Annotated in this window: 54 protein-coding genes and 1 pseudogene (2 of these 55 cut by a window edge); 37 read left to right on the top strand and 18 right to left on the bottom strand. The window is 64.9% G+C overall.

Annotated features, from left to right (window positions below):
• On the bottom strand, positions 1-2,210 hold the 5' portion of the coding sequence (gene putA, locus LR961_RS17110) for a bifunctional proline dehydrogenase/L-glutamate gamma-semialdehyde dehydrogenase PutA (RefSeq protein ID WP_232151186.1). Its footprint begins 1,000 nt before the window's first position; 2,210 of the gene's 3,210 nt are visible here — the first part of the coding sequence; it begins with the start codon at positions 2,208-2,210; its stop codon lies off the left edge, out of view.
• Positions 2,211-2,504: 294 nt separating this feature from the next.
• On the opposite strand from putA, the gene LR961_RS17105 reads away from it, so the two are divergent.
• From LR961_RS17105 to LR961_RS17085, 6 genes are all read left to right on the top strand, one after another.
• The gene (locus tag LR961_RS17105; protein WP_232151129.1) at positions 2,505-2,984 is read left to right on the top strand and encodes a DUF2244 domain-containing protein; all 480 of its coding nucleotides are present in this window, start codon (positions 2,505-2,507) and stop codon (positions 2,982-2,984) included.
• An 11-nt stretch (positions 2,985-2,995) separates the two neighbouring features.
• Positions 2,996-3,922 (top strand): cytochrome c oxidase subunit II, encoded by a 927-nt coding sequence (gene coxB / locus LR961_RS17100; protein ID WP_232151128.1) that lies wholly within the window; start codon positions 2,996-2,998, stop codon positions 3,920-3,922.
• 64 nt (positions 3,923-3,986) lie between these two features.
• Positions 3,987-5,597 carry a cytochrome c oxidase subunit I gene (gene ctaD, locus LR961_RS17095; protein WP_232151127.1) on the top strand — a complete coding sequence of 537 codons (1,611 nt, stop codon included), beginning with the start codon at positions 3,987-3,989 and terminating at the stop codon, positions 5,595-5,597.
• A gap of 13 nt (positions 5,598-5,610) precedes the next feature.
• Complete coding sequence (locus tag LR961_RS19300; protein ID WP_269670740.1) at positions 5,611-5,745, top strand: hypothetical protein; 135 nt, start codon at positions 5,611-5,613, stop codon at positions 5,743-5,745.
• A 35-nt stretch (positions 5,746-5,780) separates the two neighbouring features.
• Positions 5,781-6,335 (top strand): cytochrome c oxidase assembly protein, encoded by a 555-nt coding sequence (locus tag LR961_RS17090; protein WP_232151185.1) that lies wholly within the window; start codon positions 5,781-5,783, stop codon positions 6,333-6,335.
• 23 nt (positions 6,336-6,358) lie between these two features.
• Positions 6,359-7,234 (top strand): cytochrome c oxidase subunit 3, encoded by an 876-nt coding sequence (locus tag LR961_RS17085; RefSeq protein ID WP_232151126.1) that lies wholly within the window; start codon positions 6,359-6,361, stop codon positions 7,232-7,234.
• 104 nt (positions 7,235-7,338) lie between these two features.
• Here the strand turns inward: LR961_RS17085 and LR961_RS17080 are convergent, their stop codons facing one another.
• Positions 7,339-7,551 carry a twin transmembrane helix small protein gene (locus tag LR961_RS17080; RefSeq protein ID WP_232151125.1) on the bottom strand — a complete coding sequence of 71 codons (213 nt, stop codon included), beginning with the start codon at positions 7,549-7,551 and terminating at the stop codon, positions 7,339-7,341.
• Between the two features lie 57 nt (positions 7,552-7,608).
• Between LR961_RS17080 and LR961_RS17075 the strand changes: the two genes are divergently transcribed.
• The 4 genes from LR961_RS17075 (at position 7,609) to cyoE (ending at position 11,190) form a co-directional block, all read left to right on the top strand.
• Positions 7,609-8,337: an SURF1 family protein gene (locus LR961_RS17075; protein ID WP_232151124.1), complete on the top strand. Its 729-nt coding sequence runs from the start codon at positions 7,609-7,611 to the stop codon at positions 8,335-8,337.
• A gap of 130 nt (positions 8,338-8,467) precedes the next feature.
• A complete protein-coding gene (locus LR961_RS17070) occupies positions 8,468-9,052 on the top strand; it encodes a hypothetical protein (RefSeq protein ID WP_232151123.1) in 585 nt (194 codons plus the stop codon).
• A 10-nt stretch (positions 9,053-9,062) separates the two neighbouring features.
• Entirely contained in the window at positions 9,063-10,292 is a 1,230-nt protein-coding gene (locus LR961_RS17065; protein ID WP_232151122.1) for a COX15/CtaA family protein, read from the top strand.
• 4 nt (positions 10,293-10,296) lie between these two features.
• On the top strand, positions 10,297-11,190 hold the full coding sequence (gene cyoE, locus LR961_RS17060) for a heme o synthase (RefSeq protein WP_232151121.1): 894 nt from the start codon (positions 10,297-10,299) through the stop codon (positions 11,188-11,190).
• Between the two features lie 254 nt (positions 11,191-11,444).
• On the opposite strand, the gene LR961_RS17055 is transcribed toward cyoE, so the two are convergent.
• From LR961_RS17055 to rpsU, 6 genes and pseudogenes are all read right to left on the bottom strand, one after another.
• Positions 11,445-12,431, bottom strand: coding sequence for a bile acid:sodium symporter family protein (locus tag LR961_RS17055; RefSeq protein ID WP_232151184.1), 987 nt, complete (start codon positions 12,429-12,431; stop codon positions 11,445-11,447).
• A gap of 41 nt (positions 12,432-12,472) precedes the next feature.
• The gene (locus LR961_RS17050) at positions 12,473-12,949 is read right to left on the bottom strand and encodes a sulfur transferase domain-containing protein (RefSeq protein ID WP_232151183.1); all 477 of its coding nucleotides are present in this window, start codon (positions 12,947-12,949) and stop codon (positions 12,473-12,475) included.
• 44 nt (positions 12,950-12,993) lie between these two features.
• Positions 12,994-14,754, bottom strand: a complete 1,761-nt coding sequence (gene dnaG, locus LR961_RS17045) for a DNA primase (protein WP_232151120.1) — start codon at positions 14,752-14,754, stop codon at positions 12,994-12,996.
• A gap of 334 nt (positions 14,755-15,088) precedes the next feature.
• Positions 15,089-15,934 (bottom strand): annotated as a pseudogene (locus tag LR961_RS17040) (YihY/virulence factor BrkB family protein); the annotation flags it as partial.
• A 258-nt stretch (positions 15,935-16,192) separates the two neighbouring features.
• Positions 16,193-16,639, bottom strand: a complete 447-nt coding sequence (locus tag LR961_RS17035; protein WP_232151118.1) for a GatB/YqeY domain-containing protein — start codon at positions 16,637-16,639, stop codon at positions 16,193-16,195.
• A gap of 128 nt (positions 16,640-16,767) precedes the next feature.
• Complete coding sequence (gene rpsU, locus LR961_RS17030) at positions 16,768-16,983, bottom strand: 30S ribosomal protein S21 (RefSeq protein ID WP_002808376.1); 216 nt, start codon at positions 16,981-16,983, stop codon at positions 16,768-16,770.
• A gap of 123 nt (positions 16,984-17,106) precedes the next feature.
• On the opposite strand from rpsU, the gene tsaD reads away from it, so the two are divergent.
• The 4 genes from tsaD to LR961_RS17010 all read left to right on the top strand — a co-directional run bounded on the left by tsaD (position 17,107) and on the right by LR961_RS17010 (position 22,331).
• A complete protein-coding gene (gene tsaD / locus LR961_RS17025) occupies positions 17,107-18,150 on the top strand; it encodes a tRNA (adenosine(37)-N6)-threonylcarbamoyltransferase complex transferase subunit TsaD (RefSeq protein WP_232151182.1) in 1,044 nt (347 codons plus the stop codon).
• 189 nt (positions 18,151-18,339) lie between these two features.
• Entirely contained in the window at positions 18,340-18,699 is a 360-nt protein-coding gene (folB, locus tag LR961_RS17020; protein WP_232151117.1) for a dihydroneopterin aldolase, read from the top strand.
• 69 nt (positions 18,700-18,768) lie between these two features.
• A complete protein-coding gene (locus LR961_RS17015) occupies positions 18,769-20,022 on the top strand; it encodes a mechanosensitive ion channel family protein (RefSeq protein ID WP_232151116.1) in 1,254 nt (417 codons plus the stop codon).
• 134 nt (positions 20,023-20,156) lie between these two features.
• Positions 20,157-22,331, top strand: a complete 2,175-nt coding sequence (locus LR961_RS17010; protein WP_232151115.1) for a glycoside hydrolase family 3 N-terminal domain-containing protein — start codon at positions 20,157-20,159, stop codon at positions 22,329-22,331.
• A gap of 324 nt (positions 22,332-22,655) precedes the next feature.
• Here the strand turns inward: LR961_RS17010 and LR961_RS17005 are convergent, their stop codons facing one another.
• Positions 22,656-23,822: a PQQ-dependent sugar dehydrogenase gene (locus LR961_RS17005; protein ID WP_232151114.1), complete on the bottom strand. Its 1,167-nt coding sequence runs from the start codon at positions 23,820-23,822 to the stop codon at positions 22,656-22,658.
• Between the two features lie 160 nt (positions 23,823-23,982).
• On the opposite strand from LR961_RS17005, the gene yiaA reads away from it, so the two are divergent.
• On the top strand, positions 23,983-24,420 hold the full coding sequence (gene yiaA, locus LR961_RS17000) for an inner membrane protein YiaA (protein WP_232151113.1): 438 nt from the start codon (positions 23,983-23,985) through the stop codon (positions 24,418-24,420).
• A 187-nt stretch (positions 24,421-24,607) separates the two neighbouring features.
• Here yiaA and LR961_RS16995 read toward each other — a convergent pair whose 3' ends face one another.
• The 5 genes from LR961_RS16995 to LR961_RS16975 all read right to left on the bottom strand — a co-directional run bounded on the left by LR961_RS16995 (position 24,608) and on the right by LR961_RS16975 (position 31,098).
• Positions 24,608-25,888 carry a dicarboxylate/amino acid:cation symporter gene (locus tag LR961_RS16995; RefSeq protein WP_232151112.1) on the bottom strand — a complete coding sequence of 427 codons (1,281 nt, stop codon included), beginning with the start codon at positions 25,886-25,888 and terminating at the stop codon, positions 24,608-24,610.
• Positions 25,885-26,676 (bottom strand): hypothetical protein, encoded by a 792-nt coding sequence (locus tag LR961_RS16990; protein WP_232151111.1) that lies wholly within the window; start codon positions 26,674-26,676, stop codon positions 25,885-25,887. Before LR961_RS16990 ends, LR961_RS16995 begins: the two co-directional genes overlap by 4 nt.
• A 17-nt stretch (positions 26,677-26,693) precedes the next feature.
• Complete coding sequence (locus LR961_RS16985) at positions 26,694-27,542, bottom strand: MurR/RpiR family transcriptional regulator (RefSeq protein ID WP_232151110.1); 849 nt, start codon at positions 27,540-27,542, stop codon at positions 26,694-26,696.
• 1,010 nt (positions 27,543-28,552) lie between these two features.
• The gene (locus tag LR961_RS16980; protein ID WP_232151109.1) at positions 28,553-29,650 is read right to left on the bottom strand and encodes a dipeptide epimerase; all 1,098 of its coding nucleotides are present in this window, start codon (positions 29,648-29,650) and stop codon (positions 28,553-28,555) included.
• Positions 29,647-31,098, bottom strand: a complete 1,452-nt coding sequence (locus LR961_RS16975; protein WP_232151108.1) for an SH3 domain-containing protein — start codon at positions 31,096-31,098, stop codon at positions 29,647-29,649. The genes LR961_RS16980 and LR961_RS16975 overlap by 4 nt, the downstream gene beginning before the upstream one ends.
• A gap of 311 nt (positions 31,099-31,409) precedes the next feature.
• Here LR961_RS16975 and LR961_RS16970 point away from each other — a divergent pair, with 311 nt between their 5' ends.
• The 11 genes from LR961_RS16970 to LR961_RS16920 all read left to right on the top strand — a co-directional run bounded on the left by LR961_RS16970 (position 31,410) and on the right by LR961_RS16920 (position 44,413).
• Positions 31,410-32,729 carry a transglutaminase-like domain-containing protein gene (locus LR961_RS16970; RefSeq protein WP_232151181.1) on the top strand — a complete coding sequence of 440 codons (1,320 nt, stop codon included), beginning with the start codon at positions 31,410-31,412 and terminating at the stop codon, positions 32,727-32,729.
• Between the two features lie 48 nt (positions 32,730-32,777).
• Complete coding sequence (locus tag LR961_RS16965; RefSeq protein ID WP_232151107.1) at positions 32,778-35,789, top strand: TonB-dependent receptor; 3,012 nt, start codon at positions 32,778-32,780, stop codon at positions 35,787-35,789.
• Between the two features lie 62 nt (positions 35,790-35,851).
• A complete protein-coding gene (locus tag LR961_RS16960) occupies positions 35,852-37,408 on the top strand; it encodes a serine hydrolase (protein ID WP_232151180.1) in 1,557 nt (518 codons plus the stop codon).
• 19 nt (positions 37,409-37,427) lie between these two features.
• The gene (locus tag LR961_RS16955; protein ID WP_232151179.1) at positions 37,428-38,099 is read left to right on the top strand and encodes a M15 family metallopeptidase; all 672 of its coding nucleotides are present in this window, start codon (positions 37,428-37,430) and stop codon (positions 38,097-38,099) included.
• 53 nt (positions 38,100-38,152) lie between these two features.
• Positions 38,153-38,533, top strand: a complete 381-nt coding sequence (locus LR961_RS16950; RefSeq protein ID WP_232151106.1) for a hypothetical protein — start codon at positions 38,153-38,155, stop codon at positions 38,531-38,533.
• A gap of 222 nt (positions 38,534-38,755) precedes the next feature.
• Positions 38,756-39,079: an EF-hand domain-containing protein gene (locus tag LR961_RS16945; protein ID WP_232151105.1), complete on the top strand. Its 324-nt coding sequence runs from the start codon at positions 38,756-38,758 to the stop codon at positions 39,077-39,079.
• 185 nt (positions 39,080-39,264) lie between these two features.
• Complete coding sequence (locus LR961_RS16940) at positions 39,265-40,008, top strand: HAD family hydrolase (RefSeq protein WP_232151104.1); 744 nt, start codon at positions 39,265-39,267, stop codon at positions 40,006-40,008.
• 2 nt (positions 40,009-40,010) lie between these two features.
• On the top strand, positions 40,011-40,571 hold the full coding sequence (locus LR961_RS16935) for a hypothetical protein (protein WP_232151103.1): 561 nt from the start codon (positions 40,011-40,013) through the stop codon (positions 40,569-40,571).
• Positions 40,572-40,930: 359 nt separating this feature from the next.
• On the top strand, positions 40,931-42,298 hold the full coding sequence (locus LR961_RS16930; RefSeq protein ID WP_232151102.1) for a VOC family protein: 1,368 nt from the start codon (positions 40,931-40,933) through the stop codon (positions 42,296-42,298).
• Between the two features lie 313 nt (positions 42,299-42,611).
• Positions 42,612-43,736: an alpha/beta fold hydrolase gene (locus tag LR961_RS16925; protein WP_232151101.1), complete on the top strand. Its 1,125-nt coding sequence runs from the start codon at positions 42,612-42,614 to the stop codon at positions 43,734-43,736.
• A 17-nt stretch (positions 43,737-43,753) separates the two neighbouring features.
• Positions 43,754-44,413, top strand: coding sequence for a glutathione S-transferase family protein (locus tag LR961_RS16920; RefSeq protein ID WP_232151100.1), 660 nt, complete (start codon positions 43,754-43,756; stop codon positions 44,411-44,413).
• 13 nt (positions 44,414-44,426) lie between these two features.
• Here the strand turns inward: LR961_RS16920 and LR961_RS16915 are convergent, their stop codons facing one another.
• Complete coding sequence (locus tag LR961_RS16915) at positions 44,427-44,786, bottom strand: DUF1428 domain-containing protein (protein ID WP_232151099.1); 360 nt, start codon at positions 44,784-44,786, stop codon at positions 44,427-44,429.
• A gap of 292 nt (positions 44,787-45,078) precedes the next feature.
• Here LR961_RS16915 and LR961_RS16910 point away from each other — a divergent pair, with 292 nt between their 5' ends.
• On the top strand, positions 45,079-45,483 hold the full coding sequence (locus tag LR961_RS16910) for a hypothetical protein (RefSeq protein ID WP_232151098.1): 405 nt from the start codon (positions 45,079-45,081) through the stop codon (positions 45,481-45,483).
• Positions 45,484-45,510: 27 nt separating this feature from the next.
• Here the strand turns inward: LR961_RS16910 and LR961_RS16905 are convergent, their stop codons facing one another.
• The gene (locus LR961_RS16905; protein WP_232151097.1) at positions 45,511-46,449 is read right to left on the bottom strand and encodes an HPP family protein; all 939 of its coding nucleotides are present in this window, start codon (positions 46,447-46,449) and stop codon (positions 45,511-45,513) included.
• Here LR961_RS16905 and LR961_RS16900 point away from each other — a divergent pair.
• From LR961_RS16900 to LR961_RS16875, 7 genes are all read left to right on the top strand, one after another.
• Positions 46,442-46,852 (top strand): hypothetical protein, encoded by a 411-nt coding sequence (locus LR961_RS16900; protein ID WP_232151096.1) that lies wholly within the window; start codon positions 46,442-46,444, stop codon positions 46,850-46,852. The two genes, LR961_RS16905 and LR961_RS16900, sit on opposite strands and share 8 nt — an antisense overlap.
• Entirely contained in the window at positions 46,849-47,568 is a 720-nt protein-coding gene (locus LR961_RS16895; protein WP_232151095.1) for a TorF family putative porin, read from the top strand. Before LR961_RS16900 ends, LR961_RS16895 begins: the two co-directional genes overlap by 4 nt.
• Before the next feature lie 286 nt (positions 47,569-47,854).
• Positions 47,855-49,147, top strand: coding sequence for an adenosylmethionine--8-amino-7-oxononanoate transaminase (bioA, locus tag LR961_RS16890; protein ID WP_232151094.1), 1,293 nt, complete (start codon positions 47,855-47,857; stop codon positions 49,145-49,147).
• Entirely contained in the window at positions 49,144-49,794 is a 651-nt protein-coding gene (gene bioD / locus LR961_RS16885; protein ID WP_232151093.1) for a dethiobiotin synthase, read from the top strand. Before bioA ends, bioD begins: the two co-directional genes overlap by 4 nt.
• A 116-nt stretch (positions 49,795-49,910) precedes the next feature.
• Positions 49,911-50,201 carry a hypothetical protein gene (locus LR961_RS16880; protein ID WP_232151092.1) on the top strand — a complete coding sequence of 97 codons (291 nt, stop codon included), beginning with the start codon at positions 49,911-49,913 and terminating at the stop codon, positions 50,199-50,201.
• A gap of 129 nt (positions 50,202-50,330) precedes the next feature.
• Positions 50,331-50,456, top strand: a complete 126-nt coding sequence (locus LR961_RS19295) for a hypothetical protein (protein WP_269670739.1) — start codon at positions 50,331-50,333, stop codon at positions 50,454-50,456.
• A 220-nt stretch (positions 50,457-50,676) separates the two neighbouring features.
• Positions 50,677-51,690 carry an OprO/OprP family phosphate-selective porin gene (locus tag LR961_RS16875; RefSeq protein WP_232151091.1) on the top strand — a complete coding sequence of 338 codons (1,014 nt, stop codon included), beginning with the start codon at positions 50,677-50,679 and terminating at the stop codon, positions 51,688-51,690.
• A 217-nt stretch (positions 51,691-51,907) separates the two neighbouring features.
• Here the strand turns inward: LR961_RS16875 and LR961_RS16870 are convergent, their stop codons facing one another.
• The gene (locus tag LR961_RS16870) at positions 51,908-52,297 is read right to left on the bottom strand and encodes a DUF6165 family protein (RefSeq protein ID WP_232151090.1); all 390 of its coding nucleotides are present in this window, start codon (positions 52,295-52,297) and stop codon (positions 51,908-51,910) included.
• A 146-nt stretch (positions 52,298-52,443) separates the two neighbouring features.
• On the opposite strand from LR961_RS16870, the gene LR961_RS16865 reads away from it, so the two are divergent.
• Entirely contained in the window at positions 52,444-52,872 is a 429-nt protein-coding gene (locus LR961_RS16865; RefSeq protein WP_232151089.1) for a hypothetical protein, read from the top strand.
• Between the two features lie 179 nt (positions 52,873-53,051).
• Here the strand turns inward: LR961_RS16865 and LR961_RS16860 are convergent, their stop codons facing one another.
• Positions 53,052-53,249 (bottom strand): heavy-metal-associated domain-containing protein, encoded by a 198-nt coding sequence (locus tag LR961_RS16860; protein ID WP_232151088.1) that lies wholly within the window; start codon positions 53,247-53,249, stop codon positions 53,052-53,054.
• Between the two features lie 204 nt (positions 53,250-53,453).
• Between LR961_RS16860 and LR961_RS16855 the strand changes: the two genes are divergently transcribed.
• Together LR961_RS16855 and cueR are read left to right on the top strand one after the other, a co-directional pair.
• Positions 53,454-55,952 (top strand): heavy metal translocating P-type ATPase, encoded by a 2,499-nt coding sequence (locus LR961_RS16855; RefSeq protein WP_232151087.1) that lies wholly within the window; start codon positions 53,454-53,456, stop codon positions 55,950-55,952.
• A 12-nt stretch (positions 55,953-55,964) separates the two neighbouring features.
• Positions 55,965-56,319: the 5' portion of a Cu(I)-responsive transcriptional regulator gene (gene cueR / locus LR961_RS16850; RefSeq protein WP_232151086.1), read on the top strand. The gene runs 113 nt beyond the window's last position; only the first 355 of its 468 coding nucleotides appear in the window; the start codon lies at positions 55,965-55,967; its stop codon lies beyond the right edge, outside the window.

The following is a 56,319-nucleotide window of genomic DNA, read 5'->3' as shown; positions in this document are numbered from 1 at the left end:
AGCGCGGCGCTGACCTGGCCCAGGAAGATCGCCAGCGGGAAGTTCCACGGGCTGATGCAGACGAACACGCCGCGGCCATGCAGCTGCAGTTCGTTGGATTCACCGGTCGGGCTCGGCAGCTTCTCGGCATGGCCGAACTGCTCGCGTGCCTGTTTGGCGTAGTAACGCAGGAAGTCCACCGCTTCGCGCACTTCGGCGACGCTGTCGGGCAGGCTCTTGCCAGCTTCCTTCACGCACAGCGCCATGAATTCGGCGATACGCGCTTCCAGCTGGTCGGCAGCGTGTTCGAGGATGCTGGCGCGGCTGGCGGCCGGGGTGCGGTTCCAGGCCGGCTGTGCGGCCGCTGCGTTGGCCAGGGCCAGCTGCACGGTGGCGGCGTCGGCGGCCTGCCAGTGGCCGACCACTTCGCGCGTGTCGGCCGGGTTGGTGACCGGCTTGGCGGCGCCGCTGGTGTTGGCGCCCGGTACCAGCGGGGTGGCCTGCCAGGGCTTGATGGCGGCGTTGAGCTGCTCGGCGAGGGCACGCAGGTCGTTGTCGTTGGCGAGGTTGATGCCCATGGAGTTGTTCCTGTCGTGGTTCTGGCTGCGCAGCAGGTCAACCGGCAGCGGGATCTTGGGATGCGGGATGGAGGCGAACGAGGACACCGCTTCGACCGGATCGCGGATCAGGTCGTCGATGGACACGTCCTCGTCGGTGATGCGGTTGACGAAGCTGGAGTTGGCGCCGTTCTCGAGCAGGCGACGCACCAGGTACGGCAGCAGGTCTTCGTGCGAGCCGACCGGCGCGTAGACGCGGCAGGGCACGTTGAGGCGGTCGGCCGGGATCACCTCGGCGTACAGGTCATCGCCCATGCCGTGCAGCTTCTGGTGCTCGTAGGTGCGGCCCTGCGCGATCTGCTTGATCGCGGCGATGGTGGCCGCGTTGTGGGTGGCGAACATCGGGTACAGCGTGTCGCTGTGGCCGAACAGACGCTTGGCGCAGGCGATGTAGGACACGTCGGTGTTCTGCTTGCGGGTGAACACCGGGTAGCCGGCCAGGCCTTCGATCTGGGCGCGCTTGATCTCCGCGTCCCAGTAGGCGCCCTTGACCAGACGTACCTGCAGCTTGTGGCCGATGCGACGGGCCAGGTCGGCCAGATAGTCGATCGTGTACGGGGTGCGCTTCTGGTACGCCTGCACGACGATGCCGAAGCCTTCCCAGCCCTTGAGCGAGGGATCGCTGACCACGCGCTCGATGATGTCCAGCGACAGTTCCAGGCGGTCGGTTTCCTCGGCGTCGACGGTGCAGCCGATGCCGTAGGACTTGGCCAGCTGGGCCAGTTCCAGCACGCCGGGGACCAGGTCCTTGAGCACGCGCTCGCGCTTGGCGTGCTCATAGCGCGGGTACAGCGCCGAGAGCTTGATCGAGATGCCGTGCGAAGCGGTCACATCGCCGTCGGCCTTGCCGCCACGGGCGATGTTGTCGCCGCCGATGGCGCGGATGGCGCGGCGGTAGTCTTCCAGATAGCGCAGCGCATCTTTCATGGTCAGCGCGCCTTCGCCGAGCATGTCGAAGGAATAGCGGTAGTTGCTGTTGTCGCCCTTGTGCGAACGCGCCAGCGCTTCGTCGATGGTGCGGCCCATGACGAACTGGTGGCCCATGATCTTCATGGCCTGGCGCACGGCCAGGCGGATCACCGGCTCGCCGACGCGACCGATCAGACGCTTGAACGCGCCATGCACGTCACGCTTGGTAGCGTCGGCCAGATCGACCAGGTGGCCGGTCAGCATCAGGCCCCAGGTGGAGGCGTTGACCAGCACCGAGTCGGACTGGCCCATGTGACGCTTCCAGTCCGCTTCGCCGAGCTTGTCGCGGATCAGCTTGTCGGCCGTCTCCTGGTCCGGAATGCGCAGCAGCGCTTCGGCCACGCACATCAGCAGCACACCTTCCTCGCTGCCCAGGTCGTACTGGCGCATGAAGGCTTCGATCGCACCCTGGTTCTTGGCGCGTGCACGCACGCGGCGCACCAGGTCGGCGGCGGTGGCCTGTACCTGCGCCTGCTCGGCGGCGGGCAGGCGGGCCTGCTCCAGCAGTTCACGGACGTGGGTGGTTTCGTCCTTCAGCCAGCCATCGGTGATGGCCTGGCGCAGCGCGGGCGGAGCCGGCGGCAGTTCGGGCGAAAGCAGGGCTTCCGGTGGTGATGCGACAGCGTTGGATGATGATGCGTTCATGCCTGGGGCCACGGTTGCGGATTCGGCCATTTTAATCCTCGGCGACATTTTTCCCAGTCCCCCGGAGACACCTTTTTTCAGTCTGAAAGCCTGCGATACGAGGCGATTTTTAAAAAAAAACGGTTGTCGATAGAAGTGTGCCGATTTCGGCAATTAATCTGCCGATGTTGTGTGGGAACGGAGCGATTCTTGTGTGCGCCGCAACATCTTGCACATCGATGAATGGAAGCTTGCCGGTGTGGTTGGGCACGGATACCATCGAGTCGTTTTCCGCGGTACGGACGCGGTTGCGACATGATCCAGATGCTTCGGTCAGTTCCCGATGGCTCACATGCGCAGCTGATGCTGCATCCCCCACGGGCGCTTACGGCCCGGCAGTTCGTCCTGTTGTTCGCCGCGTTGGCAGGATTGATGGCGTTCACGGCCGGCCTGGGTTGGTTGTCCGGAAACGTCTTTGCTCCGGTCTTCGCGTTCTTGCATTGCTTTCTGGTGGGCGTGGCGTTGCGTGCGGTCTGGCGCAGCGGCGAGCGCCGGGAAGAGATCCGGGTAGGACCGGACTGCGTGGAAGTGATTCCCGCAGCCGGGAGTTCACCGGTGTTCCGGGCACATCCCTACTGGGTGCGCCTGGTGACCGTGGAGGAACGGGTCCTGCTGGTTTCCAGCGGCAAGCAGGTGGAAGTGGGGAGTTTCCTCGCACCTGCCGAACGTCGGGAACTTGCGGCGGCACTTGAAGGCTTGCTCGCAGCCAGCAATGGCTGCAACCGACGACGGTAAGGGTCTAGGCAATGAAGCAAAGCAGCGGGTGGGGCGGGAAGTTGCAATACGGTTTCATGCTGGCAGCCATGGCGCTGTCGGCGCCAATGGCATGGGCGCAGTCAGCCGATCCAGCGCCGTGGCAGCTCAACATGGGCAAGGGCGTCACCCATACCGCGCGCATGGCGTGGGAAGCGCACATGGTGGCGCTGTGGGTCTGCGTGGTGATCGGCGTGCTGGTGTTTGGCGCGATGTTCTACGCGATGTTCAAGTTCCGCAGGTCCAAGGGCGCGGTGGCCAAGCAGTTCAGCCACAACACCAAGGCGGAAATCGTCTGGACCGTGATTCCGATCATCATCCTGGTGGTGATGGCCTGGCCGGCCACGGCCAAGCTGATCGCCATGTACGACACGCGCGAGTCGGAAATGACCGTGAAGGTCACCGGCTACCAGTGGATGTGGAAGTACGAGTACCTGGGCGAGAACGTCGCTTTCACCAGCCGCCTGGACCGCAAGTCCGACGAGGTCCGCCAGAGCGGCGCGGTGCCGACCATGGCCACCGATCCGAACTACCTGCTGGATGTGGACAACCCGCTGGTGCTGCCGGTCGATACCAAGGTGCGTTTCGTCATCACCTCCGATGACGTGATCCACGCATGGTGGGTGCCGGCGCTGGGCTGGAAGCAGGACGCGGTACCGGGCTTCATCAACGAGCGCTGGACCAATATCGAGGAAGTCGGTGTCTACCGCGGCCAGTGCGCCGAGCTGTGCGGCAAGGACCATGGCTTCATGCCGATCGTGGTCAAGGCCGTGTCCAAGGAAGACTTCAAGACCTGGCTGGCCTCGCGCAAACCCGCGCCGGCCGCTGCACCCGAGGCGGTTGCCGAACCGGCTCCGGCTGCTGAACAAGCCCCGCAACCGGAAGCCGTGCCTGCCGCGCAGGCCAGCACCGGCGCCTGATCCCACTGCGTGCCGGCGCAGGCCGGCGCGATGCCTGGAAACTGGATAACGAGGTGTAGTTGCAATGGCGAATTCCGCAGTGGATCACTCCGAGCACCACGGTCACCATCAAAGCTTCTTCGAGCGCTGGTTCTTCTCCACGAACCACAAGGACATCGGCACGCTGTACCTGCTTTTCAGCTTCGTGATGTTCATCATCGGCGCGTTCATGTCGGTGCTGATCCGCTGGGAGCTGATGGAGCCCGGCCTGCAACACATGAAGCCGGAATTCTTCAACCAGATGACCACCGTGCACGCACTGGTGATGATCTTCGGTGGCGTGATGCCGGCCTTTGTCGGCCTGGCCAACTGGATGATCCCGTTGCAGGTGGGCGCGCCGGACATGGCGCTGCCGCGCATGAACAACTGGTCGTTCTGGTTGCTGCCGGTGGCCTTCAGCCTGCTGCTGGTGACGCTGTTCCTGCCCGGCGGTGCGCCGGCCGGCGGCTGGACGCTGTACCCGCCGCTGTCGTTGCAGGGTGGCTACAACGTCGCCTTCAGCGTGTTCGCCATCCACGTGGCCGGCATCAGTTCGATCATGGGTGCGATCAACATCATCGCCACCGTGCTCAACATGCGCGCGCCGGGCATTGACCTGCTGAAGATGCCGATCTTCTGCTGGACCTGGCTGATCACCGCGTTCCTGCTGATCGCGGTGATGCCGGTGCTGGCCGGTGCGGTGACCATGCTGCTGACCGACAAGTTCTTCGGCACCAGCTTCTTCAACGCCGCCGGCGGCGGTGACCCGGTGATGTACCAGCACATCTTCTGGTTCTTCGGTCACCCGGAGGTCTACATCATGATCCTGCCGGCGTTCGGCGTGGTCAGCGAGATCCTTCCCACCTTCAGCCGCAAGCCGCTGTTCGGTTACCAGGCGATGGTGTACGCCACCGCGGCGATCGCGTTCCTGTCGTTCATCGTGTGGGCGCACCACATGTTCACGGTGGGCATGCCGCTGGGCGGCGAGATCTACTTCATGTTCGCCACGATGCTGATCTCGATCCCGACCGGCGTGAAGGTGTTCAACTGGGTCAGCACGATGTGGGAAGGCTCGCTGACATTCGAAACGCCGATGCTGTTCTCGATCGCCTTCGTGATCCTGTTCACCATCGGTGGTTTCTCCGGCCTGATGCTGGCCATCGTGCCGGCCGACTTCCAGTACCACGACACCTACTTCGTGGTGGCGCACTTCCATTACGTGCTGGTCACCGGTGCGGTGCTGGCGCTGATCGCGGCGGTGTACTACTGGTGGCCGAAGTGGACTGGCCGCATGTACAACGAGTTCTGGGGCAAGGTGCATTTCTGGTGGACGATGGTGTTCGTCAACCTGCTGTTCTTCCCGCAGCACTTCCTTGGCCTGGCCGGCATGCCGCGCCGCATTCCCGATTACAACCCGGTGTTCGCCGACTGGAACCTGATCAGCTCGATCGGCGCGTTCGGCATGTTCGTCACCCCGTTCATGATGGCGGCGATCCTGTTGTCCTCGCTGCGCAACGGCAAGCGTGCCGAAGCACGCGCCTGGGAGAACGCCAGGGGCCTGGAGTGGACGGTACCGTCACCGGCACCGGCACATACCTTCACGGTGCCGCCGGTGATCAAGCCGGGTGATCTGGCCCATGACGACGTCACACACTGAGGAGTCGAAACAGATGAGTGACAGCCAATGGCAAGCTGAGGAACTGGCACTGCGCCGCCGTCGCTCGCGGCGCACCGCGCTGGTCGTGGGGTTGATCGCGGTGGCGGTGTACGTGGGCTTCATCCTCTCCGGAGTGCTGGCGCATTGACCACGCCAGCGCCCAAGCCTGCGCGCAATGCCGGTATGGTCCGGCTGATCGGCGTGGCGCTGGGGGTGTTCGTGCTGACCTTCTCGCTGGTGCCGCTGTACCGCATCGCCTGCGAGAAAGTGTTTGGCGTGCGGCTTGAGCGCGGCGCCAGTCAATCTACCGCAGCGCAGGTGGGGCCGGCCACGGTCAAGCGAACGGTGCGCGTCGAGTTCGACGGCGGCGTCAATTCCAAGTTGCCGTGGGCGTTCCATCCGGAACAGCTGACGATGGACGTGGTGCCGGGCGAGTTGAACGAAGCGATGTACTTTGCGCGCAACCAGAGCGAGCGGGCGATGGTGGGAAGCGCGGTGCCGTCGGTGGCGCCGGCGCGTGCTTCGGGCTTCTTCAACAAGACCGAATGCTTCTGCTTCACCGCCCAGACGCTGCAGGCCGGTGAGCAGCGTGAGATGCCGGTGCGCTTCATCGTCGATCCGGATCTGCCGGCCGACGTGAAGACCATCACCTTGTCCTACACGTTCTACAAGAATGATGCGCTGACTGAGCAGCTGGCCCCGGCTTCGGCCGAGGGCGCAGCGCATGCAGCTCCCTGATCACGGACCTGGAAGCAAACGACATGGCCCACAACACACCTGATGCCAACGTCTATTTCGTGCCGAGCCACAGCAAGTGGCCTTTCGTCGGCTCGATCGCCATGCTGGTGCTGATGGTGGGAGTGGCCAGTTGGCTCAACGATGCCAGCTGGGGGCGGTGGACCTTCTTCGCCGGGCTGGCGATGCTGGTATTCACCCTGTTTCTCTGGTTCGGCGATGTCATCCGCGAATCGGAGGCCGGCAGCTACAACCGCCAGGTGGACGGCTCGTTCCGGATGGGGATGGTGTGGTTCATCTTCTCCGAGGTGATGTTCTTCGGCGCGTTCTTCGGTGCGCTGTTCTACACCCGCAACCTGGGCCTGCCGTGGCTGGGCGGTGAAGGCCACGGCGTGCTGACCAATGAGCATCTGTGGGATGGCTTTTCAGCTGCGTGGCCGACCAACGGCCCGGCCGACATCGGTGGTGCGTTCCAGACCATTCCGGCGTGGGGCCTGCCGCTGATCAATACGTTGATCCTGCTGAGTTCCGGCGTGACCCTGACCATCGCCCACCACGCGCTCAAGGCCGGCAACCGCAAGCAGCTGCTGATCTGGCTGGGAGCGACGGTGGTGCTGGGCTGCGTGTTTCTTGCATTCCAGGCCGAGGAGTACATCCACGCCTACAAGGAGTTGAACCTGACCCTGGGCTCGGGCATCTATGGCTCGACCTTCTTCATGCTCACCGGCTTCCACGGTGCCCATGTGGCGCTGGGCACCATCATGTTGATCGTGATGTGGCTGCGTTCGGCCAAGGGCCATTTCACCCGCGACAACCACTTCGGCTTTGAAGCGGCTGCGTGGTACTGGCACTTTGTCGACGTGGTGTGGCTGATGCTGTTCCTGTTCGTTTACGTGCTTTGAGGGCAGGGATTGGGTGTCCGGGATGGGGGATTGGTTGGCGCTGATGTCATGCGGCCTGCGCTCCAGCTATTCCCCATCACGTCGTTGCCAACCCCACCTTCAACTCACACCCCATGCGGCCTGATCCAGCCGCTGTAGATGCCGAAGATCACCAGCAGGATCAGCACCACTGAAAGCACGATGCGCCGAGTCAGCGCGTTGACCGTGCGTTTGGTCTGGCCACGATCGATCATCAGGTAATAAAGGCCGGCCCCCAGATTCCAGATGATGACGATCAGAAACGCGACTACCAGCAGGGTCTTCAACGAATCGTTCATTCAGGGCTCGATGGGTGATTGGGCAACGCTATATCACCTTGCCCGGGCCGGCTTGTCATGACGCGACAGCACACGACGCGGTGGGGTTGGTGGGTGCTGGCGCTGGCGGTGGCGGCCTTGTTCTGCGGCTTCGGTTTCTGGCAGCTGCAACGCATGCACGACAAGCAGGCGTTGCTGGCGCAATTGCCCCCTGGCCGTGATGCCGCAGTGACCCTGGCCGAAGCCGGGCGCCTGCCGCAGACCCTGCATTGGGTGAAGGATCGTCTGCAATTTCTGCCGGGCACGGTGCTGCTCGATAACCAGCTGCGTGATGGCCGCGCCGGGGTGAAGGTGTACCAGCCCGCACGTGCGCAGGCAGGGCCGGTGGTGCTGGTCGATCTGGGCTGGTTGCCGCTGCCGGGCGACCGGCGCATGCCGGCGCTGGTGCCGCAGCAGGGGCAACATGATCTGGAAGGGCTATGGGCACCTGCGCCTTCCACCGGATTGGCACTGGGGCCGGCTATGGCCGCTACCGCGCAGCCTGATGTCTGGCTGGCCACGCGGATCGATCTGCCGGCCATCGGCGCGCAACTGGGTCTGGGGCTGGACGAGCCCGCGTCGCGTGTGTTGCGGCTGGATCCGGCGTTGTCGCTGGGTTACACGCGCGACCTTGAGTTGCTGCCCAATACCTTGCCGCCTTCGCGCCATCTCGGTTATGCGGTGCAATGGTTCGGCCTGGCGCTGGCGGTGCTGGTCATTGCCGGGTTGCTGCAGTGGCGTCGTCGGCGGCGGGAGGCGCGGCGGTGATGCTGTGCTCGGCAATACTTCAGAGCACCCCTCCCCAGCCCTCCCTTTGGCGCAGCCAAGGGGAGGGCTGGGGAGGGGGGCCTTTGCTGGTGCTTCCGCTTTCGTCCACATCCACACAGCCACACGGGAAATGCCACGCATGAATGCCCTTACGCCCGAGCAGCTCGCCGTACGCAACCGCGGGCGCAGGGTGCTGATCCTGATCTTCGTGATGTTCTTCGGGTCGATGGCCCTGGCCGGCATCCTGCGCTTCTCCGGCTGGACGCCGCAGATCAACCGCAACCACGGGCCGCTGTACGAGCCTGCGCTGGACCTGCGCGAGCAACGCCTGCTGCTGGCCGACGGTCAGCCCTACGAATGGAATCCGCCTGCACGTCACTGGCGCATCCTGGTGGCGCCGGCAGCCGATTGCGCCCCGGCCTGCGTCACTTTGTCGCAGCAGTTGGACAAGGTGTGGCAGCTGTTCGGCCATAACGCCGATAATGTCGAGATATTGTGGCTGGGTACGCCCCCTGCACAGGTGGCGGCACTGCCGGCACTGAAGGTGCTACAGGCCCAGCCCGCGTTCCGGGCACAACTGCCGGGGGTTGATGACCCGGCCGGCACCCCGGTGTATGTGATTGATCCCAATGGCTTTGTGGTGTTGCGCTATGCGCCGGGTTTTGAACCGGGCGGGTTGCGGGCCGACCTTTCCAGGCTGTTGAAACTGAAGTGAGTCCCGTTCGATGAATGCCACCGCGCGTCCGGCGCTGTATCGCAATTTCCACCGCCTGGCGTGGTTCGCACTGATCATGACCGCCAGCACGATCATGTTCGGCTCGTTCGTGCGGCTGTCCGATGCCGGATTGAGCTGCCCGGACTGGCCGACCTGCTACGGCCGGGTGACCTGGCCGCAGACGCAGATGGAAGCGGCCCAGCACGTGGCCAGCGAGATCCGTCCGCTGGAAAGCCACAAGGCCTGGCGGGAGCAGGTGCACCGTTTCCTGGCTGGCCTGTTGGGCGTTGAAGTACTGATTCTGGCGCTGCTGGCCGCGCGCCGGCGCAAGCGTGGCGTGTCGCAGATCGTCACCGCCTCGGTGCTGGTGGCGCTGGCGATACCGCTGTACATGATGGGCAGCCATGTTGCCCACAACGTTTTCGGTGCCGGTGCGCTCGACAGCCTGCCGGTGCAGGCAATGTACTGGTACGGCGCCTCGGCGGTGGTCGCGCTTGGCGGTGTGTTCGTGTTGCTGCTGGCTGCATTGCGCTGGTCCAACGTCGACCTGGCACGGGTGGCGACGCTCACCTTGGTGGTGGTGATCTTCCAGGCGCTGCTGGGCATGTGGACGGTGACCCTGCTGCTCAAGCCCATCGTGGTGATGGGCCATCTGCTCGGCGGCATGTTGATGTTCGGCTTGCTGGTATGGATGGCATGGAAGGCCACGCACCTGCCGATCACCTTGGCCGAGGCGCCGCGCCTGCGCTGGTGGCTGCGTGCCGGCGTTGCCTTGGTGGTGCTGCAGATCGCCCTTGGCGGCTGGGTCAGCGCGAACTATGCGGCGTTGGCCTGCGGCGGTGGCAGCGTTTCGCTGGACAATTTCCCGCGTTGCGTGAGCCAGTGGTGGCCGCAACAGAACTACGTCGAAGGCTTCACCCTGTGGCGGGGCATCGGTGTGGACTATGAAGGTGGCGTGCTCGATGGCGCATCGCGCATCGCCATCCAGATGGCGCACCGGATGATGGCCGTGCTGGTCGCGCTGTATCTGCTGGTGCTGTCGGTGCGGATGCTCCGCCTGCCGGGCATGCGCGGCTGGGCGACGACGCTGGGCGTGTTGATCGTGCTGCAGATCACCCTGGGCATCCTCAACGTCAAGCTGGCACTGCCGCTGGTCGTGGCGGTGATGCACAGCGGTGGTGCGGTGGCCTTGTTGTTCGTGCTGATCACGCTGCTGGCGCGACTGCGCGCACCGGAGTGATGGCATGAAGACGACGTGGCGTGATTATTGGGATCTGACCAAGCCCAAGGTGGTGGCCTTGATCGTGTTCACCGCATTGGTGGGCATGTGCCTGGCCATTCCTGCGTTGCCGACCACCGCGCAGGTGGTTTCCGGTGCGTTGGGCTTTCTGGGCATCTGGCTGGCCGCGGCTGCAGCTGCGGCCATCAACCAGCTGCTGGATGCGCGCATCGATGCGCAGATGGCGCGTACCTCGTGGCGGCCGCTGGTGGTGGGCAAGGTGTCACCGCGGCAGGTGCTGGTGTTTGCCGGTGCGTTGACCGCGTTGTCGATGACCATCCTGGTGCTGTGGGTGAACGTCATCACCGCGGTGCTGACCTTCGCCTCGCTGATCGGCTACGCGGTGATCTACACCGTGTATCTGAAGCGTGCGACCTCGCAGAACATCGTCATCGGTGGTCTTGCCGGTGCCACGCCGCCGCTGCTGGGCTGGGCGGCGATCACCGGCATGCAGGGCAGTTCCGACTGGGCCTATGCCTCGCTGCTGGTGCTGATCATCTTCATCTGGACGCCGCCGCACTTCTGGGCGCTGGCGATCTTCCGCCGCGCCGACTACGCCAAGGCCGACGTGCCGATGCTGCCGGTGACCCACGGCGTGCCGCACACGCGCAAGCAGATCCTGGCCTACTCGGTGGTGCTGGCGGTGGTGACGATGCTGCCGGTGGTCATCGGCATGAGCGGCATGTTCTATCTGGGTGGCGCCACCGTGCTGAACATCGTGTTCCTCTGGTACGCGTGGAAGATGCAGAACCCGCCGGACGAGATGTTCAACATGAAGATGTTCGGCTATTCCATCGTCTACCTGATGGCGCTGTTCGCCTTCCTGCTGGTGGACCATTGGTTGATGCCCTGGCTGTGACGCAGGCACCGGTAAGCGCAGGACCGCAGTAACCGGAACGGCAGAAGCAGGAAAGTGCTTCTGCCGTTTGTGGTTGCAGGGCGCTGTGACGAAAGGCGTAGCCCGCGCACTGTCGTAGGAGCGGCCTTGGCCGCGAAGCCAAGAGTCCTTCCTCCACGAATGGAATCCGCAATCCAGCGATCTGTGGGCGAGCTTCGCCTTGACCGGATGGAATGTCGGCTTCGCGGCCGAGGCCGCTCCTACGGCAGCGCGGCTTAGACCTTTTCCGCGTTGGCTGCCTGCCGCGCATAACGTTGTGCAACCACCGAACACACGATCAGCTGGATCTGGTGGTAGATCATGATCGGCAGCACGATCGCGCCGAGGCTGCCGCCGGCGAACAGCACCTTGGCGATCGGCACGCCGGTGGCCAGGCTCTTCTTGGAGCCGCAGAAGACGATGGGAATCTCGTCGTAACGGCTGAAGCCCAGGCGCCGCGCCAGCCAGGTGATGCCGGGCATGGCGATGGCCAGCAGCACCACTGCAACCAGCGCAGCGGTCAGCAGCGAAACGACCGGCGTCTTGCTCCACAGCCCTTCGTTGACCGACTCACCGAACGCGGCATACACCACCAGCAGCACCGTGCCCTGGTCGGTGAAGCGCAGCAAGGCGCGTCGCTTCTCCACCCAGTGGGCGATCCACGGCCGCAGCAGATGACCGGCGACGAACGGCACCAGCAGCTGCAGCATGATCGCGCCGACCGCGTGCAGCGGGTTGGCCATGCCGCCCTGCGAGCCGGCCAGCACGGTCATCAGCAGCGGGGTCAGGAACACACCGAGGATGCTCGACAGCGAAGCAGCGCACACTGCTGCCGGTACGTTGCCACCGGCCATCGAGGTGAAGGCGATCGAGGACTGCACGGTGGAGGGCAGGGCGCACAGGAACAACACGCCGATGTAGAGGTCCGGTGTCAGCGCCCAGCCGGACAGTGGCTTGAACGCCAACCCCAGCAGCGGAAACAACACGAACGTGCAGGCCAGGATTACCACATGCAGGCGCCAGTGCAGCATGCCGGCGATGATCGATTCGCGCGGCAGGCGTGCGCCGTGCAGGAAGAACAGCGCGGCAATGGCAAAGTCGGTGAAGTGGTCGAAGCCGCGTGCCGCCGCGCCGGTCATCGGCAAGACGGTGGCGAGCACGATGGTGCCGAGCAGGGCGAGGGTGAAGTTGTCCGGTCGCAGTCGCGACCACCAGCGGGTCATTGGCATGGGCCTCCTGGGTGGCGGATGTCGGCGTTAACGGATCAGGGCGTGGGCGGCTTCTTGCTGGCCGGGAGCGATGCGGGATTTTCCAGCGCGTCGCGCGCGGCTGCCTCCAGCGAGGTCATGCCGGCATCACGGCCCAGTTGCAATGCCGCTTCCACCGGTGCGCCTTCGATGCCGGCGTTGATCAACGACAACAGCGCGCCAGCGCGATTGCTAGAGGCGCAGTGCAGCAGGGTGGTGCCTTTGTCCTGCTTGAGCAGGCGTTGCAGTGTGCGCGCGTTGTCGGCAGTGATGCCGCTGGCGCCGGCAATGGGCAGGCGCACGTAGCGCAGCCCCAGTTGCTCGGCCAGTGCGGCTTCATCAAAGCCACGGTCTTCGTCGGGCTGGCGCAGGTCGATGACGGTGGTGACGCCGGAGGCGGCGGCATCGCGCAGTTGCTGGGCGCTGGGCTGGCCGGCGGTGATCAGGTTCGGGCGCGGCTGGCGCAAAGTGGCCTCGGCCGCCGATGCAACCATAGGCGAGGCCAGAAGGATCGACAGCAGCAAGCGGCAGGCAAACATCACGGTGCTCCGTTACGGGATGAAACCATCGTGGCCCGGAGCGCCTTGAACAGCTCCTGCAACTCGTACTTGTCAGCAGGGTCCAGTCCCTGCTGTCGCTGCTTGGCCTGCAGCTCCTCGAACCGTTGTTGCAGCAGCTGTTTCTCCAGCTGATGGATGGCGTCCTGCAGTTCCTGCGCCCAGCTGGCGTCATCACCGGGCATGGCCATGGCGGCGAGCTTGTGCAGTGCGCCCTGTTCTTCGCGTTCGTTGAAATGTTCAAGCAACGCGCCGGTGCTGATGTCAGGGCGCTGCTCCACCAGTTGCAGCAGTTCGACCAGCAGTTCGATGCCGGGCAGGCGCAGGCCACCGATGGCGTGGTGGCCTTCCAGGTTCATTGCCAGCGAAGGTTGCTGCAACAGGATGGCGATGGCCGCACGCACCAGGCTGCGTTTCTGCGCCGGCATCGCATTGCCGCGCATCGGCGGGCGTGCTGCGGCAGGGGCCGGGTTGGACGTGTTGGCGCCGATGCCGGTCAGGCGTGCCAGCTCCTGCTTCATCAGGTCGCCGAACGCACCATCGGGAATCTGCGCCAGCATTGGTTTTGCGCGTTCGGCCAGGCGTGCCTTGCCGTCGAGCGTGCCGAGGTTGATCTCGCGGCTGAGTTCGTCGAAGAAGAACTGCGACAGCGGCGTGCCCTGCTTCAGGCGTGCATCGAACGCGTCGGCACCTTCCTTGCGCACAATGGTGTCCGGGTCTTCGCCATCGGGCAGGAACAGGAAGAACGCCTGGCGGCCGTCCTTCATGCGCGGCAGCGCCGATTCCAGCGCCTTCCAGCCAGCCTTGCGACCGGCGTTGTCGCCATCGAAGCAGAAATAGACGTCCGGTGCGTTGCGGAACAGCAGCTCGGCATGGTCCGGCGTGGTCGCCGTGCCCAGCGTCGCCACCGCCTGGGTGACGCCGAACTGGAACAGGCTGACCACGTCCATGTAGCCCTCGACCACGATCAGCCGTTCGATCTTCTGGTTGGCCTGGCGCACCTGCCACAGGCCGTACAGTTCGCGGCCCTTGTGGAACAGCGCGGTTTCCGGCGAGTTGAGGTACTTGGGGCCGTCGTCCTTTTCCATGACCCGGCCGCCGAAGGCGATGACGCGGCCACGGCGGTCGAAGATCGGGAACATCACCCGGTCGCGGAACTTGTCGTAGACATGGCCGCGATCATTTTTGGAGAACAGGCCGACGCGGTCCAGCAGCTTCATGCGCCGCTCGTCCTTGCCCAGCGCGTCCTTCAACGCGCTGTAGCCGTCCGGTGCGTAGCCGATGGAGAAGCGCGCGCGGGTGTCGGCATCGACGCCACGGCTGTCCAGGTAGGCACGGGCCTTGTCGCTGCCTTCCAGTTGTTTCTGGAAGAAACGGCTGGCGGCATCCAGCGCGGAGTACTGGTCGCGGCTGTCGTCCTGCTGCTGTTGGCTGCGCGGGTTGCTCTCACGTGGCACTTCCATGCCCACGCGCTTGGCCAGTTCGTCCACCGCATCGAGGAATTCGAGGCGGTCGTAGTTCATCAGGAAGCTGATTGCCGTGCCGTGCGCGCCGCAGCCGAAGCAGTGGTAGAACTGCTTGGTCGGCGAGACGTAGAAGCTGGGCGAGCGTTCGTCATGGAACGGACAGCGCGCTTCGTATTCCTTGCCCTTGCGTTTGAGCGGCACGCGCGAGTTGACCACCTCGACAATGTCGGTGCGGGCAAGCAGGTCGTCGATGAACGCGTCGGGGAGTCGGGCCATGCGGCAATGAACAGCGCCGCCGGAGGGCGGGGCACACAACAGGGATGGGGGAGAAGTGTACTCGCCTGCGTCGGGCTTGGTCGCCGAAGCACCCCTCCCCAGCCAGCCCTCCCCTTGGCTACGCCAAAGGGAGGGAGCCATACGTGGCGCACCTGCAGATCACTGCGAACCGCCCCCTCCCCTTGGTTGTGCCAAAGGGAGGAAGCCATGCGTGACGGACTTGCAGATCACCGCGAACCGCTCCCTCCCTTTGGCGCAGCCAAGGGGAGGGTTGGGGAGGGGTGCGCCCTTAGCCGTTGATGTCCACGTTGGTAGCGGCAGCGGTTTCGTGCCGGGCCCGCGCCCGCTCGTCAATCACTGCGGTGATCAGCGCGCCGCCGAAGAACACCACGCTGGCGTAGTAGATCCACACCAGCATGATCACCAGCGTGCCCATTGAGCCGTAGGCGCTGCCCGGCGCCGCATTGGCGATGTACAGGCCGATCGCATAGCGCCCCAGCACGAACAGCACCGCGGTGATGGCGCCGCCGAGGAACGCCTGGCGCCAGCTGACCGGGCGGTCGGGCAGGTAGTGGTAAAGGAAGGCAAAGCCCAGCGCGTACAGCAGCACGGTGCTGAGGTAGGCCACTGCCGGCAGCACCGAGGGCAGGTGCGCGAATACCACCTGCAACGCGGTGGTGGCCACCATCGAGACGATCAGCAGGAAACCCAGTGCCAGCACCACGCCGGCCGAGAACACGCGCTTCTTCAGCCAGCCAAGGATGCCCTCGAAGCGCCGCGAGTCGGAGTGGAAGATCAGGTTCAACGCGCTCTGCAGCTGGGCGAACACCACCGTGGCGCCGACGAACAGCAGAATCAGGCTCCACACACCGGCCAGTGAGCCCAGGTCCGGTTGCGCGCTGGCATTGGCGATGACCGTGCGCGCGACCTCGGCCACGCTGGGGCCGGCCAGCGAGCCGATCTGTTCGATCAGCGCCTGTTGCGCTGGCGGATACAGCGAGGCGGTCAGCCACAGCAGCAGCACCAGCAAGGGTGCCAGCGAAAGCAGGGTGTAGAAGGCCAGCGATGCGGCCTGGGTCATCACGTTGGTTTCGACGAAGCGGCGGGCCAGCGCGGCGGGAAGGCTTTGCTGCAGCTGTTCCAGGTGTCGCTTGAGCGTGTCGGAATCCGGAAAGGGCATTGCGGTCGCAGGGCACGGCAGGCGCACCACGTTAAGCGATGTGATGGAAAAAGCAGGGTGAAGCCGGCCTTGTCTGCCCGTAGGAGCGGCTCGGCCGCGAAGCCGAAAACCCATCCGGGCACGGGAGTTGTCCGCAAACGGGCAGGGCGTGTGCTTCGCATCTGAAGGCGCTCCTGTGGTGGCGCAATGGCCTGAATGGCTGAAACGCAAGAGGCCCGCTTCGCAGCGGGCCTCCGGCATGCATCCTGACGGGCCGGATCAGCCGGCCAGTGCCTGCTTGACCAGCTTGGACACCAGGCCCATGTCGGCCTGGCCGGCCAGCTTGGGCTTGAGCACACCCATCAGCTTGCCGATGTCGGCGGCCGAGGCGGCGCCGGTTTCGGCCACAGCGGCAGCAATGGCGGCCTGGATCTCGGCTTCGCCCATCTTGGCCGGCACATAGCGTTCGATGACCACGATCTCCTCGCGCTCAATCGCCGCCAGGTCTTCACGGCTGGCTGCTTCGAACTGGGTGACCGAGTCCTTGCGCTGCTTGACCATCTTGTCCAGCACGGCGATCACCGCCGCGTCGTCCAGCTCGATGCGCTCGTCCACTTCACGCTGCTTGATGGCAGCGTTGATCAGGCGGATCACGCCCAGGGAGTGCTTGTCGCCGGCCTTCATGGCGGCCTTCATGTCATCGGTCAGCTGTTGTTTCAGGCTCATGGATCACCTCGTTGCGGGATCGTGGGAACAATAGGGAGCGGGAACGCAAAAAGCCGGCTACGCTTGCGCGTGCCGGCTTTCACTCCAGAATGGGAAACCGAGGTTCCCCGTTCAGGAATCGCGTCCGATCAGTACAGGCGCTGACGCTTGGTGACGTCGCGCGAGGAACGACGCAGCTGGCGCTTCACGGCAGCAGCGGCCTTGCGCTTGCGTTCCTGGGTCGGCTTTTCGTAGAACTCGCGCTTGCGGGTTTCGGCCAGCACGCCGGCCTTTTCGCAAGTGCGCTTGAAGCGGCGAAGAGCAAACTCGAAGGGCTCGTTCTCGCGGACTTTAACGCTGGGCATGGAATCTCCGGGACACAATGAAACCGGGTCACGCCCGGCGAGCCGCGCATTATAGTCCCTTTGAAAATGGGTGCAAGTCCCTCGGGGTTTGCCGGGAGGCTGGAGAGGTTCACAATGGCCTCCATGAAAGTTCTTGGCATTGAATCATCCTGCGATGAGACCGGCGTAGCCGTCTACGACACGGCGCTGTCCGGCGCTGCGGCGCTGCGCGCGCACGCCGTGTACAGCCAGATAGCGCTGCACGCCGAATACGGTGGCGTGGTGCCCGAGCTGGCCAGCCGCGACCATGTCCGCAAGACCTTGCCGCTGATCCGGCAGACGCTGGACGAAGCCGGCATCGCCATTTCCGACATTGACGGGGTGGCCTACACGGCCGGTCCCGGCCTGGTTGGTGCCTTGCTGGTAGGGGCCGGGGTGGCGCGCGCGCTGGCCTGGGGCCTGGATGTGCCGGCCATCGGCGTACACCACATGGAAGGCCACCTGCTGGCGCCGCTGATGGAAGATGACCCGCCGGAGCCGCCGTTCGTGGCCTTGCTGGTGTCCGGTGGCCATACCCAGCTGATCGCGGTCGACGCCATCGGCAAGTACCGGCTGCTGGGCGAAACCCTGGACGATGCCGCCGGCGAAGCCTTCGACAAGACCGCCAAGCTGATGGGCCTGCCGTATCCCGGTGGCCCGCAGCTGGCCAAGCTGGCCGAGATCGGTACGCCGGGCCGCTACAAGTTTGCCCGGCCGATGACCGACCGGCCCGGCCTGGATTTCAGCTTCTCCGGCTTGAAGACCCAGGTGCTGCTGGCCTGGCGCGACAGCGACCAGAGCGAGCAGACCCGCGCCGATATCGCCCGTGGTTTCGAGGATGCGGTGGTCGATACGCTGGCCATCAAGTGCCAACGCGCGCTGGATGCGGCTGGTTGCGACGTGCTGGTGGTGGCCGGTGGCGTCGGCGCCAACAAGCGCCTGCGCGCCAAGTTGCAGGACGCCGCGCAACGCCGTGGCGGCCGCGTGTGCTTCCCGCGCCCGGCGTTGTGCACCGACAACGGCGCGATGATCGCCTTCGCCGGCGCACTGCGCCTGCAGGCCGGCCAGCACAGCCCGCCGGAAGTGAAGGTCACGCCGCGCTGGGACATGGCTTCGTTGCCGCCTTTGGTTGCAGACAACGCGGAATAGGGCGTCATGAAAGGCGCCGGTGGCCAGTGGATGGAAATCCCGTCCGCTGCCTCTGCGCCGCATTGAGCAACGCGTCCGTGCGTTGACGCTGCATGCGGAGTTGCCGGTTGCCCCATCCGAATCTCCGCTCGCTTTAACGCCCCTGCACGTAACATTGCCCGTTCCCCTATCCGGTTACCCGCTTCAACTATGGACAAGGTTTTCATCGAAGGGCTCGAGATCGACGCCCTGATCGGCATCTACGACTGGGAGCGACGCATCCGCCAGACGCTGGTGTTCGACCTGGAAATGGGCTTCGACAACCGCAAGCCCGCTGCCACCGACGACATTGCCCACACGCTCAACTACAAGGCGGTCAGCAAGCGCCTGATGGAGTTCGTGCGTGCATCGGATTTCGGCCTGGTGGAGACGCTGGCCGAGCGTTGCGCGCAGATCGTGCTGGACGAATTCAACGTGCAGTGGCTGCGCCTGAAGTTGAGCAAGCCCGGTGCGGTGCGCGGCGCGCGCGCGGTGGGCGTGATCATCGAGCGTTCGCGAAACGACGGTTAACCTTCTGCGCCAATTCCGTGCCAGTGTGCGCCGGAGTGCAGGTTTTTCAGACAGAAGGAAAAGAAACAGATGGCGGTAACGGGAATCCAGTGGCTGGGCCAGTTGGAAAATGCGCTGGCGCCGTATCCAATGGCGTATCCGGCGCTGGTGCTGGCGGCACTGGTGCTGGTGGCATGGCTGGCCAACTTCATCACCAAGCGCATTCTGCTGCGTGGCCTGCACCGCGCGATCGAACGTTTTTCCGGCCCTGACCACAATGCCAAGCAACCGCTGCGGGTGATCGCACGGTTGTCCAACATCGTGCCGTCGGTGGTGCTGGCCACCGGTCTGAGCATCGTGCCGGAACTGCCGCCGAAACTGGTCGGGGTGCTCCAGGCGCTGTGCCACGCGTGGACGGTGCTGACCATTGCCCTGGCGGTGTCACACGCGCTGGACGTGTTCAACGATTTCTACGAGCGCCGTGCCGACGCCCGCAACAAGCCGATCAAGGGCTACCTGCAGGTGGTCAAGATCGTAGTGTTCGTGCTTGCCGGTTTGACCATCGTGGCAACGCTGGTCGGGGTGAAACCGTTGCACATGATCACCGGGCTGGGCGCGGCCACGGCGGTGTTCATGCTGATTTTCCAGGACACCATCCTGTCGCTGGTGGCCAGCGTGCAGATCAGCGGCGATGGCCGCGTGCGCATCGGCGACTGGATCGAAATGCCCAGCCAGAACGCCGATGGTGATGTGATCGACATCGCCCTGCATACGGTCACGGTGCAGAACTGGGACAAGACGGTCACCACCATCCCGACCAAGAAGCTGGTCACCGAGTCGTTCAAGAACTGGCGTGGCATGCAGGAGTCGGGCGGGCGCCGGATCAAGCGTTCGATCTACCTGGACCAGCACAGCGTGCGCTTTCTTGAGGCGCCGGGGCTGGAGCGGCTGGGCCAGTTCGCGCTGCTGGACGACTACCTTGCCGGCAAGCAGCAGGAGCTGCAGCAGTGGAATGCCAAGGTGGCGCAGGCACATCCGGAGCCGGTCAACGCCCGCCGTCTGACCAACCTGGGCACCTTCCGTGCCTACGTGGAGCGTTACCTGCGCAGCCATGCCGGCATCCACCAGGGCATGACCCTGCTGGTGCGGCAGATGGCACCCACCCCGCAGGGGCTGCCGCTGGAAATCTACTGTTTCACCGCCTCCACCGCGTGGGCGCAGTACGAAGCCACCCAGTCGGACGTGTTCGACCACCTGCTGGCGATCCTGCCGGAGTTCGGCCTGCGCGTGTTCCAGGAATCCAGTGACGCCATGTTGATGGCTGCGCGCGAGCAGGCCGGGTAGGGCACAGCCATGCTGCGCGGGGGGGGCTGCCGGTGACGCATGCCGGGCATGGCTCGGCACGACCGGCCGGCGGTCAGTTAACGGCGCTGGCGCTAGAATCCGCGCTTTGTACGCGTTTGTCTGAAGGACTGCTGGTGGCCCCCGACCGCATTGAATCCCTGATCGCCCGCATGACCCTCGAAGAGAAGGTCGGCCAGCTGGGCGTGTTTGCCGACATGGTCCGGCCGTTCGCGCCGGACGTGAACCCCGAAGCCAATGTGCGCAACGCCGAGCAGGTGCTGGAGCAGGTGCGCGCCGGCCGCGTCGGTTCGCTGTTCAACGGGGTCGGTGCCGAGGCCGGGCGACGCATCCAGCAGGTGGCGGTGGAACAGAGCCGGCTGGGAATCCCGGTGGCGCTGGCCGCCGATGTGATCCATGGCATGCGCACGGTGTTCCCGATTCCGCTGGGCGAAGCGGCCAGCTTCGAACCGGACCTGGCCCGCCGTACCGCGCGTGCCACCGCCATCGAAGCCACTGCCGCCGGCATCCACTGGACCTACGCACCGGCCGTGGACATTGCCCGCGACCAGCGCTGGGGCCGGGGCGCTGAAGGTGCAGGCGAGGATGTGGTGCTGGGTTGTGCCTTCGCCGCTGCGCGGGTGCGCGGCTTCCAGGGCGATGACCTGAAGGCTGCCGATTCGTTGTTGGCCACGCCCAAGCATTTTGCCGCCTATGGCGCGGTGGCCGGTGGCATGGAGTACGCGCAGGTGGATATCTCGCCGCAGAGTCTGCGCGACATCCATCTGCCGCCGTTCAAGGCTGCGTTGGAGGCCGGCGCGTTGTCGCTGATGAGTGCCTTCAATGACATCAACGGGGTGCCGGCCAGTGCCAATCGCGCGCTGCTGACCGAACTGCTGCGGTATGAGTGGGGCTTCGACGGCGTGGTGGTGTCCGATTACACCGCCGACATGGAGCTGGTCGCGCACGGCTACGCCGCTGATGAAGTGGATGCGACCTGCAAGGCCTTCCTTGCCGGGCTGGACCTGAGCATGCAGAGCGGCTTCTACGACCGCCACCTGGCCGGACTGGTGGAGGCCGGTGAAGTGCCGATGTCGGTGCTGGACGAATCGGTGCGGCGCATCCTGCGGCTGAAGGAAGCGATGGGCCTGTTCGAGGACCCGTACCGCTCGCTGGACCCGGCCCGTGAAGCGGACCAGGCGCATATCGCCGCGCATGATGCGTTGTCGCGCGATGCGGCACGGCGTTCGATCGTGCTGCTCAAGAACGAAACCTCGCTGCTTCCATTGCGCAAGCGCGGGCAGAAGATCGCATTGATCGGCCCCTTCGTGCAGGACCGCGACAACATCGAAGGCTGCTGGACGCTGTTCGGCGACAAGTCGCGTTACGTCACCCTGGAAGCCGGCGTACGCGCGGCGCTGGACGACGACGCGATGCTGGAGATCGTCCCGGGCTGTGACCTGGAGGCACCGCTGGATGGCGGTATCGATGCCGCCGTGGCTGCCGCGCGCCGCGCCGATGTGGTGGTGCTGGCGCTGGGCGAGCCGCAGCGTTACAGCGGCGAAGCGCAATCGCGTATCGAAATCACCTTGCCGCCAGTGCAGCAGGCATTGGCCGAGGCCATTGCCGCGACCGGCACGCCGCTGGTGGTGCTGCTGCGCAATGGGCGGGCATTGGCGCTGCACGGTGCCGTGCGTGATGCGCAGGCGATCGCGGTGACGTGGTACCTGGGCACGCAGACCGGCCATGCGGTGGCCGATGTGTTGTTCGGTGACTACAGCCCGTCGGCGCGGTTGCCGGTGAGTTTCCCGTTGGCCTCGGGGCAGCAGCCGTACTTCTACAACCATCCGCGTACCGGCCGCCCGGAGCTGCCGGCCATGTCGGAGTTCAAGGCACGCTGGCGGGAGATTCCGAATGCGCCGTTGTATGCGTTCGGCCATGGCCTGGCTTACACGACATTTGCCTATGGCGCGCCGCAGCTGAGTGCAGCGCAGCTGGATTGGGACGGTGAACTGCTCATCACCACCACCGTGACCAACACCGGTGCGGTGGCCGGTGAGGAAGTGGTGCAGCTGTACGTGCATGACCGCGTTGCCAGCCGCGTGCGCCCGGTGCGCGAGTTGAAGGACTTCCGCAAGATCGCATTGGCGCCGGGTGAATCGACGCAGGTGCAGTTCCGTCTGGTGCGCGAACAGTTGGCGTTCACCGGCGTGTATGAAGCGTTCGAGGCCGAGCCGGGCCTGTTCGATGTCTGGGTATGCGCCTCGTCGGCCAGTGGTGAGGCGGTGACGTTCGAGCTGCTGGGCGAATGAGGTGATGCGGCAGGAGCGGCTTCAGCCACGAAGCCGGAGATGGGCAACCATCATCCGCTGGTGATTGCACCATCGAAAGCGTGCTGTGCAATTGCTGTTGTGGCGTCGAGCTGAAGCACCTTCAGCTTCGCGGTTCACGCCGCTCCTACAACAGCCTTGCCCGGCAGGAGCGGCGTGAGCCGCGAAGTCGGTGGCGGGAAACGCTCAGGACGCTTGCGACTGCACCACCGACAACGCGTGATGCAATCGCTGAGATCGTGCAGGCCTGGAGCGGCGTCAGCTTCGCGGCTGAAGCCGCTCCTACAGATAACGGCGGCGTGTGGCTCAACCGGCTTTGGGCGTGAGCTTCAGCAGGCGGCCTTCCGATCCGTCCTTGCCGTCTTCCAGCAGCCACAGTGCGCCGTCCGGGCCTTGTTCCACTTCGCGGATGCGGTTGCCCATGTCGAAGCGTTCGGCTTCGCGCGCCTTGTCGCCGTCGAAGGCCACGCGCACCAGCGACATGGACGACAGGCCACCGATGAAGCCGCTGCCCTGCCATTGCGGGAACTGCGTGCCGTTGTAGATGACGAAGCCGGCCGGGGAGATCACCTGGCGCCAGGTCACCACCGGCGCGATGAATTCCGGGCGGGTGTCATGGTCGGGAATCGGGCGGCCGTCGTAATGGTCGCCGTTGGAGACGATGGGATAGCCGTAGTTGCCACCGCGCTGGATCAGGTTCAGCTCATCGCCGCCCTTCGGGCCCATTTCGTGTTCCCACAACTTGCCGTTGGCATCGAAGGCGATGCCCAGCACGCTGCGATGGCCCAGCGACCAGACCTGGTCAGCCGGCGAGCCTTGGGCAACGAACGGGTTGTCGGCCGGAATGCTGCCGTCTTCGTTGAGGCGGATGATCTTGCCCAGGTTGCTCTTCATGTCCTGGGCCGGGTCGAACTTCTGCCGCTCGCTGGAGCTGATCCACAGCTTGCCGTCCGGGCCGAAGGTCATGCGGTGGCCGTAATGGCCACGGCCGGTGACCTTGGGCGTCTGCCGCCAGATCACCTGCGCGTCGGTCAGCTGACCACCACCGTTGGCATCGAGCACCAGTTTGGCGCGCGCCACGGCGGCGCCACGGGTGTCGTCCGGGCCTTCCTCGGCGTAGCTGTAATAGACCAGCCCATTGCTGGCGAACTGCGGGTGGGCGATCACATCGCCAAAACCACCCTGGCCACCGTAGGCCACCGCCGGCACGCCGCTGATCTCGCCACGCTTGCCGGTTGCCGGGTTGAAGTGAATCAGCTTGCCGGCCTTCTCGGTGATGAGCGCGCTGCCATCGGGCAGGAACGTCATCGCCCAGGGCTCCTTGAAGCTGCCGTTCTCGGTAACGGTGAACGGCCACTGCGCCTGTTTGACCGCCGCTTCGGCGGCCGGGTCGGCGGGGGCCTTGGCGCAGGCCGCAGTTATCAGCGCGGGGGCAAGTGCCAGGGTCATGGAAAGCAGCAACGGACGGCGCATGGTGATCTCCGGTAGCGGAAACGGGTATCCGATGCGTGTTTTACAGCATGTCTGTCAAATGTGCTGGCGTTTTGAGTGGGAGTGCCGAGCGCAATCACCTAAGGTGGCGCAAGCGCGCTCATGGGTGATGCGCGGTATGTAAATAAAAAAGGAGATTTTGATGGGTCATCAAGTACATCGGCCTTCGGTCGCGTTCATCGCCGCATCGTGGACAGCGTTGCTGCTGGGTGCTGCGGCCTACCTGGTAGGCCTGTTCAATGCGCAGATGCAGCTCAATGAGAAGGGCTATTACCTGACATTGCTGCTGTTTGGCCTGTTCGCAGCCGTATCGCTGCAGAAGAGTTTGCGTGATCGGCTGGAAGGCATCCGGGTCAGTGGGCTTTACTACAGCCTGGCTTGGTTCGCGCTGATGGCTGCATTGTTTTTGTTGGTGATTGGTTTGTGGAATGCCGGCATGACGCTTAGTGAGAAGGGCTTCTACGGCATGGCGTTCACATTGGCTTTGTTCAGTGCTGTGGCGGTACAGAAGAACACGCGTGACGTGATGTCGGCCGATGCCGAGCAGGGCACACCATCGTCGCCACCTTATCTGGGGTAGAACACACACCGGGATGAGGCAGGGCGTCATCCCGGTGCTGGGGTGCCTGTAGGTGCGGCGCAAGCCGCGAAGCTGATCATGCGAAATGCCCGCAGACTCTATGCAATCGCATATTGATTCGGCTGCGGTTGCTTGATCAGCCTCGCGGCTTACGCCGCTCCTACAGGGGCCGGGATTTCATCCCTGCCTACGCATTGCTGTCCGGTTCGGTTGCGGTGGGCGTATGCCTGGCGACGATGCCGGTGGCGGTGACGCCGCCGGTGGCGTTGCCGATGGTGCAGAACACGTCCGGAATGGTGTCCACCGCCAACAGCACGCCCAGCGGTTCCACCGGCAGGCCCAGGCTCTGCGTGATCGGCAGGTTGTTGGTCATGAAGTTGGCCTGGCCCGGCAGACCGGTGGAGCCCATGCTGATCACCGCGGCCAGCAGCACCGCCACCGCGTACTGCGAGACGGAAATGTCGATGCCGTACAGCCAGGCGATGAAGGTCGCCACGGCGATGTACTGCGCCGGGCTGGTGATGCGGAACAGCGATACCGCCATCGGCAGCACCAGCGCGGTCAATGCGGCCGGATAGCCCAGGCGGTTGCGCGCGCTGTCGATCATCGCCGGCAACGAAGCCAATGACGACTGCGTGCTGCCGGCGATCACCTGTACCGGCACCAGTGCGCTGGCGAAGCGGCGCAGCGGCTCGCCGGCGGCGAAGCGGGCCACCACGTACAGCAGCAGGGTGATCAGGATGTAGATCACGCACATCAGCACGATGTAGTAGCCCAGCACGCCCAGCACGCTCATGCCGACCTCGGCGCAGACCACCAGCACCAGCGCGAACACGCCGACCGGCGCGGCCCACAACACCCAGCGCACGATGGTGATCATGGTGTCGGCGACGATGCGGATGATGTCCAGGATGCGGTCGCGGCGCTCGGCTTCCTGGCGGCTCAGGGCAAAGCCGAAGAACATGGCGAACACCACCAGCGGCAACATCGATGCCGATGCGGCGGCGGCCAAGGCGTTGCTGGGAATCAGCGAGCTGATCCACTGCGCGGCACTGGGCGGCGTGCCCTTGGTCACTGAGGAATGCAGGGCATCGCGGAAGGTCTGGATGGTGCCGGCATCACGCGGCACCAGGTCGAGCAAGGCCGGTGTGATCAGCGCCGAAAACGCGGCCGAGCCGACCAGCAGCACCAGGAACACGATGATCGCGTTGCGCGCCGTGCGCCCGGAGGCGGCGGCATTGCTGGCGGTGTTGACGCCAACGATGACCAGCGCGGTGACCAGCGGCACCACCGTCATCTGCAGGGCATTGAGCCAGAGCCGGCCAATGGGCCGAACCACATCGGCAACCTGCAGCGCCAATACGGGATCGTGGGCGGTCAGCGACAGGCCGACGATGGCGGCCAGCACCAGTGCGATCAGCACCTTGACCGGCGCGGAGAGTGTGAAGCGGCGTGCGGACGTGCTCAACGTGCGACCTCCGTCAGTACCGGCAGGCCCCAGCTGCGCCGCAGGCGTTCGTAATCATCTTCGGGCAGCAGCACGAACAGCGGCTTGGCCGCCGGTGAGAGCCAGGCGAGCAGGTCGCTCATCTGCCGGGGTTCCATTGCGGTGCAGCCGGCGGTGGCCTCGCCGGCCGCACGGCGCAGGTGGGCGAAGATGCAGCTGCCCTGGCCGGGTACGTTGGCCGGGTTGTGTTCGATGACGAAGCCTTCGCGGTAACGGATGTCGCCCTTGTTGTGCAGGTCCAGGCGCATGGCCTCGGTCGACCCCTTCACCGCGTCTTGGCCAACCTTTGCGGCGTCGACGATGCGGTTGTACAGCGGCGAGGCAGGCACGTCCATGCAGTAGCTGGTGGCCAGCATCGGCTGGTACGGCAGTGCGGTGCCGGCATGATCGGCATAGCCGAACGCGGGCCCGATGTTGAAGATGCCGGCTGGGCTGCGGCCGTCGCCTTCGCGCTTCTGCGGGCCATTGTCCTGTTGCGGATGCAGGCCGATGCCCCACGCGATGCCGGTGCGGCCCAGCGATACGTCGAAGCTGGCGGCGTGCGGTTTCCAGCCACCGTCGCCACGCTCGAAAGCCTGCAATCGGCCGGAGGGCGCATCCCATGAGGGCGCGGTAACGACAACCAGCTGCCGCGCATCGTGCACGGGTGTGGCCAGCGGCGAGGCGGAAGCGAACGGCGCGGTGAAGGCGAGCAGGCACACCAGCGGTGACAGCAGCTGCCGGGCAGTGGCATGGAACAGGGATGGCATGGCGGCGGCTCCGGCTATCAGTTGTCCATCAGGTGCTGGATGCGTTCCTGGTTCACTGCCAGTTGCCGCTGCCGATCGGGATTGGATTGACACAACAGCACGAACACGAAATCCAGCAGGTATTGCAGCGAGCAACGGTACAGCAGTTGCGCGATCTGCGGCTGCGGGTCGTGCGCGCATAGGACCAGCGAAGCATCGGCATGTGCGCGCAGCGGATTGGCGGTGTGGCGGGTGATCGAAACCACCTTGCCGCCCACTTCCTGGAACTGCCGTGACAGCTGCCACAGCTGCGGCAGCTTGCCGAACTCGGAGAACACCAGCAGCACATCGCCGGGGCGCGCGGCCGACAGGTTGGCGGTCATCAGGATGGGATCGGCATGCTGCACGGTGAGGATGCCCAGCAACGACAGACGCATGGCGAACTCGCGCGCATACAGGCCATCGTCGCCGAGGCCGTAGATGAAGACCTTGGGCGCGGTGTCGATCAATGCGATCACTGCTTCCACATCGGCCTGCGGGTTTGCGGCCATGGTTTCTTCTTCGGCGGCGACCTTGGCACGGCGCAGGGTTTCGGCGGCCAGCAGGTAGCCACCGGGTTGGTCCTCGGGCGGCCAGTCGGCGGTTTCACCGTTGCCGGCAAGGGCGACGGCGGCGCCGACGGAGTACTTCAGATCCGGGTAGCCCTTGAAGCCGAGTTTCTGGCTGAACTTCACGACGCTGGACTGGCTGATGCCCAGGGCATTGGCCAACTGCTGCGAGGAGTAGTCGCGCAGCAGGTGGGCGTTGTCGAGGATGAAGTCGGCGATGCGACGTTCGATGGCCGACATCTGTTCGCGTTCTGAGCGGAGTTTTACCAGGGGTGGCATGGGTGGGATGTCGGTTGGTCGTTGGCGACTCTAAGGGATTGGCGACGACGTGTGGCAGGTGCTGCGTGGGTTTTTGCGTTGTGGGCAGCGGGTGCGAGGTGTGCTGCGCTTGTTCGGGTTACGTATGGCAGGCCTGCTGCAAACGGATCGTCAGTCGGGTGAAGGCAGGTGTTGCTTCGGCTTTGGCTTCGGCTGCTGTTGCCGTTGTTGTTGCAGTTGTTTGTGCTGTTGTTTATGTCTTTGACTGGCCGGGTCCCCTTCCGTAGCGACGGAGCTGGCAGATAAGACCCCGAATGGGGCGACGCACAGGGATGTGCGTCGTTTTTCGACGAGACAGGGATGTCTCGTCGAAAAATCCTGCCGGCGGAGTGAATCTGTAGCGCGAAGCGCGGAAGGCGCGGAGGCAGGGTGTGCTTTCTTTTGGTTAGCTTTTCTTTGCACAAGCAAAGAAAAGTAACTCGCTCCCCGACGGGGAGTGAAAGCCTTTGATTTTGATGTTGTTTCAAGTGTCAAGTGTGAGAGCAAGAGCTTTCGCCCCCTGAAAGGGGGCGAGCGCACCTTTCTTTGCTTGTGCAAAGAAACGTGGCCCAAAGAAAGCACACCCTGCCTTCGCGCCCACGATGCTGCGCATCGCGGGTCCACTCCGCTGGCAGGATTTTTCGACGAGACATCCCTGTCTCGTCGAAAAACGACGCACATCCCTGTGCGTCGCCCCATTCGGGGTCTTATCTGCCAGCTCCGTCGCTGCGGAAGGGGACTCGGTAGAGCGGAGCCAGAGCCAGAGCCAGAGCCAAAGCCAAAGCCGAATCCAGGCAACTGCACCCCTCCCCAACCCTCCCCTTGGCTTTGCCAAAGGGAGGGGGCTGAAGCGGTGGCTTGGCGATGGTTGGCTGTGGCTGGGCCACAAAACAGAACAGCACCTGCGTTGGCAGGTGCTGCGTGTGAATCACTCTCGCGCGCTCGGGCAGCAACAGCAGCTGCTTCTGCGCAGCCTGCTGTCGCCGTGGCCATCACGGCTTGATCATCTCCAGGCCGCGTACCTCGATGATGCCCAGGCCCGGCGCGTCGGTGATGGTGATCTCCGACTCGTTGAAGATCACGCCGCCTTCCACCGGGTTGAACTGGCTCAACGAAGGCCCGTCCAGATCCACCTTGGTGATGGCACCGGACTTGGCCACCGCCAGGTGCACCGCCGCCGCCACGCTGATGCTCGACTCGAGCATGCAGCCGATCATGCACGGCACGCCGTACAACGAGGCGATGTCGGCGATCTTGATCGCATTGGAAATGCCGCCGGTCTTCATCAGCTTGATGTTGATGATGTCCGCCGCGCCCTGTTGGATCAGGTCAAACACCTGGTTCGGGTTGAACACGCTCTCGTCGGCCATCACCGGGGTGTTGACGCGTTCGGTCACGTACTTCATGCCGGCGATGTCGGCGGCCTTCACCGGTTGCTCCAGCAGCTCCAGGATCACGCCGGCATTTTCCAGCTCGCGCATCGCATACACCGCCTGCTTGGCGGTCCAGCCCTGGTTGGCGTCCAGGCGCAGCAGCGCACGGCCTTCGACGGCGGCATGGATCGCCTTTACCCGCTCGATGTCCAGGCCGATGTCCTTGCCCACCTTGATCTTCAACGACTCAAAACCGCGATCCAGCGCCGACAACGAGTCGGCCACCATCTTGTCGATGTAATCCACGCTGATGGTGATGTCGGTGGTGATCACCGGGTCGCCGCCGCCAAGCATCTGGTACAGCGGCGCGCCGTGCAGCTGCGCCCACAGGTCGTAGACCGCGATCTCCACCGCCGCCTTGGCGCTGGTGTTGCGCTCCAGCGAGGACTGGATGAGCCCGCAGATGCGGTTGAGGTTGGCGATGTCCTCGCCGATCAAGCGCGGTTTGATGAAGGTGTTGATGGCTTCGATGATCGAGCCATGGGTGTCACCGGTGATCACCGCGGTCGGCGGTGCTTCGCCATAGCCGGTGTGGCCGGTGTCGGTGCGGATCAGCACCACCACGTCCTCCATCGTTTCGACGGTGCGCAGTGCGGTTTTGAACGGGGTTTTCAGGGGCACGCGCAGCATGCCCAGTTCGATGTCGGTGATCTTCATTTGGTCGCTTGTGGGCGGATGCGCTGGATGTTGGTCATGCGGTCGATGTAGCTGGCGGTGTCGCTGGCCATCATCGGTTGCAACGGGGTTACCGAGACGCCATTGAGGCTGGCGTGGACGCGCTTGCCGCCGGCGTCAAACCAGCTGCCACCGGAGGTGTCATGGATCACCCAGGTCATGCCGTTGGACTGGCCGATGGCCATCATCACGTGGCCCGGGATGTAGATCAGGTCACCCACGTTCAGGCCGGCGATGGCGGCGTCACGCTTGCTCTTGCCGTCCTTGTCGTTGAAGGCGATGCGGTCCAGCGCCGGGCTTATCGCCTGCGCACTGGTATTGCGCGGCAGCAGCACGCCGAAGCTGCGGTAGATCTCCGAGACGAAGCCACTGCAATCGCGGGTGTCGTAGGAGTGGCCCCAACCGTAGCGCTCACCGAGGAACTTGAAGGCCTGGCTGATGAGGTTGCGCTGGGTCAGCGGCAGGTAGTCGGAGGCGGTGTCCTGCGAACGCGGCAGCAATGCCGGCACCAGCGCCAGGCTGCCATCGTCATTGCGCACCGGCAGCTGGATCACGTGGCTGGCATGGGCCTGCTGGCCGTTGACCGGCGTCATCGCCGGCCAGTCGACGAGTACCGGTACGCGCACGCCCATCTCCAGTTGAAGGTCGGACACGCGCGGTTCTTCGGGTGTGTGCACGGTGTGTGCAGTGGCGCCGGTGATGACCCGGTATGGGCCACTCTGGCCGTAGCCGAGCACCTGCTCGCTGCTGCCAACGCCGACGAAACGCTTTTCCATCCACGCCGCGTAGCGCTCGCTGCTGACGAACACCCACTTGCCGTCGGCGCTCTCATGCAGCACAGCCACCGCGTCACCCGGGAACAGGGCTGATTCCTGGAAGCGGTCGATGTCGGTGTCGCCCTTGCTGCTGAACACACGCAGCTCGGTCGGGAACGCCCGCAGCGCAGCGCGGTGCACCACCAGCCCGTACTGGATCGGGCGGTTGTCGGCGATGCGGTCCAGCGCCAGGTTGTCGGTGACGGCCTTCAGCTGCGCGCTGCCCACTTCCTTGCCCTGCACGTCGTACAGGGTCCGGCTGGGGGCGCGGGAAATGCCGTTGATCTGTTCGGCCACGAATGCGCGCGGCAGGTTGGCGGGCAGGGCGCGCAGGTCGTGAATGGAGCCGTCGAGCTGGCGCATGCGCGCGTTCTGCGCGGCAATGCCGGCGCGGTCCAGGATCACCGCATCGGGGTTGGGCAGCTGCGCGATCCAGTGCTGCGGCGCGAGGAAACTCTCTTCCAGCCCGATGATGCCGGCATGGGACGGCGCGCTGGCAGGCGGGGGCGGCGACAGCGCGAACGCCGGGCCGGCGCATAGCGCCGTTGCGAGGATCAAGGCCCGGGAAAGCGGGGCGAGGCGTCGGCGCTGAAGCAGCGACGGGATGGCGTTCATTGGAGCTCCCCTCTGAGATGCTTCAGGAATATTTATTCCTTTCATCGGTGAAAGCAAGAATAAATTATTGACCGACTACTGGGTGCGTGTTACACAACCGTTACCCACCCTGCACCTCTGGATGTGTTGCCGTGGCTTCACCTGTCGATTCTGCCCGCTTTGTCCGTGCCCCGTTCGCCCGCAAGGCGGCGGCTTCAATTCTGGGCTTGGCCATTGCCTGTTCCCTGCAAGCCGGGGAGGCGCCTGCGGTGCAGCTTCCGGCGTTGGCAGCACAGGTGGATCGCGGCGATTTCGCCGGTGCGCAGGCGCAGATCGACAAGGCCCTGGCCGCGCCGGGCACCGACGCCGCCACGCGCGCTGCCTATGCTTTTCAGCAGGAGCGCATGCGCCGCATCCGCCTGGATTTCACCCTGGACGAAGCACAGGCCAAGGCGGCCGTGCGCCGGTCGGTTCCAGACCTGCGCGATGAAGAATTCAAGAGGTGGGATGACGCCGGGCTGCTCGAGCACCTGGACATCGACGGGCAGCGGCGCTGGTTCAAGCGCGCACCGGGCAATCTGTTCCTGTTGAGCGCCGAAGCATCCCAGCGCCGCCCGGCCGACAAGCGCATCTCCAGGCCGGGGCCATACGAACGGCTGGGCCCGCATCATGGCGAAGTCATCATCGCCGCCGAGCAGAGCGGGCTCACCAGCCTGGCGCCGCGTCGGGTTCGCATCACCCAGTCGATCAAGGTCGATGCAGATGCGGTGCCGGCCGGCGAGACGGTGCGTGCGTGGATTCCGTACCCGCGTTCGATTGCCGGTCAGCAGGAGAACATCCAGTGGCTGGGCAGCGTGCCGACCGGTGCGCAGATCGCTCCCGAAGACACCCTGCAGCGCACCGCCTACCTGGAGCGCAAGGCCGTGGCCGGTACGCCGACGGAGTTTTCGGTGAGCTATGAGCTGACCATCTCCGCGCGTCGTTTCGTGATCGACCCGGACAAGGTGCAGCCGACGCCATCCGATCCGGCGCTGGCGCCCTACCTGGTCGAGCGTGCCCCGCATGTGGTGTTCACCCCGGCCATGCGTGAGTTCTCGCGCAAGGCGGTGGGCAATGAAACCAATCCATACCGCGTAGCCAAGAAGCTGTTCGATGCGGTGGACCAGATTCCGTGGGGCGGCGCTCGCGAGTATTCGACCATCAGCAACATCTCCGATTACGCGCTGCACGCCGGCCATGCCGACTGCGGTCAGCAGACGCTGCTGCTGATTTCGCTGCTGCGCATGAACGGCATTCCGGCGCGCTGGCAGTCGGGCATGGTCTATTCGGACAACGAGGTCGGCTACAACAACCTGCACGACTGGGGCGCGGTGTATCTGGCGCCCTATGGCTGGGTGCCGGTTGACGTGAGCACCGGTGCCTTGAACAGCGACAAGCCGGCCGAGCGCGATTTCTATTTCGGTGGGCTGGATGCGTATCGCATCGCCTTCAACGATGACTATTCACGGCCGTTGGTCCCGGCCAAGCAACATTTCCGTTCCGAGACGGTGGACCTGCAACGCGGTGAAGTGGAGTGGCAAGGGGGGAACCTCTACTTCAACCAGTGGCAGTACGACTTCCAGTCGCAGGTGCTGCCACTGGCGGGGAAATAAACAGCTGTTCCAGGGTGCAATTCCATTATCTGCAGGAGAGAGCAGGGGATGAATACGAAACTGTTGAAGAAGGCGGCCTTGTCCGTCGCATTGGGTGTCTGTCTGGGTGCACTCGCGCCCAGCGTGATGGCGCAGAGTGCCACCGGCGCAATCGCCGGCCGTGCAAGCAGTGGTGATCAGATCACCATCGTCAACAAGGCCACTGGCCTGACCCGCAGCGTGACGGCCGGTGGCGATGGTGCCTATCGACTGAGCCAGCTGCCGGTGGGCGATTACAGCTTGCAGGTCAAGCGTGGTGGGCAGACCGACGTTGAGCCGGTGGCGGTCAGCGTGTCGCTGGGCGGTACCACCACGGTCAATCTGGGCGGCGGTGGTGACGGCGGCGCGGTGACGCTGGATTCGGTGCAGGTCACCGGTTCGAAGATCGTCAACCGCGTGGACGTGTACTCCACCGAGTCCTCGTTCAACATCAAGCGCGAAGAGCTTTCGCGCATGCCGGTGGACCAGAGCGTGGAGGCCGTCGCGCTGCTGGCGCCGGGCGTGGTGGCCTCCGGTGCCACCTTCGGCGGCCTGACCTTCGGTGGTTCGTCGGTGGCCGAGAACGTGGCCTACATCAACGGCCTGAACGTGACCGACCCCTATCTCCGCCAGGGGTTCTCGACCGTTCCGTTCAACTTCTACGAAGAATTCCAGGTCAAGACCGGTGGCTACTCGGCCGAGTTCGGTCGCAGCACCGGTGGCGTCATCAACGCCATCACCCGCTCCGGCGGCAATGAGTTCAAGGGCGGCGTGGAGGTCACGATGGAGCCCTCGGCCTGGGCGGCGTCGAAGAGGGACCACTTCCACCACGACGGCACCATGGATGAGCGTGATCGCACCAGCCGTGATACCAGCCCGCTGCTCAAGACCAATGCGTGGGGGTCCGGCCCACTGGTGAAGGACAAGCTGTTCTTCTTCGCCATGTATGAGAACCGCGACAGCAAGGCCACGGACGTTGATTACGACCAGGCCTGGAAGACCAAGGGCAACAACGATTTCTGGGGCGGGAAGCTCGACTGGCGCATCACCGACAACCACCTGCTGGAGTTGTTGGCGTTCTCGGACAAGGCGGACTATCTGACCACCGCCTATGACGACTATTCCTGGGACACCGACCGGTACGGTGCCGCTAGCGGTGTAAGCAGCAACTCGTCCGGTGGCGACAACTGGTCGCTCACCTATACCGGCCACCTGACCGACAACTTCGTCGCCAAGGCGATGTATGGCGTGAACAAGCGTAGTTCGGTGGCGGACAGCCCGCTGGACGGCGACTGCAGCATCATCACGTTGGGCTCAAGCTACACCGATCAGTACGGGGAAATGGACAGTTTGGGTTGTCATCCGACCAACGATGCCATCAGCAGCCGTGAGGACAAGCGCGAAGCTGCGCGCCTGGATTTCGAATGGAGCCTGGGCAACCACCTGCTCCGTTTTGGTGTCGACCAGGAAGACATGGATTCGGACAGCTCGACGGTGTACCCCGGCGATGGCGTCAGCTACCAGGCCTTGTGGGTCAAGCCGGGTTCGTCGGTCAATGACGTCCCACTGCCCGCCGGCGTCACCGACTTCATCGATGCACGCCGCAAGATCACCGGCTCGCCGGTGACCACCAAGGCGCAGGCGTTCTATGTGGAAGACAACTGGAACGTCACCCCGAATCTGTTGTTGAACCTCGGCGTGCGCTTCGACCAGTTCCACAACAAGCTGGCCTCCGGCGCGACCTTCGCCAAGACCAAGTTCAACGACATGATCTCGCCGCGCCTGGGCTTCAGCTGGGACGTGAAGGGTGATGGCACCACCAAGGTGTTCGCAAACGCCGGTCGCTACTACACGCCGCTGACCAACAAGCTGACCGACTACTTTGGTGGCGGCACCACCGATGAGCACACCTATTACGTGCTCAACGGCTGGACCGAGAAGTCGCACCCGCTGACCGGCAATCCGTACTTTGTGCCGAATCTCGGCGCCCAGATCGGCCCGGTCAATACCGACAACAACGCCCCGGCACCGACCGACGTGCGTACCGCTGTGGCGAAGGACCTGAAGCAGGTCTACCAGGATGAGTTCATCGTCGGCTTCCAGCAGGCGATCAACCAGGAATGGTCGTACGGCGTGAATGCCACCTACCGCAAGATGACCCGCGCCGTGGAAGATGCCCGCATCAACCACGTAGAAGGTTGTGACTGGTACTCGGGCGACTGGCCGATCATCAATCCGGGTGAGACCAACAAGCTGTGGTGCCCGGATACCAACAGCTGGGTCAGCTTCGATTCGTCCAAGGACGGTTACAAGGCCGGCGGCAGCGGCAACATCATGGGCTACAAGAAGCCCCGCCGTACCTACAAGGCCGTCGAGCTGCAGCTGGATCGCTCCTGGGACGACAAGTGGGCATTCAATGCCAGCTACATCTGGTCCAAGAGCGAGGGCAACATCGAAGGTCCGGTGAACTCGGATACCGGCTACGGCGATACCAACCTGGTGCAGTACTACGATCACCCGGCGGTGAACGAGCGCCACGGGGTGCTGTTCAACGACTTCCGCCATCAGTTCAAGCTGCGCGGTTCGTTCAAGTTGAACGAACAGTGGTCCTTCGGCAGCACGTTGTCGGCCCGCTCCGGTGGTCCGATCACCGCATTCGGCGTGGTCTGGCCGGATGACAGCCGCAACGCCGGTGGTCCGGGTGAGTTCAGTGGTGGTGGTTCGGGTTGGCTGTGCGAGTCTTCGGCCACCAACAACTGCAGCGATTGGAAGACCCGTCAGCTGGTGTATTCCGAGCGTGGTGCGTTCGGCCGGATGCCTTGGGTCATCGACCTGGGCGCCAGCGTGATGTGGACGCTGCCGGTGGAAGGCATCGACCTGAAGGCGCGTCTGTCGGTGTACAACCTGCTCAACCGGCAGGCCACCGTCAACGTTCACTCCCGCTACGAAAGTGCACCGGGTTCGAAGATGCCTTACTTCGGTGAAGGCACGGTCTGGCAGGCACCGCGTTACACCAACCTGGTCGTGACCTGGAACTTCTGATCGTGTGTTGAACGAACGGCCCGCTTCGGCGGGCCGTTCGCTTTTGCAGGAGCGCAACGATGATGCGATTGAAACTGCTGCTGGCGATGGTCCCGGCGTTGCTGGCGGCGCCGGCAATGGCGTCCACGCAGGTGGACCCTGCGCGCATGTCGCCGCTGGTCGATCAGGCCGTGCAGCACTACCGGCTGCCGGGCATCGCGGTGGGGGTGATCGAGGACGGCAGGATCGTCCAGCGCATCACCCGTGGCGAGTTGGCGGTGGGCGAAGGTGCCGCCGTCGATTCCGATTCACTGTTCATGATTGCTTCCAACAGCAAGGCCATGACCGCCGCGGTGATCGCGCGCCTGGTGCAGGCCGGCAAGCTGCGTTGGGACGATCCGGTAACCAAGTACCTGCCGCAGTTCCGCATGCACGATGCGTGGGTGACGCGCAACATGCAGGTGCGTGACCTGCTGATCCACAACAGCGGGCTTGGCCTGGGGGCAGGCGACCTGATGCTGTGGCCCGAGCCCAATCACTTCGATCGCGACGACATCATTGCCGGGCTGGCGCACCTCAAGCCGGCTGGCAGCTTCCGTTCCGATTACGCCTACGACAACCTGCTGTACGTGGTGGCTGGCGAAGTGGCTGCCGCCGCCGCAGGCAAGCCCTACGCACAACTGGTGCGCGAGGAGATCTTCCAGCCGCTGGGCATGCAGCGTTGCCAGGTCGGCCAATGGTCGCCGACGACGGTCGGCAACATCGCGCGCCCGCATCACCGTGAGCAGGGTAGGAACGTCGCCTCGGCCGCCGATCCGGCCCGCGTGGATGATTTCCCTTCCATGGCCGCCGGCGGTATCCGCTGCAGCCTGGATGACATGCTGCGCTGGATGCAGGTGCTGCTTGACCCTGCCCAGGCGCCGGGTTGGCTGGACGACATCCAGCGCCGTGCGCTGTGGACGGCGCACATGCCGATGCCGATCAGCCAGCGCCAGCGCGAGTGGGACAACACCCACTTCTCCGCCTATGGCTATGGCTGGCGCCTGTCGGACATGGACGGGCAATGGAGAGTGGCGCACACCGGTACGTTGTCGGGTATGTACTCCTCGTTGGCCTTGTTGCCCGACCGCAAGACGGGCGTGGTGATGCTGATCAATGGCGAGGCCGAGGATGCACGTACCGCCTTGATGCAGGCCATGCTCAAACACTACACCGCGCCGCAGGCCGGCCATGACGTGCTGCATTACGCGCGGCTGATGGAGCAGGCGCAGGCACAGCGACGTGCCCAGGGCCATGTGCGCCCGCTGCTGAGCGATCAGCAACCCGCGCGTGCCGGCGAACTGATGGCGCAGCTGGGCACCTGGCGCGATCCCTGGTTCGGCGAGGTGACGCTGTGTGCACACGAAGGAAAGGTGTTGTTCGCATCGGCCAAGTCGCCGCGCATGCGCGGCCAGGTGATGCGCAGCGGCCAGCAATGGTTCGTGCAGTGGCAGGAACTGGGTGAGGATGCCGAGGCATGGCTGGAGTTTTCCAGCGCGGGCAAGCACCCTGTGATGCACCTGCGCGCCATCGACCCGGATATCGACTTCAGCTATGACTACCAGGACCTGGAATTCCAACGTGTCGGCGACTGTGGCTAAACGCGGACTGTCGTTGTTGATGTTGCTGGCCGTTACCGGCAGCGCCTTGGCCGTGGACATCTCTGCGGCGAAGACGCCGACGCAGGCCGGCATCGTCGATGTCAGCACGCTGGTGCCGGGCATCGTGCTGGACATGCGCTATGCCGGCACGGACAACTTCACCGGTCGCGTCGTTCCCGGCTATGAAGCACCGCGTTGCTATCTGCTGCAGCCGGTGGCCGAGGCGCTGGCGCGGGTGCAGCAGCGCCTGCACGCGCAGGGCTATGCGTTGCAGCTGTTCGACTGCTACCGCCCGGCGCACTCGGTGAAGTCATTCGTGGCCTGGGCGCATGACCTGTCCGACCAGCAGGCCAAGGCCCGCTATTACCCCAATGTCGACAAAGGCCGGCTGCTGGACGGCTACATCGCCGAAACCTCCGGCCACAGCCGCGCGGCGACGGTCGATCTGGGCCTGCTGGATTGCCGTGAAGGCGCCTGCGTCACCGTGGACATGGGCACCGGCTTTGACTACTTCGATCCATTGGCGCACACCGCCAGCGCGGACATCACCCCGGCCCAGCGGCGCAACCGCCAGCAGCTGCTGGAGGCGATGCAGGCCGAGGGGTTTGCCAACTACGCGATGGAGTGGTGGCACTTCACCTTCAAGCCGGAGCCGACGCCGGACACCGCCTACGACTTCCCGGTGCGTTGAGTGCGGCCCGTGGCAGGTAGACTGCGGCCAGTCCTGATTACCCGCACATACGCATGAACCTGGTTTTGCATTACGGCCTGCTGGGCTCGCTGGAAGCGGCGCTTATCGCCTTGGCGATCGGTTTCGTGGTGTTCGCGCTGTGGTGGCAGGTGTGCCGGCGGGTGGGGCTGTCGCACGGCCACGCCATCGCCTGGGCGTGCCTGGTGGCGGTGATCATCGGCGCCGGCGTCGATGCCTGGAACATGTTCTACCTGGGCATGATGGGCCTGGAGTCGCCGTTGTACGTACGGCTGGCGCTGGCCCGCATCCATGATCCCGACCAGTTGGGCACGCGCGTCGTGCTGGAAGTGGCTGGCGCGATGATCGGCGTTGGCCTGGGATGGTGGATGTTCAGTTCGCGGCCATCTTCCCCGGACACCACCGATGCGTCGTAACCGGCATTGCACGGTGGGATAAACGCGATGTGTGGAACGCCCGAATGCCGGGCTTACCTGTGCTTCACGATGCACTAACCACTGCACTACCGGCAGTTGTCGATGCAGTGGTTAACACGCCGTTGCGCGTGAATCTGGGGGGGCAGGGCGATTCAGCATGGGCTTGTCAGGGTGGAGTCGTGCGGAGTTTCCGCGCAATCCACACAAGACGAGGAACACCTGATGACCCTTCGCAACCGCACCCCGCTGTTCGCCCTGATGGCTGTCGTAGGTTCCGTGCTGGCATTGCCGGCCATGGCCCAGGAGGCACAGCAGGAGCAGGCCGCCACCCGCGCCCAGCAGGCGCAGGACGCAGCAACCGAAGCATCCAGTGGCGATGGCCAGAGCTGGGCCAGTGTCGACGCCGATGGTGATGGCAGCATCAGCAAGGCCGAGTCGCAGGCCAATGCCGGCCTGGCGCAGGTATTCGATGATGCCGACGCCGACAAGGACGGCAAGCTGACTCCGGATGAGTACCGCACCTACGCGGCCAAACAGCAGAAGTAACAGGCAGCAGCCCCACAGGCGTAGCTGTCTGCTGCTGCAAGCCCCCGTCCCGCGTTGTGGGGCGGGGGCATGAGCGGAGGCAGTCCCCATCCTCCCTGCGCGCCACGCCGGACCGGGAACGGGTGCCGGGCTGCTGACTCCAGCGGCAAACCATCCGCCAGCGGCCAGGCGTTATCCTGTGCGGCATGAACCAGAACACATCCCCTTCCGCCATCGGCCTGGTCGGCTTTGACGGCGATGACACGCTCTGGAAGAGCGAAGACTATTACCGCCAGGCCGAGCAGGATTTCGAGGCCATTCTTGGTCACTACATCGACCTGCACGATGCCGGCACCGCTCAGCACCTGCTCAAGGTCGAGCGCCGCAACCTGGAGATCTTCGGCTACGGCGCCAAGGGCATGACCCTGTCGATGCTGGAAGCAGCCATCGAGCTGACCGACGAGAACATCTCCGCCCAGCACCTGCGCCAGATCATCGAGATCGGCCGCCGTACCCTGCAACATCCGGTGGAGGTGATCGACGGCGTGCGCGAGGCGGTGGCCGCCATCGCCGCCGAGTACCCGGTGGTGCTGATCACCAAGGGCGACCTGTTCCATCAGGAGCAGAAGATCGAGCGCTCCGGCCTGCGCGATCTGTTCCCGCGCATCGAGATCGTCTCGGAGAAGGATCAGTCCACCTACGCCCGCGTGCTGGCCGAGTTCGACCTGCCGGCCGAGCAGTTCGTGATGGTGGGCAATTCGCTGCGTTCGGACATCGAGCCGGTGCTGGGCCTGGGCGGCTGGGGCGTGTACACGCCGTATGCGGTTACCTGGGCGCATGAGGCCGAGCACGGCGTGTCCGACGACGCACCGCGCCTGCACCACGCCGACACCGCCCACCAGTGGCCCGAAGCGGTGCGTGCCATCGCCGCCCAGGCTCACGGCGCTTGAACATGCGCGCCGCCACGCACCGTTGCCGCAGGCCTGGCCGGTCCTGGCTGCTGCTGGGTGTGCTGGCGGTGCTGCCGATCGGCTTGCAGGCGCAGCAGGCGCCGTCACCGGCCAGCACTGCGGCAGCCTATGCGCCGGGCACCGGTGATGCCTGGGTGGATCGCCAGCTGGCCGATATCAACGCCTACGCCGCGCGTTACCCGGACGCCTTCATCGATGAGCTGTCGCGCTATGCCGGTGCTCGTCCGGCCTACGTGGAGGCGCTGCTGCGCGAGCACGGCTGGAAGCCGGGTGACGTGTACTTCGCCTGCATGTGGGGCCATGTGACCGGCAACAGTTGCCGCGAACCGGTGCGGGCGCACACGGCGCTGCCGGATGCCGGCTGGAAGGCGGTGGTGGAAACACTGGAGCCGGCACCGGACAACCTGCATTGGCGGGCACTGCGCCATGCCATCGTCGCCAGTTACGACCATTGGGACCGGCCGATCACGCTCGATGCCCTGCTGCAACGTCAGTTGGGTGACCGCGCCAAGCGGGATGCGGCTGCGCGCAAGGCCGATTGAGGAAGGGCCGGGCAGTGCTGGCCGAGCCCGGCTTGCGCTTTTATGCCTTCATTCCCGCGCAGGCGGGAATCGCTCCCGCCCCTGCCTTTGCTGTTCGGGCCTTCGTGGCAGGCAACAAGTCAACGCGAAAGCCAGAGCCGAAGCCAGAGCGGTTCCCGCCTGCGCGGAAATGACTACCTGAAGATTGCGCTGTGAAAGCCTCGCCTTCGCGGGAATGACGGTCTGGTGGAGGTGTTGTAGACCGCTCCACGCAACGGACCCAAGCACCGCCCCGGCCTTTGCTGCCCCGCAAATAGCCGCCGCACCGCATTCCGGGCGAAAATGTCGCTTCTCTCGATTCCGCGCCAGCGCACTTCGTCATGACCGCCGACCGTTTCGTTTCCCCCGACCACATCCGCAGCCTGTTCTCGCAATCCATGTCGCACATGTACCGCACCGAAGTGCCGCTGTACGGCACGCTGGTGGAGCTGGTCGGGGAGGTGAATGCCGATGTGCTGGCTGCGCAGCCGGCATTGGCCGAACAGATGCGGCGCAGCGGCGAGCGCGAACGACTGGATGTGGAGCGCCACGGCGCCATCCGCGTCGGCACCGCGCAGGAACTGGCCACGCTGGGCCGCCTGTTCGCGGTGATGGGCATGCAGCCGGTGGGGTACTACGACCTGTCGGTGGCCGGCGTGCCGGTGCACTCCACCGCCTTCCGTCCGGTGGACAACGAAGCGCTCAAGCGCAATCCGTTCCGCGTGTTCACCTCGCTGCTGCGGCTGGAACTGATCGAAGACGAAGCGCTGCGCATGCAGGCTGCGGAGATCCTGGCACGACGCAACATCTTCACCGCCGGCGTGTTGCAGCTGATCGAGCAGTGCGAGCGCGAAGGGGGCTTGAGCGAAGACGATGCCTGGCGTTTCGTGGTGGAGGCGCTGGAAACCTTCCGCTGGCACAACCAGGCCACGGTTTCGCTGGAGACGTATCAGGCTCTGCAGGGCGCGCATCGTCTGGTGGCTGACGTGGTGAGCTTCCGTGGCCCGCACATCAACCACCTCACTCCGCGCACGCTGGATATCGACGCCGCGCAGGCTGCCATGCATGCGCGCGGCCTGGCCGCCAAGGCGGTGATCGAAGGTCCGCCGCGTCGTGCCTGCCCGATCCTGCTGCGCCAGACCAGCTTCAAGGCATTGGAGGAAATGGTGCATTTCCCGTCCGGCAGCGGCGAGGAGGCTGGCACCCACACCGCCCGTTTCGGTGAGATCGAACAGCGCGGCCTGGCACTGACGCCGAAGGGCCGCGCGCTGTACGACACGCTGCTGGCGCAGGCCCGCGAGAGCGGCGGTGCCGGCAGCACCGGCGGGGATTACACGCAGCGCCTGCAGACGGCATTTGCCGGCTTCCCGGATCAGGATGAGGTGCTGCGCCGCGAAGGGTTGGGTTATTACCGCTATGCGTTGACCGATGCCGGTCGCGCGACGCCTGCAAGCGAACGCGCCGTGCCGGCCGAAGTACTGATCGCGAACGGGCTGGCCAGCGCCGATCCGATCATCTACGAGGATTTCCTGCCGGTCAGTGCTGCAGGCATCTTCCAGTCCAACCTCGGCGGTGACGAGCAACGTGCGTACGCCGCACGCGCCAATCGCGATGCGTTCGAGCAGGCGTTGGGTGCCAAGGTCAACGACGAGTTCGCCATCTACGAACGTCTGCAGGCCGAATCGCTGGCCAGCCTTTCGGCGGTTTGACGGCAACAGACGGCAGCCCAGGCTGGGATGAAATCCCAGCCGAACCTCCCGGCCAGCTCATCGGCAAGCACCGGGATTCCGTTGCGCTGAATCCCCGCTTGCGCGGCGCATCGTTGGCTCCTTCTCCCCTTGCGGGATGGGCGCATGTTGCTGATGAGCCGCAGGCTCGTACAGGTGTGAACGCTTCGCGCAGTGCGCGAAGCCGGGGCGAGGAGCGGGGTTGGGGGGAGGCGGCCAAGCGTGAAGTCCTCCTTGGCCGATGCTCGGTTACGATCGCCCGCAGCCTGCGGACACGCAGGCCAGAGGGGAGGAGATGACCAGGACGCTCGCCATCTTGTGGGTAGCAATGTTGCTGGCCGCCGCGCTGCCCGCCTGGGCCGCGCCCGGGCGGATGATCAGCGCCAGGGCCATGGACGATGCGCCCGCCGGTGCCAGCGCCTGGCGTATCCGTTACGAAACCACCGACCTTGACGGTGACCGCACCGAATCCAGCGGCGTGCTGCTGGTGCCTGATGGTGCGCCGCCGGTTGCTGGTCGCGATGTGGTGGCCTGGGCACATGGCACCGTCGGCATCGACTCGGCCTGCACCCCGATCCGCTCGCTGGAACAGATCCCCGCCCTGACCGACATGCTCGCGCGCGGCTGGACGGTGGTGGCTACCGACTATCCGGGGCTGGGCACGCGTGGGCCGCATGCCTACCTGGTCGGCGATGCGGCCGCAGCGGCGGTACTGGACTCGGTACGCGCGGCACGCAATTTCGGCCGCGCCCAGGCAGGCCGCCGCTTCGTGGCCTGGGGCCATTCTCAGGGCGGGCATGCGGCATTGTTCAGCGCGCAGCGGCTGCAGTCCTACGCACCGGAACTGGAACTGCTGGGCGTGGCTGCGATATCACCGCCCACCGACCTGGGCCAGAACATGCAGCAGGCAGATGCCACCGTGCGTGCGGTGCTGACCGCGTTCACCGCGCAGAGCTGGTCCAAGGTCTACGGCGCTGATCTTTCCGGCATCGCCGACGCCACCACGCGTGGCGTGATCACGCGTGCCACCGCTGGCTGCGAAGGTGACCCGTTCTCGGCAGCCGCGCTGCTGCGTGCATTGCGCCTGCGGATACGCCTGGGCGGGCTGGACCTGACCGGGCGCGCACCGTGGGATGGGCTGATCGCGCGCAACTCGCTTGCCGCGCTGGAGAACGCTGCCGTGCCGTTGCTGCTGGTTCAATCCAATGGCGACAAGCTGGTGACCACCGCAGTGACCGAGGCATTCTTCCAGCGCAGCTGCCAGCGTGGTGTTGCCGCACGCTATCTGCTGCTGCCCGATACCGGTCATGCCACCACCGCCATCGCATCGGCGAACACGGCCATCGCCTGGATGACCGAACGTTTCGCCGGGCGTCCGGCGGACAGTGATTGCCCGCCGTCGTCCGATCCACTGATGTAACAACCGGAGCAACCGCAATGTCATTGGCGCTGTATGGACATCCGTTTTCTTCGTACACGCAGAAGGTGCTGATTGCGCTGTACGAAAACGACACGCCGTTCCAGTTCCGCAACCTCGGGCCGGATACGCCTGAGCATGCGGCGGAGTGGTTGCGGCACTGGCCGCTGGGCAAGTTTCCGTTGCTGCTGGATGGCGAGCGCGCGGTGGTGGAGACCAGCATCATCATCGAGTACCTGCAATTGCAGCATGCCGGGCCGGTGTCGTTGTTGCCGGCCGATGCGATGCAGGCGCTGGACGTGCGCTTCATGGACCGCTTCTTCGACCTGCATGTGATGAGCCCGGTGCAGCATGCCGTGGCGATGGCACTGACCGGTGATCCGGGCAAGGCCGAGGACGGTCGCGCGCAGGCGCGACAGAAACTGGAGCTGGCCTACGCATGGCTGGAGACGCAGTTGCCGGATCGCTATTGGGCCTGCGGCGCGCAGTTCAGCCTGGCCGACTGTGCCGCCGCCCCATCACTGTTCTACGCCGACTGGACACACCCGATCAGCGATGCCCATCCGCTGTTGCGCGGATACCGTGCGCGATTGCTGGCGCGGCCTTCGTTCGCCCGTGCGGTGGACGAGGCACGCCCTTACCGGGTGCTGTTTCCGCTGGGGGCGCCGGACCGCGACTGAATCGTGCCTGCGTCTACTTCAGCAGTTCGACCAGCGGTGTGAAGCCGCCGTAGATCAGGCGCTTGCCATCGAAGGGCATCGGGTTGTTGGCCGGGTCCATGCGCGGGTCGTCCATCATCTTCTGCATGCCGACATCGCGGGTGGCCTTGTCGGGCCATTCGATCCACGAGAACACCACCGTTTCTTCAGCCGTGGCCTGCACCGAGCGGAAGAAATCCGTCTGCTTGCCATGCGGCACATCGTCGCCCCAGCACTCGACCACGCGCAGCGCGCCGAATTCGATGAACAACGCATCGCCCTGGCGCGAGTGGGCGATGAACTTCTCTTTGTTGGCGGTGGGAACGGCGGCGATGAATCCATCGACATACGACATGGGCGACCTCGGCGATGTGCATGGCAGCCACGATGGCTGCCTTCATGCGACGCGCGATGCGCCGCGTGCACACGTTCGGCCTTTAGCCGTTGTCTGCATGTGGAGAAAACGCAAAGCCGCCAATTCATGTTTCTGGTGGGCCTATCATCGGCAGCACTTCAATCGCGCAGGGAGCGACAACACGATGTTGAAGACGTACCGGAACGCCTGTTTGATCCTCTGTGTGCTCGGCCTGGCCGCATGTACGGGTCCAGCACAACCGCCGGCGGCGGAAGCACCGGGCGCCAAGCCCGTGGAACCGACCGCAACGCAAGCGCCGGCAGCGCCGGCACCGGACTCAACGGTGGTGCACACCCCGCCGGGTGCGGCCAAGGCAAGCCAGGCCTGCATGATCGCCGGCGAGTTCAAGCTCATGGGCCAGACCATCCGTTCGCGCGACTGCGTGCAGGCGGATGCGGCATCCAGCAAGGCGGAGCTTGAAAGCATCTGCAACGGGCTGGCCCAGACCTCGGCGCAGATGGGCGGCAAGGCGGGCGAAGTCACCTACATGGACGCCTGTCCGTCACCGTCGCAGGGGCGTTGCAGCGGCCTGTTCGGCAGGAAGTACGACGGTTTCTACTACGAGCGCTCGGCCGAGGACCTGGCGGGGCTGCCTGCCAGCTGTGCGCTGGGCGGCGGAACCTGGTCGGCCGGCTGACGTCTGCGCGGCAACGGTTGGCTGCGTTCAGTCGTTGCCGAGTTTGATCCAGCGGCCACCTTCGCGCGGTTCCACCTCGAACCGCGCCCACTGCCGCAGCTCGTCGGCGGTGGCATGGCCGATGCGGCCGATGCCGTCACCAGCGACGACGGCGTAGACCAGGCGCTCCGGCAGGGGGCCGTCCAGCGCCGGTGTCACCGAGACGCGACGCACGCTCCACGCCCGGCCCAGGCGGCCGTTGCTGTAATAGTGGCCGGGTTCGATCAATGCCGGGTGCAGTGCATCGCGTTCTGCGTGCTGCTTGGCCAGTTCGAGCAACTCGGTGAGGTTGTCTTCGGTGATGTCGACGAAGGAGTTGAGCTGGCCGATGGCCGCGTGGAAATCTTCCTGGGTGAGGTCGATGCGGCGCTGCGCCGGGGCAACACTCACCGCGCGCTGGCGCCGCCGATGCAGGTGCACCGGATAACGTCGCCACGCAAAGCAGGCGTTGAATGCCACGCCCGCAAGCAGGATGGCCGCAACGTTGATCGCCACCGGAGTGAGCAGGTACTGGTAGCCCAGCGCATGCACCTCCGCGCCGCCAATCACCGCCGCCAGCGCGGTCGCACCGCCGGGTGGATGGATGCAACGCAGGTAATGCATCGCGCCCACGGCCAGGCCCACGGCCAGGGCGCCGGTCCAGGCCTGGTCGGGCGCCAGCATCTGGCAGCTGACGCCGATGAAGGCGGAAACCCCGTGCCCGGCCAGTACCGGCCACGGTTGCGACAGCGCACCATGCGGCACCGCGAACACCAGCACCGCCGAGGCGCCCATCGAAGCGAGCAGGATGGCGCCACCGGCATTGCCGAGGAAGCCATGCGGGAAGACCCAGTGGGTCAGCTGGTACACCACCGTGATGCCGATCAGCGCGCCGAGCGCGGAGATCCACTTTTCGCCGTGGCTGGTCTGGTTGCGTTCGATGCTCAACCAGTTGCGCAGCGGTTCGAGGCGTAGAAGCGAAGGCATGGGCAAAAGGGCGGGTGCGGGGGGCGCCATTCTGCATGCAATGGTGGCGGCAGTAACGTACTTTTCCGGGCCACAGGCCTTGCCGCTGATGCGCATTGGTTGGGTTGACATGCCGTTGGCGCAGGCGTTGCCGGCCTGGGATTCAGGATTCGAGGCTCGGGATTCGGGATTTGTGAGCGCGACTTCAGGGCCCAGCGTGTTGTGGTTGAGGAGAGCGTCGCTTTCCCTGCTGATCGCCAATCCCCTGCTTTTACGAACATTTGACGCCACCACGCAGCCCTCACCATCGCTGGTTTATGGGCCTGAGCGAAACAATTTCCGTCTCGCCACGCAGCCTGCGTGGCTGCTACGGAAAACCCGATGAAATTCACGATCAATAACCGGCGCGCCCTGCGCCATGTTCCCGTGTTGTGTGTGGTCATGGCCTGCGCCGGCATGACCGGCACTGCCGCCGCCTACCAGGTTGGCGGCAGTGCCACTCTTACCAGCGACTACGTCTGGCGCGGCTCCACCCAGACCCAGGGCGATGCCGCCGTGCAGGCTGGCTTCAAGGCCGCTACCGACAATGGCTTCTATGCATCGGCATGGGGCTCCAACGTCGAGTTCGCGCCGGAAACCCACGCCAGCAGCGAGCTGGATTTCACCGTGGGCTGGAGCGGCAAACTGGCCGACGACTGGGCGCTGGATGCCAACGTGCTGCATTACCACTATCCGTCCACCACGGTGGATCTGAACTGGACCGAGCTCAACAGCACCGTGACCTGGAAGGACAACTACTGGTTGTCGCTGGGCTGGTCGTCCGAAGCCCTGGGCACCACCCAAGATGGTCTTTACAGCCTGATCGGCGCGCGCCTGCCGGTGAACGAGAAGCTGCGCCTGGAAGCGATGGCCGGCTACTACAGCTTGCAGGACGTGCGTGGCGGCGGTTACGCCCACGGCCAGGTCAATGCCATCTGGGCCTTCGCCGCACCGCTGGAACTGCGTGTGAGCGCGCATGCCACCGACAGCAAGGCCAAGGCGCTGTTTGGCGAGGACTACGCCGGCTCGCGCTGGGAAGTGGCCTTGCAGGGCTCGTTCTGAACCCACGGGCCGGTTCAAGAACCGGCCCGTTACGCCCGGCCGCTGGAGAAGGCCGCTGCCGGGCGGTGCTGGACGGGTTGCCAGAGGGCGACGGGCTTGGAAGTCCGTCCTCCTGGTGCTGCGTGGGGGCCGGGAAAGCCCGGCCTTTCGGGGATGCGCAGCGCCATGCCAAGCGCGGGGCTGGCGATGGCAACCCGTCGGTGCGTCGGCGCGCATGCGCCGGCGCGGCGGAGGGGGTAAGGTACGCCCCCTGCAAGCCGCCCCCCGCGTGCTGTGACCGACAACGATGTTGATTGACCCGTTCGACCATGAACATCTATGGCACCCGTACAGCGCGCTGCGCGGCCCGGTGCCGGTGTTGAAGGTGGCGCGCGCCGATGGCGTGCTGTTGCAGCTGGAGGACGGCACGCAGCTGATCGACGGCATGGCCTCATGGTGGTGCGCCATCCACGGCTACAACCATCCGCAACTCAACCAGGCCGCGATCGACCAGCTTGGGCGGATGTCGCATGTGATGTTCGGTGGGCTCACCCACGAGCCGGCCATCGCCCTGGGCAAGCTGCTGCTGCAGATCGTGCCGCAGGGGCTGGATACGATCTTCTACGCCGACTCCGGTTCGGTGTCGGTGGAAGTGGCGCTGAAGATGGCCATCCAGTACCAGGCCGCGCGCGGCATGCCGCAGCGTTCCAACATCGCCACCACCCGGTCGGGTTACCACGGCGACACCTGGAACGCGATGTCGGTATGCGACCCGGTCAATGGCATGCATGGCCTGTTCGGCGCGTCATTGCCGGCGCGCGTGTTCGTACCGGCACCGCAGACGGCGTTCGATGCGCCCTGGGACCCTGCCGATATCGCGCCGCTTGAACAACTGTTTGCCGAGCGCGGCGATGAACTGGCTGCCTTCATCATCGAACCGGTGGTGCAGGGCGCAGGTGGCATGCGTTTCTATCACCCGCAGTACCTGCGCGAGCTGGCACGGCTGTGCCGCGCACACGATGTGCTGCTGATCTGCGACGAGATCGCCACCGGCTTCGGCCGTAGCGGCCGGTTGTTTGCCTGCGAGCATGCCGGCATCAGCCCGGACATCCTGTGTATCGGCAAGGCGCTGACCGGCGGCTACATGACGATGGCGGCAACGCTGACGCGTCGCGACATCGCCGATGTGATCGCCGGCGGCGAGCCGGGTGTGTTCATGCATGGGCCGACCTTCATGGCCAATCCGCTGGCCTGCGCGGTTGCGTTGGCGTCCACCCAGCTGTTGCTGTCGCAGGATTGGCAGGGCCGGGTTGCCGCCATCGAGAACGCGCTGCGGGAACGTCTGGCACCGGCCCGTGCGCTGGCGCAGGTGGCGGACGTGCGCGTACTGGGCGCCATCGGCGTGATCGAACTCAAGGCATCGCTGCGGCTGGAACGCATCCAGCAGCGCATGCTGGAACAGGGCATCTGGATCCGTCCGTTCGGGCGACTGGTGTACGTGATGCCGCCATATGTGATCAGCGATGCGCAGCTGCAACAGCTGTGCGATGGCATGGTTGCGCTGGTGGCCGGACTGGAAGCGGAGGACATGCGCGCATGAGCGGCCAGGTGATATTCGTCAGCGGCATCGATACCGAGATCGGCAAGACCGTGGTGACCGGCTGGCTGGCCCGGCAATGGGCAGAGCAGGGTGTCGATGTCATTACCCAGAAGCTGGTGCAGACCGGTTGCGTGGGCGCATCGGACGACATCCTGTTGCACCGGCGCATCATGGGCTGCGGCCTGTTCGAAGAAGACCGCGACGGCACCACGATGCCGGCGTTGTTCGCCTACCCGGCATCGCCGCATCTGTCGGCACGCCTGGAGCAACGCACGCTGGATCTGGATGTCATCGCGCAGGCCACCGCGCGTCTGTGCGAACGTTTCGGCAGCGTGCTGGTGGAAGGTGCCGGTGGCCTGATGGTGCCGCTGACCGAGCAGCTGCTGACCATTGATTACGTGGCCGAACGTGGCTGGCCGGTGCTGCTGGTGACCTCCGGCAGGTTGGGCAGCATCAACCACACGCTGTTGTCATTGGAGGCACTGGCCGCGCGCGGCATCGCACTGCATGGCGTGGCCTGGAACAGCCGTGATGACAGCAACGACGACGTGATCGCAACCGACAGCCGTGATTTCATCCGCACGCATGTGCGCCGCCATTACCCCGATGCGCAGTGGTACGACGTGCCGCGTCTGGATCTGGCCTGACTGAGGACATCGCTGCTGACCAAACATGTCGACAGCGATGACTTTCCTCTCGCATGTATCGTCGGCAAGGAGCGGGTGTGGTACTACTCGACGACAATCAAGGAAGGAACCTAACGATGACATTTGCGTTTCCCGCTTTCCACGAAACGATTGTTTCCGGTGTGCATACACCTGCATCCGTAGCGGCCGCGATGCGGCGTTCGGGTTGGGCGCGGGTGCAGGAACAGAAAGAGAGCGTCACGTGCAGGGTGGGTTTCAGCGCCTGGTCTTTTGGGGAAACCATCACTGCTTCCTTTGCATCAGGTCGACTGGCATTGCGTAGCAGCTGCATCCTGCCAACCCAGTGCATCGACTGGGGGAAGAACCGGCGCAACATCCTCCATTTGCTGGATGTGTTGGGTACCTGAACCGGTGCCGCCGTGTCCGCATCGCGATGCACTGGCTTGATTTTCTTCTTGAGGGACCTCATATCTGCCCCTTGGATGAAACAAAAGGGGAGGCTTATGGAAGCCGACACGACTGGAAGGGTCCAGTGCATGAAGTGCAACGCGGTCTACGAACCGGCAATCAAGGTGCTTGAGCGGGTGTGCCCGCAGTGCCTGTCGATCAAGACCGTCGCGCTGGATGCCGGCGAACTGCCTCGCGGCAGCAACGCTGGTTGAAGCATCTGCAATGCCCAACGTACAAGGCCAGGCCCATGCCTGGCCTTTTTGTTTGCCTGTGGACCGTGAATGCGGCTCCGATTGACCCACGTCAGGGAAGTGCCGTCAGTGCCTGCCGACAATTGACCGCAATCCGGCGAGCAGGCAGCCGGTGGCAAGTCCCACTGGACGCTGAAGGCTGCCCGTAGCCGGTTGAACCACTGGCCCAAGGAGAGCAGTCATGCAGTTTGTAAGCCGCAGCGCGTTGGGCGCTGCGTTGGCGACGCTGTGCATGCCGATGATGGCAATCGCACAGGACGAACCGGCCACACGGATATCCACGCAGATTTTCATCAACGCAAGCCAGCTTGATCGCGACGGTGTAGTCACCGACGACGAGGGTTTGGCGATGGACCTCAAGCGCACCTTCATCAACGTGGACCATCGCTTCAACGAGCGTTGGTCTGCGCAGGTCACCACCGACGTGCAATGGCTGCGCAACAGCGATCCCACCGACGTGTGGCTGCGCCATGCCTATCTGCAACGCAGCTTCGGCAAGGGCAGCTGGCTGCGCATCGGCAATGCGCCGACCCCATGGATCGCGATGGAATCGCAGCGCGAAGGCTTCCGCTACGTGGACGCGGGGCTGATCGCACGCACCAAGATGGGTACGCCCGCTGATTACGGTCTGCATGGTCAGTACAGCCATGGTGATCTGGTCTACACCGCTTCGGTGGTCACCGGTGGTGGTTTCCAGAAGCCGCGTCTGGGCAACCGTGCCGACCTGGAAGCGCGGGTGGGTTGGACGCCGTTGAAGGGCGTGGAACTGGCTGCCGGCGGCTATCGTGGTACCCGCGCGCAGGACTCCGGCGATCTTCCGCACGAACACACCGCGCAGCGCTGGAATGCGATGGCCAGCTGGGTGGGGGCGAAGACGCGCGTGGGCGCGCAGTACTTCCGCGCGCAGGACTGGACCCGCATCACCAAGCCGGGCAGTGACGACCAGCGCGGCTGGTCAGCGTGGAGCAGCTACCAGTTCAACCCGCAGTACGCGGTGTTCGCGCGTTACGACGATACCCGCATGAGCCTGGACATCGATCCGCGCACCCGCGAGCGCTATCAGCAGGCGGGCGTGGAGTGGAAGCCGAACAAGCATCTGCGCCTGGCGATGGTCGGCAAGCGCGTGGAGCAGGAATCGGCGAAGAAGAAGCTGGAAAGCCACGAAGCGGGGCTGTGGGCGCAGCTGGCGTTCTGAGGGAAATGCCGGCTCGAAGCCCGCGCCCTTTGGGGGCCCGAAGAGTTTGAAGTCCTTCACCGGCAGGCGGATGAGGGGTTGGGGTGAGGGCAGCTTGAACACGCCCAAGCCCACAAGCAAAGGCTGCCCTCATCCGGTGCTTCGCACCACCTTCTCCCGCCAGAGGGAGAAGGGAAAAGGCACAAGCTTCAAGAACTCAAAAGCCCAAAGCCCAGCCTCACTCGCCCTGGTACTGCTTCTCTTCCACCAGCGCCGAGCCGGCCACGCGGTTGATCTCGTTCTTCACCGCCACGCGCTCGCCGTTGGTGCCGTATACGCCACGGGCCAGGGTGATGAACTCAGCACCGAAATCCTGCGCCGCCTCCTTGTCGCGCAGCTGGTCCTGGATGTCCCACATGCGTTCATTGATTGCCTTGAGCTGATCCATCAGTGCCGTCAGCGTCGGGCGCGTGGCCTGTTGTTCCAGCCACAGCGGCCACAGGCCATCCAGTTCGGTGCGCACGTTGGCCAACTTGGTCCCGTCGGTGATGCGCTCTGCCTTGATCTGGAGAATGGTGATCTTGTCGATCAGCTCGCCGATCGATACCGGAGTGAGGATGGTCTGCACGTTGCTGCTGCCGCTTCAAAGGTGGCGCCAATGATAGCGTCCCGCCACCACCGGTATGGTCACAACGGTTGCCGATGCATCTGCATTGGCGCCCGTGCCGGTGCAGTGCGCACAATGCGGCCCGGTTCATCCATTGGGAGCAAGTGATGTCGCTGATTTCACGCCTGGCCGCCGTGTTGCTGCTGCTGGCCGTATTTGTAGTCCCGGCCCGGGCCGATGACGGGGCGGCGTTGCAGGGCGCCTGGCAGCTGCAATCGGGCGAATTCATCAATGCCGAAGGCGCGCTGGTGGATTACGCAAGCCAGAAACTGGCCGGCACCAAGCTGCTGGCCGATGGCCGTTTCGCCTTTACCACCACCAGCGACGGCAAATTCTGGGCGGGTGGCTCGGGCACCTACCGTGCCGAGGGCAACCGGTATGTGGAAAGCCCGTTGATGGCGTCCTACCCACTGGAGAACGGCGGCAGCTACGAGTTCCGCTACACGCTGGAAGGCGACGTATGGACGCTGGAGCGCTGGCACGGCGAGCGCCGTGTCGAGCGTGAGGTGTGGAAGCGGGCGCCGGCATCGCGTTGATCACCCCCGGATAAGCGGCGCTTATCCTGGCGGCGCAATGCAGCAGCAGATGCCTCGCAGAAGCGGCTTCAGCCGCGAAGCTGTAGTGCCATCCGTCGCTGCGGACAACAGCAACGGCAGGCACGAAGATTGTTCCATCAATCCCAGCTTCGCGGCTGAAGCCGCTCCTGCGCGGTGGGTCAGGCCACTGCCTTCGGCGGGAAGCCGGCGCTATCGAGCGCCTGGGTGAAGCGCTCCAGCGGTTGGCTGGATTGGATCGTCACGGTCCTGGCCGGCACGTCGATCTCAACGACCGCCACCGGGTCGATTTCCTTCACAGCGGCCGTCACGCTGCGTGCGCAGCCACCGCAGGTCATGCTCTGGATATGCAGTTTCATCGGTTTTCTCCATTGAGGGTGGAGAAAGGCTGCGGCTTGCCACGGTGGCAAGGTCAACAGGCCGTGAGTGAATGAAGGCACACGCTCGGCGCGCCTTGTGCTCTCGTTCATTTCGCCCGCTTCTTCACCCATTCCTGCCCCTTGACCCTGCCATCGTGGGAACCTTTAAGGTGCCCGGCAACGACAGGAAGATGGAGAAAGCCGATGGCGAGCACGGCAGCCCCGGGCAAGATAGGGCCGGGTGAGAGCACCGAAGAACTGATGATCGAGGGCATGACCTGCGCCTCGTGCGTGGGTCGTGTGGAACGCGCGCTGGCGGCGGTGCCGGGTGTGCGCCAGGCCAGCGTCAATCTGGCCACCGAGCGCGCCAGCGTGCGTACCGATGGCCCGGTGGCGCGTCAGGCCTTGATCGATGCGGTGAACAAAGCCGGCTATGAGGTCACCGCGCAGGCGCCGCTGGAACTGGAGATCGAAGGCATGACATGCGCGTCCTGCGTGGGCCGTGTGGAGCGTGCGCTCAAGGACGTGCCCGGCGTGCGCTCGGCCAGCGTCAATCTGGCCACGGAACGCGCCAGCGTGCAGGGCGATACCGGGCTTGACCCGGCAGCACTGGTCGCGGCCATCGCCAAGGCCGGCTATGTCGCCAGGCCGCTCGACGGTGCGATCAGCAACGAGGACACGCAGGCCAAGCGTCATGCCGACGAACTGCGTGTGCTCAAGCGCGATTTTCTGCTGGCAACCGTACTGACCCTGCCGGTGTTCGCGCTGGAGATGGGCGGCCATCTGGTGCCGGCCTTCCACCACTTCATCGCTGCCAACATCGGCATGCAGAACAGCTGGCTGCTGCAGTTCGTGCTGACCACGCTGGTACTGGTGTTCCCGGGCCGCCGCTTCTACGAGAAGGGCATCCCGGCACTGCTGCGCGCCGCGCCGGACATGAACTCGCTGGTGGCGGTCGGCACGCTGGCCGCTTATGGCTTCTCGCTGGTGGCCACCTTCGCACCGCGGCTGCTGCCGGCCGGCACGGTCAACGTGTATTACGAAGCCGCGGCGGTGATCGTCACCTTGATCCTGCTCGGCCGCATGCTTGAGGCCAAGGCCAAGGGCCGTACTTCCGAAGCGATCAAGCGCCTGCTCAAGCTGCAGGCCAAGACCGCGCGCGTGCGCCGTGATGGCAGCGTGGTGGAGCTGCCGCTGGCACAGATCGTCAGCGGCGACGTGATCGATGTACGTCCCGGCGAGCGCATCGCGGTGGATGGCGAGGTGATCGACGGCGACAGTTATGTCGATGAGTCGATGATCACCGGTGAGCCGGTGCCGGTGCAGAAGACCGCCGGCAGCGGTGTCGTCGGCGGCACCGTCAACCAGACCGGCACGCTGGGCGTGCGCGCCACCGCCGTGGGCGGAGCCACCGTGCTGGCGCAGATCATCCGCCTGGTCGAACAGGCGCAGAGCGCCAAGCTTCCGATCCAGATGCTGGTGGACCGCATCACCCTGTGGTTCGTGCCGGCGGTGATGGGCCTGGCGCTGCTTACCTTCGTGGTGTGGTTTGCATTCGGCCCGGAGCCGGCGCTTACCTTCGGCCTGGTCAACGCGGTGGCGGTGCTGATCATTGCCTGCCCGTGTGCGATGGGCCTGGCCACGCCGACCTCGATCATGGTCGGCACCGGTCGTGGCGCCGAACTGGGCGTGCTGTTCCGCAAGGGCGAGGCGTTGCAGCTGTTGAAGCAGGCGCAGGTGGTGGCGGTGGACAAGACCGGCACCCTGACCGAGGGCCGTCCGGTGCTCACCGATCTGCAACTGGCCGAAGGCTTTGAACGTGCCCGCGTGCTGGCCCAGGTGGCGGCGGTGGAAGACCGCTCCGAGCATCCCATCGCCCGTGCCATCGTCAATGCCGCACAGCAGGAACAGTTGCAGCTGCCGGCGGTGGAAGCGTTCGAATCGGTGACCGGTTACGGCGTGCGTGCCCAGGTGGGCGGCGCGCGCGTTGAAGTGGGCGCGGACCGCTTCATGCAGACCCTGGGCCTGGATGTTGCCGTGTTCGCGAACGCTGCACAGGCACTTGGCGAGGAAGGCAAGACGCCGTTGTACGCGGCCATTGATGGACGGCTGGCTGCGATCATCGCGGTCTCCGACCCGATCAAGCACGACACGCGCGCTGCCATTGCCAGCCTGCACGCGCTGGGCCTGAAGGTGGCGATGATCACCGGCGACAACCGCCGCACAGCAGAAGCCATCGCGCGCCAGCTGGGCATCGACGAAGTGGTGGCCGAAGTGCTGCCCGAAGGCAAGGTCGAAGCCGTGCAGCGGCTCAAGGCCGAGCACGGTCATCTGGCTTACGTGGGTGATGGCATCAACGATGCCCCGGCGCTGGCCGCAGCCGACGTGGGCCTGGCCATCGGCACCGGCACCGACGTGGCCATCGAGGCTGCCGACGTGGTGCTGATGTCCGGCAGCCTGCAGGGCGTGCCTAATGCGATTGCACTGAGCAAGGCAACGATGGGCAACATCAGCCAGAACCTGTTCTGGGCGTTCGCCTACAACACCGCATTGATTCCGGTGGCCGCAGGCGTGTTGTATCCGCTGTGGGGCGTACTGTTGTCACCGGTGTTCGCGGCCGGCGCGATGGCGCTGTCCTCGGTGTTCGTGCTGGGCAACGCATTGCGCCTGAAGCGCTTTGTCGCACCGCAGATGCAGGCATGAGGAGTACAGGCAATGCATGAGGGTATGAACATCGGCCAGGCCGCCAAGGCCACCGGCCTGTCGGCCAAGATGATCCGCTACTACGAGGACACCGGCCTGTTCGGGCCGGTGGCGCGCACCGAGGCCGGATATCGCCTCTACAGCCCGCGCGACATCCATACGCTGGGTTTCATCAAGCGCTCGCGCGACATGGGCTTCAGCGTCGAACGCATCGCCGAACTGCTGCAGCTGTGGCAGGACCGTTCCCGCCACAGCGCCGACGTCAAGCGCATGGCGATGGAGCACGTGCAGGTGCTGCAACAGCGCATCGCCGAGCTGCAGGACATGGTGCGCACGGTGCAATCACTGGCCGAGTGCTGCGCGGGTG

This window comes from Stenotrophomonas sp. SY1, from assembly GCF_021202945.1.
Taxonomy (GTDB): domain Bacteria; phylum Pseudomonadota; class Gammaproteobacteria; order Xanthomonadales; family Xanthomonadaceae; genus Stenotrophomonas.
Note: the sequence above shows the minus strand (reverse complement) of the source record. Positions and strands in the feature narration are given on the sequence as shown.

Excerpts from the sequence above, each read along its gene's own strand:
- LR961_RS17105 (WP_232151129.1), top strand. The coding sequence starts at position 2,505 with ATGATCCAGATGCTTCGGTCAGTTCCCGATGGCTCACATGCGCAGCTG.
- coxB (WP_232151128.1), top strand. The coding sequence starts at position 2,996 with ATGAAGCAAAGCAGCGGGTGGGGCGGGAAGTTGCAATACGGTTTCATG.
- ctaD (WP_232151127.1), top strand. The coding sequence starts at position 3,987 with ATGGCGAATTCCGCAGTGGATCACTCCGAGCACCACGGTCACCATCAA.
- LR961_RS19300 (WP_269670740.1), top strand. The coding sequence starts at position 5,611 with ATGAGTGACAGCCAATGGCAAGCTGAGGAACTGGCACTGCGCCGCCGT.
- LR961_RS17090 (WP_232151185.1), top strand. The coding sequence starts at position 5,781 with ATGGTCCGGCTGATCGGCGTGGCGCTGGGGGTGTTCGTGCTGACCTTC.
- LR961_RS17085 (WP_232151126.1), top strand. The coding sequence starts at position 6,359 with ATGGCCCACAACACACCTGATGCCAACGTCTATTTCGTGCCGAGCCAC.
- LR961_RS17080 (WP_232151125.1), bottom strand. The coding sequence starts at position 7,551 with ATGAACGATTCGTTGAAGACCCTGCTGGTAGTCGCGTTTCTGATCGTC.
- LR961_RS17075 (WP_232151124.1), top strand. The coding sequence starts at position 7,609 with ATGACGCGACAGCACACGACGCGGTGGGGTTGGTGGGTGCTGGCGCTG.
- LR961_RS17070 (WP_232151123.1), top strand. The coding sequence starts at position 8,468 with ATGCCACGCATGAATGCCCTTACGCCCGAGCAGCTCGCCGTACGCAAC.
- LR961_RS17065 (WP_232151122.1), top strand. The coding sequence starts at position 9,063 with ATGAATGCCACCGCGCGTCCGGCGCTGTATCGCAATTTCCACCGCCTG.
- cyoE (WP_232151121.1), top strand. The coding sequence starts at position 10,297 with ATGAAGACGACGTGGCGTGATTATTGGGATCTGACCAAGCCCAAGGTG.
- LR961_RS17055 (WP_232151184.1), bottom strand. The coding sequence starts at position 12,431 with ATGACCCGCTGGTGGTCGCGACTGCGACCGGACAACTTCACCCTCGCC.
- LR961_RS17050 (WP_232151183.1), bottom strand. The coding sequence starts at position 12,949 with ATGGTTGCATCGGCGGCCGAGGCCACTTTGCGCCAGCCGCGCCCGAAC.
- dnaG (WP_232151120.1), bottom strand. The coding sequence starts at position 14,754 with ATGGCCCGACTCCCCGACGCGTTCATCGACGACCTGCTTGCCCGCACC.
- LR961_RS17035 (WP_232151118.1), bottom strand. The coding sequence starts at position 16,639 with ATGAGCCTGAAACAACAGCTGACCGATGACATGAAGGCCGCCATGAAG.
- rpsU (WP_002808376.1), bottom strand. The coding sequence starts at position 16,983 with ATGCCCAGCGTTAAAGTCCGCGAGAACGAGCCCTTCGAGTTTGCTCTT.
- tsaD (WP_232151182.1), top strand. The coding sequence starts at position 17,107 with ATGAAAGTTCTTGGCATTGAATCATCCTGCGATGAGACCGGCGTAGCC.
- folB (WP_232151117.1), top strand. The coding sequence starts at position 18,340 with ATGGACAAGGTTTTCATCGAAGGGCTCGAGATCGACGCCCTGATCGGC.
- LR961_RS17015 (WP_232151116.1), top strand. The coding sequence starts at position 18,769 with ATGGCGGTAACGGGAATCCAGTGGCTGGGCCAGTTGGAAAATGCGCTG.
- LR961_RS17005 (WP_232151114.1), bottom strand. The coding sequence starts at position 23,822 with ATGCGCCGTCCGTTGCTGCTTTCCATGACCCTGGCACTTGCCCCCGCG.
- yiaA (WP_232151113.1), top strand. The coding sequence starts at position 23,983 with ATGGGTCATCAAGTACATCGGCCTTCGGTCGCGTTCATCGCCGCATCG.
- LR961_RS16990 (WP_232151111.1), bottom strand. The coding sequence starts at position 26,676 with ATGCCATCCCTGTTCCATGCCACTGCCCGGCAGCTGCTGTCACCGCTG.
- LR961_RS16985 (WP_232151110.1), bottom strand. The coding sequence starts at position 27,542 with ATGCCACCCCTGGTAAAACTCCGCTCAGAACGCGAACAGATGTCGGCC.
- LR961_RS16980 (WP_232151109.1), bottom strand. The coding sequence starts at position 29,650 with ATGAAGATCACCGACATCGAACTGGGCATGCTGCGCGTGCCCCTGAAA.
- LR961_RS16975 (WP_232151108.1), bottom strand. The coding sequence starts at position 31,098 with ATGAACGCCATCCCGTCGCTGCTTCAGCGCCGACGCCTCGCCCCGCTT.
- LR961_RS16965 (WP_232151107.1), top strand. The coding sequence starts at position 32,778 with ATGAATACGAAACTGTTGAAGAAGGCGGCCTTGTCCGTCGCATTGGGT.
- LR961_RS16960 (WP_232151180.1), top strand. The coding sequence starts at position 35,852 with ATGCGATTGAAACTGCTGCTGGCGATGGTCCCGGCGTTGCTGGCGGCG.
- LR961_RS16955 (WP_232151179.1), top strand. The coding sequence starts at position 37,428 with ATGTTGCTGGCCGTTACCGGCAGCGCCTTGGCCGTGGACATCTCTGCG.
- LR961_RS16950 (WP_232151106.1), top strand. The coding sequence starts at position 38,153 with ATGAACCTGGTTTTGCATTACGGCCTGCTGGGCTCGCTGGAAGCGGCG.
- LR961_RS16945 (WP_232151105.1), top strand. The coding sequence starts at position 38,756 with ATGACCCTTCGCAACCGCACCCCGCTGTTCGCCCTGATGGCTGTCGTA.
- LR961_RS16940 (WP_232151104.1), top strand. The coding sequence starts at position 39,265 with ATGAACCAGAACACATCCCCTTCCGCCATCGGCCTGGTCGGCTTTGAC.
- LR961_RS16935 (WP_232151103.1), top strand. The coding sequence starts at position 40,011 with ATGCGCGCCGCCACGCACCGTTGCCGCAGGCCTGGCCGGTCCTGGCTG.
- LR961_RS16930 (WP_232151102.1), top strand. The coding sequence starts at position 40,931 with ATGACCGCCGACCGTTTCGTTTCCCCCGACCACATCCGCAGCCTGTTC.
- LR961_RS16925 (WP_232151101.1), top strand. The coding sequence starts at position 42,612 with ATGACCAGGACGCTCGCCATCTTGTGGGTAGCAATGTTGCTGGCCGCC.
- LR961_RS16920 (WP_232151100.1), top strand. The coding sequence starts at position 43,754 with ATGTCATTGGCGCTGTATGGACATCCGTTTTCTTCGTACACGCAGAAG.
- LR961_RS16915 (WP_232151099.1), bottom strand. The coding sequence starts at position 44,786 with ATGTCGTATGTCGATGGATTCATCGCCGCCGTTCCCACCGCCAACAAA.
- LR961_RS16900 (WP_232151096.1), top strand. The coding sequence starts at position 46,442 with ATGCTCAACCAGTTGCGCAGCGGTTCGAGGCGTAGAAGCGAAGGCATG.
- LR961_RS16895 (WP_232151095.1), top strand. The coding sequence starts at position 46,849 with ATGAAATTCACGATCAATAACCGGCGCGCCCTGCGCCATGTTCCCGTG.
- bioA (WP_232151094.1), top strand. The coding sequence starts at position 47,855 with ATGTTGATTGACCCGTTCGACCATGAACATCTATGGCACCCGTACAGC.
- bioD (WP_232151093.1), top strand. The coding sequence starts at position 49,144 with ATGAGCGGCCAGGTGATATTCGTCAGCGGCATCGATACCGAGATCGGC.
- LR961_RS16880 (WP_232151092.1), top strand. The coding sequence starts at position 49,911 with ATGACATTTGCGTTTCCCGCTTTCCACGAAACGATTGTTTCCGGTGTG.
- LR961_RS19295 (WP_269670739.1), top strand. The coding sequence starts at position 50,331 with ATGAAGTGCAACGCGGTCTACGAACCGGCAATCAAGGTGCTTGAGCGG.
- LR961_RS16875 (WP_232151091.1), top strand. The coding sequence starts at position 50,677 with ATGCAGTTTGTAAGCCGCAGCGCGTTGGGCGCTGCGTTGGCGACGCTG.
- LR961_RS16865 (WP_232151089.1), top strand. The coding sequence starts at position 52,444 with ATGTCGCTGATTTCACGCCTGGCCGCCGTGTTGCTGCTGCTGGCCGTA.
- LR961_RS16860 (WP_232151088.1), bottom strand. The coding sequence starts at position 53,249 with ATGAAACTGCATATCCAGAGCATGACCTGCGGTGGCTGCGCACGCAGC.
- LR961_RS16855 (WP_232151087.1), top strand. The coding sequence starts at position 53,454 with ATGGCGAGCACGGCAGCCCCGGGCAAGATAGGGCCGGGTGAGAGCACC.